The following is a 57,671-nucleotide window of genomic DNA, read 5'->3' as shown; positions in this document are numbered from 1 at the left end:
TCTTTACATATAGCTTTTGATTCCTCCACCACTTCATGCAAACACCTCCTTATTCTTCAATCAAAACCTGAATATTCAGTTAATTCAACCTACAATATTTAACTATCTACTATCTGTATTAACCTTCATTTTTTTTAAGTGGCACTTAAATTTTTGTGTAAAAAATGAGCCGTTACCAAAATATAGAGTGGTATTTTTATTAAAACGTATGCCCTAAATAAGTTGAATTGGAGTGAAGACTGAACACCCGCAGGAAAGCGCCCAGTCGGAATAGAAATCAACCCCACGTTATATTGATGAGCCCAAAAATGGACTCAATTAAAATATTTCAACATCTTGATAGTTCCGCACCAACTTAGTTATTTAAATGACACTTAACTATATTTTAAAGGTTAATGTAAGTCCCCATTTTATGTTTAATAGCCTTGTCATAAAAATACTTTGCAACTACAATGTCTACAACCGCTAATCCTACCGATTTAAATAGAGTAATTTCTTCTGCACTTTCTCTCCCGTTTAGTTGCCCGTCAATAATTTGTCCGAGTTCTCCAAAGATATCACCCGAATCAAAGACCCCTTCGTTTATTGGAATTATTATGTCACCAGTCTCTTCTAGGGCTGCTTCTTTAGATTCAACTACTACTTTTTGAGCTGAAGAAAGAGCATGAGATGGCAATTCCTGCATCGTAGGTCTGAATGAACCAACCGCATTTACATGAACACCAGGCTTTAACGATTCTGAAAAAACTGGTGTTGAAGAATTGGTTGTCGTAACAATAATGTCAGCTTTAAGTACTGCTTCATTCGGATTTGAAAAGACTTGTACATGCTTATCAAATTTGTTTCTAATGTACTCAGCAAATTCATGTGCTTTTTGCTCCGTTCTATTATAAAGAAGAATTTCTTCAATATCTCGTACAGCTAATATAGCTTCAACTAGACCTTTTGCTTGTTCCCCCGTGCCGATGATGCATAACTTTTTTGAATCTTCACGAGATAAATACTTCGTTGCAACACCTGATAAAGCACCCGTTCTAATCATTGTTAAATAAGAACCTTCTAGAAGAGCAATTGGTTCCCCAGTGTTAAAGTCTGATAGCATTACTACGCCCGTTATCGTTTTCTTACCTAATTCTTTATTATTAGGTGCTACTGTTACTATCTTTAATCCGACACTACTAAGTTCTTCTGCTACAGATGGCATAATTAATGCTGTATTTTGGCCTTTATCAAAAGGCAGAGCAGCTCGAATAGGTGTAATAGTTCTATTTGCTGAAAATTCCCTCAAGGCAACAGCCACACATTCAATAACTTCATTCATATCTACTAAACTTTTTTGTTCATCTGTACTTATAACTAACATAGTTCTCCACCTTTTTTCTAACTTTATGATATTCTTCTTTGGTTTAAATTTTAGATTACTAAATTGGGCGAAATCAGCAGCAAATTTACTTTAATAAAAACCCTCTATTAAGGGGATCATCTGGACTAATCACGAATTGATGGAAACCTGTAATAAAGGCATTCCCAGTAACTTTTGGAATAACAGCTTTATAGTCATCGACTTTCGCCAATGAAAGTATTTCACCCACAAATTGTCCATCCGTTATACTTTCATGAATAAAACTTCCACTTTCCTTCAGTACGCCACGTTCGTATAAGGTAGCTACTCTTGCAGCAGTACCCGAACCACATGGGGATCGATCAACCTGTTTATCTGCAAAGATTGTGACATTCCGTAAATCAGCATTGCTGTCTTTCGGATTATCAGAGAAAATTACACCATAGATCCCCGTTATATCTTCAAACGGATGTTTTACTTCAATTTGACTTTCAATGTAATGTTTAATTTTGTCACCCGATACTTGTAAATCCCATAAATCTTTGTTGTTCACTTTCAAGCCAACTTTTTCACTATCAACCACGGCATAAAAAGCACCGCCGTATGAAATATCCACATCAAATTCGTAACCATCAATTTTAATCGGAAAATCTTTTCTATAGACAAAAGAAGGTACATTTTCAAAGGAGACCGATTCTACTTTAGTTCCTCTACACTTTGCATACGCTGTTACAGGCCCACACGGACAATCAATAATCAGTTTATCGGTTTCATCTTTTACCTCAATCATGCCTGTTTCAATAGCCATCGTCACTACCGCAATAACGCCATGGCCACACATTGTACTCCAACCCTCATTGTGCATAAACAACACACCTAGATGTGCGCCTTCGCTTGCTGGTGGAGTAATAATGCAACCATACATGCCATCATGACCTCTAGGCTCATACATTAATACTTCTCGAATATGATCTAAATGTTCCATACAATAGGCACGTCTTTCTAGCTGCGTATCCCCTTTAATTTTTGGTAAACCTCCAGTAATAATACGTAAAGGTTCTCCAGATACATGGAGATCAATCGTAGTAAACATTTTTTTGAATTCCATCATTCTTCCCTCCAATTTGTTTGATATTTAATACACTTGTTAATAGCCGACATCTCGACAAACACGATTTTTAATCATAGCTTTAATTATCTGCATATATCCTTTAAAATTTAAACGTGACTTAAATTTTTACCTAAAAAAATTGCATTTATTAAATGCTATTTCATGATTTACTTAGATTTGAACTTGATTATTTCATAAAAAGTTCAACTTCATAAAGTTTATGTAAGCATAAAATTTAAATACCACTTAAATTTTATCAAAAGATAAAATTAGGCATGTAAAGCGTTTACAACTATTATACACTTAATTTCTGAATATTCAATATTTCTTCAGAAGACTTCTACTTAAAAAGTTAAACGCCAACAGATCTCGAAGTTGGAAACAACTCAAACCCAAAGGCTACCATAACTTTACAACAATTTAAGTATTATATATACTTTATTACAATAAGACTATATTTGAGGTTGATAAAATGGATCAAGATATAGGAATTTTAATAAAAAGACTTCGTAAGTCAAAAAAAATGACATTAAAGGAAGTCTCTGAAAAGACAGATTTATCGATAAGTTTTTTATCTCAAGTAGAACGATCTCTTTGTTCTATTACATTACATTCCTTGCGCAAAATATCTGAAGCTCTTGGTGTTAGTCCTAGTTATTTCTTTCCGGATACAATACAAATGGACAAAGGTATGATTAGGCGAGGAACTTATAAACAATCCGAACATAAGTCATCTTTTATTTATTCGGACCTTTCTGGAAATGTATCAAATCCTATATTTGTACCGATTTTAGTAACCTTATTACCCGGAGACCAACGAGAGACCCCTTTTTCTCATGCAGGACAGGAGTTTATTTATGTCACCGATGGAATCTTGACGATCATTCTTGATAATACTGAATATGATCTTTATCCTGGGGATAGTATTCATATGAATTCGACCATCCCCCACAACTGGTTTAATAAAACAGATAAACCTACAAATTTTATATTTATTACTTCCAATTCCATCAAAGTTTAAATTAATACCATAAATCCACTAACTGACGCATTGCTTCGTTTATTATGACGAAACTTAATAGATGGCAAGAGTCAATTTTTCACCTATTTTAATTAAACAAGCCAGCAGCCCTTTATATTGAAATGAAAGGCTACTGGCTTTTGTTTTTAAAAATATTTTTCGATTTATCGGAATATTACAAAAGTAATACTTTACTAAAAATACAAATTTATGCTACACTAGCGAAAATACATTGAAGAGAAGAGTAAATAAGGCTGTTCTTCCCAGAGAGCTCGAGTTGCTGAAAACGAGTAGGAACGAATTATTGAAACAAGTCTCGGAGTAGCGCATTGGATTTCTACTTGAATGATGGTGCGACGGGAACTCCCGTTACAGAGTAACAGTATAAGCATAAGTGTGTATGCCGTACTGAAAAGGCTATTATGGTGACATAATAGTGAACTAGGGTGGCACCACGTGAATATAAATTCCACAATCTCGTCCCTAAGACAAATCGTCTTGGGGGTGGGATTTTTTTGTTTAGTTACTTGTAAATAAACACTAGGAGGAATTTATATGGGGATGAATAAATTATTAGAAGCGTGGCGTTATCCGGCTATATTATTGTTTAGTATTGGCGTTTCCAGTGTTGGGAGCTGGATCTATTTTATAGCTTTAAATCTTATTGTCTTAAACCTTACGGGGTCAGCTATAGCTGTGTCTGGTTTATATATCGTTAGAGCATCATCTACACTTTTTGCCAGTTTTTGGTCAGGTAGTTTGATAGATCGTTTAAATAAAAAATATCTAATGTTTGTTCTCAACATTTTCCAATATTTACTAATTGTCATACTACCTTTCTTTTCTACTTTAGCTTGGATTTATGTCTTAGTCTTCGTAATCACCATAGCTAGTTCTATGTATCATCCAACTTCCATGACTTACATTACGAAATTGATACCCATAGAACAAAGGAAACGTTTTAACTCGCTTCGTAGCTTACTCGATTCAGGCGCATTCATAACTGGTCCAGCCATTGCAGGAATGCTTTTTACGATTGGAACACCTAATACGGCCATATATTTGAATGCCATTGCTTTATTTTTATCAGCCTGTATCACATTAGGTATGCCTAATGTTGAAGCCAATCAACAGCTAGTTAGTAAAGCCGATGAGAAAATCTCCTACAAGGTATTATTCAATGATTGGAAACTTGTTATAAGATTTAGCCTTAAAAATCCCTATATTATGGTGATTTATTTTTTATTTAGTGCGATGATTGTCATGATGACAGCGACAGATTCTTTAGAGGCTGCCTTTGCTACTCAAGTACTTTCATTATCCGAAGGTGAATATGGTATTTTAGTAAGCATAGCAGGTGCTGGAGTATTAGTTGGTTCTTTACTGAATACAGCAATCGTAGAAAAAGTGTCGACTGCTTGGCTAATAGGAATGGGTTCGTTAATAACAGCATTAGGCTATTTAACTTTCACATCCTCTTACACATTTCTTATCGCTTCTTTTGGATGTTTTCTTTTGTCCTTCGCAACAGCCTTTGCCAATACAGGTTTCTATACCTTTTATCAAAACAATATTCCTGTCGACAGTATGGGGAGAATAGGAAGTATCTACGGTTTTGTGGAAGCTTTGTTCGTAATAATCATAACTGCCATCTTTGGAGTTGCAGCTGAAATTATTTCTATTCGATATGTTGTTATATCTGCAGCCATCATCATGTTTGTAGTAGCAACGATACTGCTAATTTTAAATATTCAACCTTCAAAGGCCAGATTTTATAGAAATATTTCTGAACTTAATGAGTAGAGGGAATTTTAATACTGTCGCCGCTTCGCTATGCAAACGGAAGCAATAGCGATATAAAAATCGTAGCGCCTCCTATTATAAGGGGTGCTACGTAAAATGTTGGGATAAGACATAATGGTATTCTACCGTTGTATCGATAGCTCTATTCATAGTTTCGGCTTTTCTATCCATCGCTCTGTCGGGGCTATCCACGATTTTGGCTGTTCTATCCACGACTTTGATGGTTCTATCCACGACTTCGGCCGCTCTATCCACGACTTTGACTATTCTATCCGTCACTTTGACTCTTCTTTCCGTCGCTTTGGCCTTCCTATCCGTCGTTCTGACTCTTCCTTCCGTCGCCCCGACTTCTTTCCGTCGCTTCGGCATTTCTTTCCGTCACTCCGACTCTTCCTTCAGTCGCTTTGGCCTTCCTATCCGTCGCCCCGACTTCTTTCCGTCGCTTCGGCATTTCTTTCCGTCACTCCGACTCTTCCTTCCGTCGCTTTGGCCTTCCTATCCGTCGCCCCGACTTCTTTCCGTCGCCCCGACTCTTCTTTCCGTCGCTTTGCCCTTCCTATCCGTCGTTCTGACTCTTCCTTCCGTCGCTTCGACATTTCTTTCCGTCGCTCCGACTCTTCTTTCCGTCGCTTCGGCACTTCTATCCGTCACTCCGACTCTTCTTTCCGTCGCTTTGACTTCTTTCCGTCGCTTTGCCCTTCCTATCCGTCGTTCTGACTCTTCCTTCCGTCGCTTTGGCCTTCCTATCCGTCGCTTTGATTTCTTTCCGTCGCTCCGACTCTTCTTTCCGTCGCTTCGGCACTTCTACCCGTCGTTCTGACTCTTCCTTCCGTCGCTTTGACTTCTTTCCGTCGCTCTGGCTCTTCTTTCCGTCGCCCCGACTTCTTTCCGTCGCTCTGGCTATTCTTTCAGTCGCTCTTACTGTTTTTTCTATCGCTTTGACTCTTCCATCCATTTTTATGGCTGAAATGCCGAGCACTCACTTCTCCCTAAATCGTATGTATACCCTAATAAAACTAAAAAAGGGCATGAATTCAATATAACAATTGAATCATGCCCTAAAAATATTAATACGCTAAGCCGAATAGCGCTTTGATATGTGTAAGATAGCGAATGTTAGACGCTTCTTTCATAAGTGTTGCAGGAAGACCTTTCAGTTCTGTGTTGCTAGCACCGATCGTCGCAACAGCGTCTTTACGGCCTAAGCTTGCAAGTGTACCAGAGTTAATTGCAGAGAAAGTCTTCATCTCTTGGTTTTTGTATTGTGCGAATAAGTTGTAGCCAGCGCACTCACCCATTTGCCATGCAACTTGAGCAGTTGGTGCGTATAGCGGGCGTCCGCCATCAGCTGGTAATGCAACAGATGCGTCACCAATTACGAATACATCTTCATGAGATGTTGATTGTAAGAATTCGTTAATTGTTGCTTTACCGCGGTCAGCAGCAAGGCCAGACTCGCCTACGATTTGAAGTGGAGCTACCCCGCCTGTCCAAATAAGTGTGTTGGCAACGATTGGTTCACGATCTTTAAGAGCGATGACATTACCATCAACGCCTGTTACAGGAGTACCTGTAATGAATTCAACGCCACGTTTTGTTAAGCTTTCAGTAGCACGTTGGATAAGTACATCTGGAAGTACTGGTAAGATTTTTGGACCAGCTTCAACAAGTTTAATTTTAAGATCAGCAAAGTTAACACCGTGTTTTGCTGCGATTTTCGGGAAGTTGTCCACGATCTCACCAACAAGCTCTACACCTGTTAAACCGCCACCACCGATAACGATTGTTGCATCTGCTTCGTCTTTTGTTTGCGCATATGCTTTAATACGGTCTTCGATGTGTTTGTTAATTTTGTTTGCTTCGTTCACTGATTTAAGTACCATAGAGTTTTCTTCTAATCCAGGGATACCGAAGAATCCAGTTTGGCTACCTAAAGATACTACTAATGTATCGTAATCTAAAGTATAACCAGTATCTAGGTCAACTTTTTTAGTGTCTACATTGAATTTCGTTACTTTAGCAATTTGTAAATCGATATCTAAACCTTTAAAGATTTTTTTAAGTGGTAAAGCAACAGCACCTTCAGCAATAGTACCACCAGCTAAACGGTGAAGCTCAGTGATGATTTGGTGTGTTGGGAATTGGTTTACTACAGTAATTTTAGCTTCATCAGCTGATAAATACTTACGTGCAGTTAATGCAGTTAAAACGCCAGCGTAACCAGCACCTAAGATGACGATTTCTTTTGACATGATTAATTAATCCTCCGTCCTTACGAATTGAATATATCTCGAGTCGAGTCTTATTTAGATTTACGTTCAGCGCTTACTTGTAAGAAAGCATTAACAAAACGGAAAACACCTTGAACTTGTGGGTCTTTTAACATTTTCATAAGACCGAATAAACCAATTACTTCTTGGCTTTCAGAAGCACGATCTTTCGCTTCAATTGCAGTAGCTGCAAGATTTTTTGCTGAGCCTACTACTGGGCCTGCCATTTCTGTTACAGCACCAACAGTATCGTTTTTCAGCACTTCGTCAGTTGCAACAGCTTGAGCGAACTCATACGATTTTGTTAATAACGTCATCATTTCAGTTAACTTTGGTAATTGCTCAACTAAAGTTGTAAGTGATTCCTGAACCTCAGGCTTTAATAATTGATCTAGCACATCCAGTTGTTCTTGACTTACAGTTAATTGTTCAGACTGTGTTTGGTTATTCGTTTCTGACATTTTGAACTCTCCTTTGCCATCACTATTACTATTTTAATTTTATATTGCTTCCATGTAAAAAAGACCATTAAGGCACTTCTTAACAGTCGTTACAGCGCGTATGTCTTACAAATCACCAGTCTAAGAGCTGGAAAGCAATTTATATGATTTGTTATTACAATGTTAACTTTACTTTGCAAAAAGTGCATCATAATTCCATCCTTATCTTGTCTTGGTGACATTACAAACTCCATTATAAGACTGTTTGCATATTATTTCAATGAGCTAAATCACAATTTCGACAATCTTTTCAATATTCATTGATTTTGTCAACTATATATTGTATTTAAGTTCGCTTTTCATCCATATTGCTAAAAAATACAATATTTTCAAACGTAAGGCTCATCACCATAACGTGTGGTTGATTTCCGTTCCGACTGGGCGCTTTCCTGGGGGGCGTCCGATGAGCCGCTTCACTCGCGTTGCTCGCTCCAGGGTCTCATTTGTGACGCTGATCCCCAAGGAGTCGCCCAGTCTCCACTCCAATCAACTTATATACAAGGCATACGTCTTAACAAATGTCACCCACAACTTTTGGTGATGAGCCAAATGTAACTATCTCTGCAAAACATTTGATTTTTAATAATAATTGTTCTTGCTTCGTTTTGTTTTTAATCTTCCCCACCATCGTTCGTGTAATACTTACTATTTTTTATATATAATGAAGGAATTCATTTTCACATCAAAAAATCCACAATCTCTTTCGCACCTAATGCTTCTGACTTAAAAGAATTGATCGCCTACATTTTTTGATTTATTGACCAATTTTTCGAGTATATCAAAACTAATTATGATTTATCACCCAAATCTCCTCATTTATCGATAACAATTATAGAGTCATCAAAAAACCTGTTAGAAGAAAAATTCTACTAACAGGTCCATATCACAAATTATTTAGTTGGTTTTTTCAAATCCATGGAAGCCGCAGCACTTTCAACTTTGACACGTTTTAGGAAGAGTGCTAGCACAAGTGCCACCACTGTAAGACCCGCAGCAATTAAGAATGAGTGAGTAATACCATCCAATAAAGCATTTTGCATAATTTGTTCTTGCATTTGTTGCATTTGCTCAGGTGTTGGTGTAGCACCTGATTGTGCTGCATTTACCTTCGCTTCTGCAATTAAATCCTGAGCTGTTGCTTTTGTACGGTTATTCATAAACGATACCATCAAAGCACTACCTATTGCCCCTGCCACTTGCTGTACAGTATTGTTAATGGCTGTACCATGTGGATTCATCATTTGTGGTATTTGGTTTAAACCGTTTGTCATAATTGGCATCATAACCATTGACAAACCGAACATACGAATTGTGTACATTGATACGATAAATGTATAACTTGAATCTAATTCTAACTTCGTTAACCCGAATGTTGCTAGTGTTGTAATGGATAAACCGGTCATCGCTAACACTCGCGGTCCGAATTTATCAAAAAGCTTCCCTGTAATCGGCGACATAATCCCCATAAGCAGCGCCCCAGGAAGCATCATTAAGCCCGCTTCAAAAGGTTCAATGCCACGAATTGATTGCACATATGCAGGTGTTAAAATCATCCCTGAGAACATAGCCATTGATACGATAACAGAAATGGCCGACCCCAATGCAAACATCGGATATTTATAAATACGTAATTCTAGCAAAGGCTGATCCATACGTAATTGTTTTAACACGAAGATCATTAAGGCGATAAAGCCAACTGAAATCGTGCCATATACCCAAGGACTTGACCAACCCTTATCCCCCGCTGCACTAAATCCATACAGTATACCACCGAATGCTATTGTTGATAATAATACGGATGGGAAATCTAAATGAACTTCACGTGTCTCCATCACATTATCTAATTTCCAAACAGCAAACAATAAACTAATTACAGCAAACGGAATAATCATTTGGAATAGCATACGCCAATCATGGTGCTCAACAATATATCCTGATAATGTTGGACCTATTGCTGGTGCCATAATCATGACTAAACCAAATATCCCCATCGCTGCCCCACGTTTTTCTCTTGGGAAGCTAGTTAACATGACATTCATTAAAAGTGGTGACATTGTTGATGCACCTGCTGCTTGCACCATACGACCCGCTAATAGCATACCGAAGTTAGGTGCAAAACCTGCCATAATTGTACCGATTGTAAAGACTGACATCGCTGCAATAAATAAATGTCTATTTTTAAAGCGTGTTACAAAGAATGCCGAAGCTGGTACCAAAATACCACTTACAAGCATATATCCTGTCGCAAGCCATTGTACCTTAGAGTACGTTGTGATTCCAAAATCTTTCATGATCGTTGGTAATGCAACGTTTAACAATGTGTTATTTAGAAAGGCAACAAAAGCACCCACAAATAAAATAGCAATCATGCCATAGGGGGGCTTTTTCATTGTTTGCTCACTATTCATTTATATCCCTCAATTCCTTCTTGTTTTTTCAATAAAACTTATTTTATACTCGCAGTCTATTTTTTTCAAGAATTAAGATTACAAAATTCATAAACATTGATATATAAGCATTTTCGATGTAGAATGATAGTATAATATTTTAAAAAAGGTGAGGTTATGAATAAAAGAAAAAGACAAATCATTACAGCCGCTCGTGAGCTTTTTATCGAAAAAGGATTAGTGGACACATCCATTAACGATATTATTAGTGCAGCTAAGATTTCAAAGGGCACGTTTTATAATCATTTTTCTTCTAAAAATGAATGCTTAATCGCCATACTAGATGAGGGGCGTGCAGAAGCGAGCAATCGTCGTCACGAATTACTATACGGTAAAGACCCTACCGATTTGGAAGTATTAACACAGCAAGTTGCCGTACTCATGTATGTCAATCGCGAGCACAATCTAATTCAAATTTTTGAATCGGTCACCCACTCTCGTGACAAAGAACTTAAAAAGATTATTTTGAACTATTACTTACAGGAGCTAGAATGGCTTGCTAATCGTTTTGTACAAGTTTTCGGTGAAGAAATTAGTGCACTGAGCTATGAATGCGCTATACAAGCTCTCGGAATGATTAACCTCTCATTACGCGCAGTTTTAATTTCGGATTTCCAATTTATAAGTCGTGAAGCAATTGTCCGTGTAGCATTGCGTAATATTAAAGCAATCATTCCTGTCATGTTGGAATCCAAAGAAGTCATTATAAATGTTGAAATGATTAACGCTATTCAAAATGTGGCGAACTATCAATCCATTAACAAGGAAATGATTGTTGAACAATTGCAAGGATTTATGAAAGGATTGTCTAAGGATGAAACTGTTGAAGGCTTGGAATATACTGAATTTTTGATGGAAGAATTACAATGTGAGAAACCAAAGCTTTTCATCATCGAATCACTACTTACCCCTTTCCGAAAAGCATTTGTTGGGACGGAACATGCTGCTGAAGCACGTGACATCGCCAATAATTTATGGCGCTATGTAAAAATTGAGCGACCATCAGAGAGATGTATATAGAAAAATAGCCGCGCAAACTCATCAATTCATAAAAAAGGCAGTACAAAGTGAAAGATTCATCACTTGTACTGCCAAAATTAACTTACTCTTTAAATAAGGACCTGCTATTTACAATTAAATTTCAAGTCAAAAACTGTACCTTCTGCTCCCGATCGGACACTAATGGTACCATCGTGTAAATCAATTAACTGCTTAGTAATCGCCAATCCTAGACCTGTACCCGTTGTATCATCTGTAGTATTAGTACCTCGATAATAACGTTCAAAGAGATTATCTAACTCTTCTTGTGGAATACCCGGACCTTGGTCAGCAATAGTTAGCATAACTCCCTTGCCTATATTTTGCGCTTCTACACTTACCTTTGTACCAACAGGAGTATATTTCTTAGCATTAGTTATTAAATTATCTAAAATGCGCTTTAATAGAAGATCGTCCGCTTCGAGAATGACATTCCCATAAACCTTCACAGACACCTGCTCGTCTGCAAATTGAGGTAACCATACGTTAAGTGGTAACAACACTTTTTCAAGCTGGATCGCTTTATTTTTTAATTGGTACGTATATGTTAAGTCTTGTATAAGGGCATCCATATACGTCGCCTTCTCCTGCATCGTATTCGCAAAGATACGCATTTCTTCCTTTGTCCACTCATAATCCTCTGAAGCAAGCATTGTTGAGTAACCAAAAATAGAGCTTAACGGTGTCTTTAAATCATGTGATAAGCCCGTAATCCACTCCTCACGTAATTGCTCCGCGTGCTTAATTTGCCTTTCATTAGAGGAAAGGCGTATCGATAAATTATTGAGGGATTCATCCACTGGCTGAAATAATTTAAATTTCCTTTTCAACTTACCCGTCTTCCGATGATGAATATTTTTATCTCTCACTTCACTGTAATCAAACTGTGTAAGTCGCTCTATACGGGATATCACATAAACAAGCGGACGAACAAATTGACGTGAAATGCTAATCGATAAAAAGATAACCCCTATTAACAATATAAAATGTCCACCAAAGAAGATGGAAGCAAATAAAACCATCGCTTTATAAAAAGGTTCTTCAAATGGCTTATATGATGGATTGGGCATGCGTACAACTAATGTCGAACCATCCTCTAAAGCAGCACTTTGTGTAAGCTCTTCATGCTCGAAAATATCATATTGCTCTTCTAGTAACTGGGGCTTATGTAGCTTTTCATAGCCCTCACCAATGACTCCTACACGGTCCCACTGCTCGTTATAGATTTCAACAGAAGCCTTCTTATCTTGTAAACGCTGAAGCAGTTCTGAAGAGATCTCCCCTTTATCCTTCCAACTCTGATATACTTCCTCAAAAAGTGGTTGGACAGGTGATGTCGGGAGGAATAGCAAATAGTAGTTAGGAATCTCCCACGTGTGCATTCCTGGACGTTTAAGAGCCATGATTTCGTTATCTGTCATTTCACAGAGTTCGCAACTCTCTCCCGTGTAATCAACGATGTCCATCGATTGATCGAACAAATATAGTTGCCCTGCGTTCTCCTTAGCTCGCTTCACTAAATAATCAGCAATCTTGATGGAGTCTCCTTTTTCTACGACAGCATCATCTTTTATTTCAGAAGAAGTCATTATATGAATATTGTCACCGACATGACCGTTGATAAAGATCGCAAAAAACACCAAACTAATAATAAAGCCAGAGATAATTAGTAAGTAAAATATAGTGAAATAAGATACAAAACGAAGTGATAATTTTCCAGCTGGCTTCATGATTGAACATCTCCAACTAGTTTATAACCAATCCCCCTCACAGTTATAATGCACGTTGGTTTACCTGGATTCTTTTCAATTTTTTCTCGTAGTTTTCGAATATGAACCATCACTGTATTATCATCAAACAAACAATCGCCCCAAACTCGCTCATAAATCTGTTCCTTTGATAATACTTGCCCTACATTTTCACATAAATATTTCAATAAATGAAATAATCGCCCACTAATAATTTCCTTTGTATCATTTACAGTTATCTCCGCTGCATCGATATCAAATGTAAATCGACTACAAGTAAATAAATTACTTTCTGGCACACCCTTTTTCTTTATATATCTCGCAAGCTGTACTTTCACCCGCGCAACAAGCTCAAGCGGATTAAATGGTTTCGTAATATAATCGTCTGCACCGTTCATAAAACCACGAAGCTTATCTGCATCACTACCTTTAGCCGTTAAAAAGAATATAGGTGCATCACTTTGCTCACGAATCATATTCGCCATATCAAGCCCGCTACCATCCGGAAGCATAATATCTAATAGGTAAAAATCAAAAACCTTCGTTTCAATTTTCTTTTTTGCTTCTTGAACAGTGCCGCAGAGTGTAATGTTTAATAATCCTTCTTTTCTTAATATAATTTCAATCATTTCCGCAATTGCAAGTTCGTCCTCTAATACTAAAATCGATGCATCTTGCATTCTATCACCTACTTTTAAGATTACTTTAAGGTTGTCATTATTTCACCATAAGTTTTATAAACTACACTATGTATAAGATAACCAATTAAGGAGATAAAACGCAATGACAACAAAACGTGTTACCTTCATAGATACAATGCGCGGTTTTAGTTTATTTGGCATCTTAATGGCGAATTTGCTGATTTTCCAGTTTGGCATGTATGGCAAAGACGAACTAAAAGATCTATCTGCCCTCGATAATGGGGCATTGTATTTTGTAAAAATATTTATAGAAGGATCCTTTATGCCGATTTTCACCATTTTATTCGGCTTCTCTCTTATTAAATTGATTGAGTCTATTCGTAAAAAAAAGGATAAAAGTCGATGGTCTATTTTACGTCGTGCTACCGGGTTAATAGGCTTAGGTCTACTACATTCAACGTTTTTATGGGAAGGTGATATTTTATTTTCCTATGGCTGCATGACTTTATTTTTAATCCCATTTATTAATCGCAAACCAAAAACGTTATTTATTTGGTCTGGTATCTTATTATTACTTACAATAGCCTTATCATTCGGTTCTATGACAGAATCCGAAAAAGAACAAAAAGAAATGCAAACTTATATTCAGAAGGCCGACGATGTGTATGCTAATGGCAGCTATTTCGAAATACAGGATTTCCGCTCAAATGTTGCCCCTCCTGGAATGGATGATCCTGCTCTCATATTCATTCTTCTCATTATTGGACCAGTATTTTATGCTTCATTATTCCTCCTCGGCATGGGGCTCGCTAAAGAGCAAGCTTTTGTAAATATGGAGGACGAAAAGAAATGGTATAAGCTAGGTGCATTGCTCGTTCCAATAGGGCTAGCATGTAAAAGTTTAAGTTTTATAGAAAGTAATTTTTCTGGCATGTTGATGATGGGTGGTTCACAGATACTGTCAGTTGGCTATGTCTGCCTCGCAGCTTTAATATATAATACTCGCCCTGTACAGCTGTTAGCCCCTGCGTTCGAGAGTGTCGGTAAACTATCATTAACCAATTATCTAACGCAAACCATTATTTGTACAACAGTATTTTACGGATATGGCCTAGGTTTATACGGCAAGCTAGGCGTGTTTGGTGGTATTTTATTTGGAATCGTATTGTATAGCTTGCAATGTGTTTTCAGCCTTGCCTATTTAAAGAAATTTAAACGCGGACCTTTCGAAACTGTACTGCGCGTTTGGACGAATTGGTCCTGGAACGGACAGGTTAAAATCAAACAGAAAGGAAGTACTTCACATGAATAGTGACTCCAAAGAGGACTTTACAGACACATGGTGGTTTTTAGGCATATGTGCTGCTGTAGCTGTAGTCTTAACACTATTTGCGTTTTAATAAGCTAATCATTCACTCATCTTGGGAACAACTATACAACATATTGGAATTCGTTTTACCTGCCCCCTACTGTATACTAGTACTACATAATATACAGCTTAGGGGGCATTTTATTGTTACAGCGAATTATGATCACTGGCTATAAACCACACGAACTAGGAATTTTCAACGACAAGCATCCTGGCATTGCCATCATAAAAAAAGCACTTGAAGACCATCTACGCATTCTGATTGATGAAGGGTTAGAATGGGTAATTATTAGTGGTCAGCAAGGTGTAGAATCATGGAGTGCTGAAGTTGTTCTTATGTTAAAAAAAGAATTTCCGCATGTAAAATATGCTGTTATTACTCCTTTTTTAGAGCAGGAGAAAAACTGGCAAGAGCCTAAAAAAGAAAAGTATCAATCATTAGTAGCTCAAGCAGACTTTGTAACGAGCGTTACGAAAAAGCCATATGAGGCTCCGTGGCAATTTATCGAAAAAGACAAATTCATTATTCAAAATACAGATGGTTTACTGCTAGTTTATGACGAAGAAAATGAAGGCTCCCCTAAATATATGAAGCGTCTAGCAGAAAAATATATAGAAACACACGACTATACACTTTTAATGATCACAGCCTATGATTTACAAATAATAGCAGAAGAAATGCAACAACAAGATTGGTGAGAAATATTGATATAATTTTCTGATAATTATATACTAGAATAAATAGACACTTGTAGTTGGAAGAGTTTATCTAAGTTCTTTGCTTGTTGCTTTACGATCCTTTGTTGCTACTATCCTATAAGGAGCTGTTAACATTTGAGTAAAAAAATCGAAATGATTCTTGAGTCTTCGCCGGTGAATGTTTCTCACGATACATACCGCAGAGAATGCAAATATACACGCGGGATTCATATTGAAGAACAAGAGTTTAAAGCTATTTTAGATTCAATGTGTCACGATTCACGCTTATATTTTGATTTCCATAATCCACGTAAAAAGATTAAAAAGGGAACATATTTAAATGGACACTCCGGGTTAGCACGTAATATTTATGATTACTATAAAAACAATTACGACATTGAGATTAATGAACTCATGAATGGCAAAGATTTTTATGTAAAATTAATTTAACTTCATCCTGTTGCTGCCGCTACGTTAGCACTAGGCTTTCGTACAAATAACATCTGTTGCTGACGCTTCGCTTTCGCACAAATAACATCTGTTGCTGACGCTTCGCTTTCGCACAAAAAACATCTGTTGCTGACGCTTCGCTTTCGCACAAAAAACATCTGCTGGCCCAATGCCTCGGCATAATTGATTGGGAATTGGTTTGCTGTCAAAAAAAGAGCTACTCTCAAACGAGAGTAACTCTTTTTTGTTTATAGGTCCGCTACTTGAGCTCCTAATTCTTTATTATTGTACATTTCCGTATCCAATTCTTTTGTGACACGTGCTGTTGTCACACCTGCCATCATTGAACCACTTACATTTAGAGCAGTACGCCCCATGTCGATTAACGGCTCAACGGAGATTAATACACCCGCAAGTGCAATCGGTAAATCGAGTGCTGATAATACAAGAATTGCCGCGAACGTTGCACCTCCACCAACACCAGCTACACCAAATGAACTGATTGCTACGACTGCAATGACAGTAATGATGAATACTGGATCAAGCGGATTAATGCCTACTGTAGGTGCAATCATAATCGCTAGCATCGCAGGATAAACACCGGCACAGCCATTTTGACCAATAGATAAACCGAATGAGCCTGAGAAGTTCGCGATTCCCTCAGGTACACCAAGACGACCTGTTTGCGTTTTAATATTCATCGGTAAAGTACCTGCACTTGAACGTGAAGTGAAAGCGAACAATAATGTTTCTGCAGATTTTTTTAAATACGTAAATGGATTTAAACCACTTAATGTAAGGATTAATAAGTGTACTATAAACACAATGAATAACGCTACATAAGACGCAATAACAAACTTACCTAAATTATAAATTGCCCCGAAATCAGATGTTGCCACTGTACGAGCCATAATGGCTAAAATACCATATGGTGTTAAACGTAAGACAATTGTTACAACGCCCATTACTAATGCATAGATTGCATCCAAGCCCTTTTTAATAGTGGCTGCAGTAGCTTCATCTTTACGTGCTACACGTAAGTACGCAAAACCTAAGAACGCTGAAAAAATAACAACAGCAATCGTTGAAGTCGAACGAGCACCTGTTAAATCTAAAAATGGATTTGCTGGGAATAACTCAATAATTTGCGTTGGTAAATCCGGCGCAGTTAATCCAGAAGTTTTTTCCTCTAAATACGCTCCACGCTCAGTTTCTGCTGACCCTTGTATAATGTGGGAAGCATCTAAATCGAAAACTGTTGCTGAAAAAATACCAACTGCAGCTGAAACAGCAGTTGTACCGATTAAAATCGCCAAAATAAGTGCTGCCATTTTCCCAAAGTTTTTGCCGACTTTCATTTTCGTAAAGGCTATTAAGATTGAAATGAAAATTAATGGCATCGCAACCATTTGTAGCAATTTAACATAACCAGTACCAATAATATTGTACCAACTTGTTGTTTTAGCTAAAACTTCAGAATCAATACCATAAATTAAATGCAGTCCAAGACCAAGTGCAATACCTAAACCTAAAGCTGTAAAAACACGATTTGAAAACTTAACGTGTTTTTTATTCATAAAATATAAAATCCCAACGAACACAAGTAAAACGGCTACGTTAAGAACGATTTGTAATGTAGACAATGGAAAGCCCCCTAACCAGTTTGTATAATGTAAATCGAATTATATACCTATAATCCCTATAAATCAAGTATGTTTTGTTTAGATTAATATTTTCTTATAATGAAAGCTGTTATTTCTTATGATTATGCCCCAAAAACGAAATATAATAATTTAAATTTAACAGTAGACTTTTTTCGTTAAGGAAGGAGCAAGAGTTGTAATTGCCGACTTTAATGAGGATGCATTAAACAAGGACACCGCTAATACATTCGATGTGAAGTAGATGTTGCTGCAGAAGAAGAGATTCAAGTAATGATTATTAAAACCATTACTTATTTAGATCGTATTTATATTTTAGTCGACAACGCTAGAATTGGTGACGATCTGCAAGCAGCAGTAAATACGGAGATACTTTTGTGGAGTACTTACTAAAAGATAAAAAACCTACTTCGTTTAGTGAACGAGATAGGTTTCTTTTTCATGATCATTAACTAGATAAGAGCTTCCTGAAATTTTTTTACATTGTTTTTTCACACGCGTCACCGCATCTGACAATTGATCAACAGATTCAAATTGCTGATATTGATTTGTTATAACCGCGATGGATAGTGAAGTGCATGTGAAAGGCTCAAGTGTACCAGCCCTATTATGAATCTGTAATTGTCCTAAATCTTCTAGTTCATAAAAGCTTAAAATGAATGCATCAAACTCATCAATAATTCTTTGACAAATTGAGTTAGCCTCATAATGTGGAAGAATAGCAACGAAATCATCTCCACCAATATGCCCTAAAAATTCTTCTGTACCAACTATATTTCTTTTCAAAATGTCTGTTAAATACAGTAAAATTTTATCCCCTTTATTAAAACCATACGTGTCATTGTAGGATTTAAAATGATCTAAATCAAAATATATTAAACTATATAGTGGTAGCTGTAATGCTTCTTCGAGTTTTTCATCAATTAATTTATTGCCTGGAAGACTGCTTAACGGATTCAAAAAGCTTGCAATAGCCACTTGTGTTTCTACAAGCTTTAACAATAATTCCCGAATACTTACGACACCATAATATAAGCCATTTCTTGTTACAATTACATCATCATATAAATCCTCTGGTCGTCGTTGCATCGCTTCCGTACTGACTTCTGTTATAGGTGTATGACGATCTATAATTAAAGGATTCTCTTTCATAATAAGTTGATTTTGCCGTCCCATAAATAAATTATAGCCATAACGTGTACCAATTTTTTGATAAAAATGTGTGCGTGTAATATGCCCAATTGGTTTGTCATCTCGAACAACAACAACACTACGTAATGACGGATCGTTTGTAAAAAGCAAATCCACTTCTTTATTTTTCACAAATTCATCAATACAAGGAACGCTTTCTATGACTTCCCCTATTTTCATGGTCATCCATCCTTATTTTCCCCAAATGTATTTCCTTTGCGGGTTTCCCTATCGCATAACCTTGCGCGTAGTGAATACCAATATTATGTAAATAGTTTAGTTCTTCCTGACGTTCAATACCCTCTGCAATAATTTTTGTCTCAGCCTGCTCTGCGTATCTCATGAGCAATGTAACAAGCTGCTGTTGCTCGCTGTTTTTATCAATAAATTGTATTAAAGAACGGTCTAGTTTAATAAATTCTGGTTTTAAATAAACAAGCGTTTTTAAACTATTGTAGCCTGAACCCACATCATCCACTGCGATTCGATAACCCTGTGATCGATAATGTGATAACACACGTTCAAACTCCACAAAATCTACTACGGCACTGCGTTCAGTTAGCTCAAATACTACCTGTTGTGGTCTAATACCAAGCTCTTTTAATAATTGTAAGGTTTCACCACTATGGTAGTTCTTATCAAGTAAGACATTCGGATGTATATTAACAAATACTAAAAAGCCTCTGTTTACCCAATCTTCGTGCAGTCGTTCTTGGAAACGCTGCAATGAAAGATTACGACAAAAGCACTCAAATAAAAATACGCAGTCCGTTTGTCCAACAAATTCATAAAACTGATCGACACTATTAAATAATTCTGAAAGCCCTGGACGATTCAACGCCTCAAAACCCACCGTTTTCCTCGTCTGTAAATCGACGATAGGCTGAAAATATGTATCCAAATTCTTGTCCTGAATAATTTGCTTCAACGCTTTTAAACGTTTTATATATAAAGCATTGTTTTGATGCTGCCCATATAAATGCTTGAAATAGGAAAATAAATTATTTGTTTTTATGCTTTGTCTCACAACAGACTCCATACTAGCACCTCTTAATTTGGTTATTACGATTTATTGTACCCTTTTATTGTAAATACATTGTTAATAGCATGTAAAAAAAGAGGACTCTAGCACTAGATTTCCTTTTCAATAGTGTATAAAAGCAATCATTTTTGATCACTTGGTAGAGTGGGTATAAATTCAGGATGGAGAAGGCAGTTTGAGCAAAGGTTACTGGAGATTGGTTGTTTTATCAGCGATTTCGGCTGGTTTATCAGCGATTCGGTGTGCTTTATCAGCGATCTTGCTGATTTATCAGCGATTCGTTGTGCTTTATCAGCGATCTTGCTGGTTTATCAGCAATTCGTCGTGCTTTATCAGCGATTCACGATGCTTCTTTTAGCAATACTAATGGTATTTTACTGACAAGTACTTTTATAATAAGAATAGAAGCTCAATCATAAGAAAGGTTGCTTGATATCCTAATGAACGTAGAGAACTTTTTACAACTGCCCATGACAAAAGATTTTACAGTTGTCGCTGGTCGCAATGGTTTACATAAACCCGTTCACAATGTCGAAATTCTAGACTTTGAATTTTCGCCCGATATTCAAACTGTGAGAGAAACGATTTTCACACCGAACAGTGTGGTTCTAAGCAGTTTATTATTTGCAAAGCACAAGCCAGAATATTTATGGAATGCCGTGAAAAATCTTATTGAGCTAGGGGCCAGTGCTTTAGCTTATAAACCTGTCATCTATGAGGATTTACCAGAGGAAGTTCTAGTGTATGCAGATGAGCAAAATTTCCCGATATTACGATTTGGTGGAGATGAATTCTTTGAAAAAATTATTTTAGAAACGATGGCCTATGCAAAAACACAGGATTATTCATTCTTTTTAGAAACGATTATGCGACGTTTAATGGAAGAAGATGTTACGGCTGAACAAATAAAGTCCATTTTACAGCAAGTAAATAAGCCCTTTGAAAAATATGTATTTGTTGCTAATATTCAAACGCAAGAGCTTAAAAATAGTCAATGGATGCAATCTCTTTTTCACTTAGAGCCTCTTTTGAAATCGGGTATGATTTGTACCTATAAAAAGAGTCTCTTTATTTTAATGACCCATCCATCGCAAGAATTTCAATTTGAAAAACTTCTCAATGAATTGTTAAACATGTATGCAATCTCAACTGATTCATTGACCTTTGGCTATAGTCGTTGTCATGTAACACAAGTAGAACTCCCTATTGCTGTTCGGGAAGCCTTCTATGCACGCATCATGGCTGAAATTGAATCGTCTCCTATCTGTCATTATGAAAATCTCGCTTCCGATTGTTTGTTAATTGAATTACATCGCAAGGACCCTCAATTTACTATGAACTATGTAAATAGCTATCTCGGTCCCCTACTTGAGGAAAAGATTGATCCAGATTTAATGAACACAGCCATCACCTACGTTGTAAAACAAGGAAATATAAAGGAAGTAGCCGTTGCTCATTTTTGTCATCCAAACACAATCCGTTATCGTTTGTCAAAAATACGTCAACTAGTAGCTCCTCTAGAAAATGATTATGTTTTTTACGAACGTATAGCTGCAGCCGTTAAATTGTACTTATTACATAGCAAAATAGATGTTGAATGATCAGCATTGGAATAAGTACAAAAAAACGCCCGAATATTTAGAATTAACATCAAATTTATTTCTTCCATTTCATGCTATTCTATTGTAGTTAGGAGGAAGAATGATGAAACAATACATAGCTAATGGCATGCTATTAGTCACCGCAATCGTTTGGGGTAGCGGATTTGTAATAACGGCTATTGCATTGGAATATTTAACAGCTTATCAAGTAATGGCAGGTAGATTTTTATTAGCTTCGATTATACTGACAGTCTTATTTGGATACAGATTAAAAAAAGCTTCAAAATCAGTGATCTGGAAAGGTGTTTTGTTAGGGACCATTTTGTATGTTGCCTTTGCCCTTCAGACAGTGGGGTTACAATATACAACACCATCTAAAAATGCATTTTTAACCGCTGTAAATGTCATTATTGTTCCCTTAATTGCGTTTGCAGTTTACAAGCGCCGTATAGATGGCTATGAAATGATCGGTTCAATTATAGCTATTGTTGGAATCGGTTTTTTATCATTACAAGGATCACTGACAATGAATATCGGAGACGCACTTTCCTTAGCTTGTGCTGTCGCCTTTGCCTTTGATATTTTTTGTACAAATCTTTTTGTACAAAAGGAAGATGCCATCGCCCTTACGATTATTCAATTTATCACAGCAGCATTTTTAGGTGTCTTAGTCGTAGTCAGTCAAGGCGACATCCCAACCAACCTTGAAAAAGAAGCAATCTATTCAATTATTTATTTAGGAATTTTTTCAACTACTCTTGCCTATCTTTTTCAAAATGTTGCGAATCAATATACGTCTGCTACAAAGGCAGCTATTATCCTGTCGACAGAATCATTCTTCGGCATGGTACTATCCGTAATTTTCTTACATGAGGTATTAACAAGTCGCATGGTTGTAGGGGCAGTACTGATTTTACTCGCCATATTAATTGCCGAAGTAAAGCCTGCACATCCTAAAAAACGAATGATGAAGAGCTCTCGATAATGGATTTCAAAATAGTTTCAGTCATGCTGAAGCTATTTTTTTATTATGCATAACTAGTCATAATACTGGTGGTAATCCCTACTACTAAAACTGTAATAATTGACAGCATTAATGTACTGGAAGATAAAAGCAGACTCCCTACCACAATGACGATCGAATCAATCATAAAAATAAGTATCCCAACATTAATCCCTGTTTTATCACACAAAAACTGTGCAATCAGATCTGTGCCACCAGTGCTTGTCTGAAATCTAAGCATCAAGCCAATACCAAATCCCATCAGTATCCCTCCAAATATGGCACTATAAATAGCATCGATTTGAACAAGATTCCGAACGGGCTTTAGTAAGTCAATAATAAGAGAAGATGCAATTAATCCGTGAATGCTATTGTAAAAATAGGCTCTGTATTTATACCAAGCAATGATAAAAACCGGAATGCTAATAATGATGATCATTAAACCTATTTTAAGCTTATACAAATAGTGTAAAATAAGCGCTATCCCTACAACGCCCCCATCCAAAATTTGATAGGGCGTTAAAAAAAGATTAATTCCTAGCGAAACCGCAGTACTTCCTATGAGAATAATCAAGCCTTTCGTAAAAAAATACATACAACCCCCCTCCGAGACTGAGCATGTATTTATAGTATGATAATATGGAATCGAACATGTTATCAAATACGGCTTGGTCAAAAGTCAACCCTACTTTTTTTATCGAGTCCGCTCGATAAATTTCTCTAAAGCTCTATTTGGTTTTTCGGGTGAAACTTTATTCCTGTATTTTCCGTATATTCATGTATAATCACTAGATGAACGAAAGGAGAATGTGCTATGGAGCATACTTTATTAGAACAAGTGAAGGACACACGAACAATTTTAAGAAGAACACTGTTAGAGACGATTTTCGAGGAATTTGATGGTCAACGTATGAGATTAACTGAGGAGCAACGTATAGAAAAATATCGCACAATGCTAGATAGTCCTTTCCGTTTTTTCCGAGGAAGTGCCTATTTATTTTATTTTGATGTCACGAAATCCCCTTCTATTTTCCATACATCTGATGTCATGCCTACTTGGATACAGGGAGACATGCATATGGACAACTTCGGTGCATTTCAAAATGAAACAGGCGACATTGTGTTCGATATTAATGATTTTGATGAAGGCTATGTTGGCTCTTACCTGTATGATGTTAGTCGCATGAGTGTGAGTATCGCTTTATATCTTGAGGAGCAAGGCTTAGATCATGAAGCTCAAGAAAAGGCCATTCATCATTTCCTACATAGCTATGTCAGCCAATTAAAACGGTTTCAGCGTAAACAAGATGATCCACTGACATTAACATTTACAAAGGATAATACAAAGGGACCAATCAAAAAGGTTTTGAAAAAATTAGAGAAGCGTCAGCATTCACAGTTTGTACAGGATATAACGTACATTAACGATGAAGAACAGCGTGTTTTCCTATGGAATGAAGAAGTACAGCCTGTCACTTCAGAAGAATATGCCGCAATCTCTACTGTGCTACCCAACTATAAGATTAAAGATATAGCCATTAAATACGGCTCAGGTACAGCATCCATTGGTTTAAAACGCTATTATATTTTAGTAGAGGACGAAACAAATGCACAGGGAGTAAGCGATTTAGTGCTTGAAATGAAGGAAGTGCACACGGCAATCCCCGCATATTTCCTTCCGTACAATGAGACATTCTGGGAAACTTATATGCACCAAGGAGCACGTGTAGTAGGTACCCAAAAAGCAATGCATCATTTAGAGGACCCTCATTTAGCTTATGTTACGATGGAGGGACAAGAATACTATATCCGTGAGCGTTCCCCTTATAAGAAAAAGGTGAAGCCTAAAAACTACAAGGATGTAGAGGATTATTTTGCGACAACATCGACGATGGGACAAATTGCTGCCAAAAACCATGCGCGTGCCGATATCGACTACTCCGATGTTTTCACCTATCATAGTGAAGATGAAATATTAAAAGCTATCGGTAAGGAGCGTAACGTATTTGTTGAAAGCGCGATTTTACAGGCAATGCGCTACAAAGAAATAGTCTATTCAGATTTCGAGTTGTTTAAAGAGTTGGTCAAAGAGCGTTTTAATTGACCTTTGTTGTTGAAAAACTATTTTGTCAATGAAATTAAGGTGTCGTCTTAAATAATATGGCTCTTCGGCAAAACGAGGGGTTGATTTCCGTTCCGACTGAGCGCTTTCCTGGGGGCGTCCGATGAGCCGCTTGGGCCTACACGATGTAGGTCACGAAGGCGTTATCACAGGATGTGATGCTTTTAGCCTTCGTTCCTCTATTCGCTCGCTCCAGGGTCTCGGGCCAACACGATGTTGGTCACGAAGGCGTTATCACAGGATGTGATGCTCTTAGCCTTCGTTCCTCTATCGCTAATCCCCAAGGAGTCGCTCAGTCTCCACTCCAATCAACCATTTCACTTAGCGTGTATCTTCTTACATGTCATTCTAATTTAAAGTGATATAACGAAACTTCAGTGAATCTGTACGAAAACGAAGTGTCAGCGGCAACAGATGTACAATCGCGTCACTGTTATAAGCCTTTTCTGTTCGATTATAGTGAGTAGCCATAGTATTTACTTTTGAAATAAATAAAATTTATAAAAGTTCTACGCTATCGCTGATTGGATTGGAAGCCTACTCGAATGCTCCTGTCGCGGAGGAAGCGGCACGACGCGAAAGTGAGTATTTTGGAACGGAAATCATCCTTATTTAAAGCACTACAACAATCACAAAAATCCCCTTGACCATTTTGTTTTTTTACACTGTGAAAAAGGACCTCTGCTATAAATATAGCGGAAGTCCTTTTTATTTTTGCTTTGCCTTCATTCGATTGAGCAAAAATCCACCTTTGAATGATTTAGGCTCGTAAGAAATAATAAACGCATTCGGTTCAAACTGCTCTACAATTTGGAACAGCTCCATCTCACGATTTCTCTTAGTTAATATTTCGTATTTATAACGATTGCTATCTCGACCTTCGCCGATATAAATAGTCACTGCAAAGCCTTCATTACGGAGGAAATTCACGAGCTCTACGTTCTTATTTTGCGTATTGATTGTCGTATAGACATAGCCGATTGCCAGTTTCCGTTCAATTTTGGCACCTAGGAAAATACCTAGACCAAAACCAAATGCATAAACAATCATGGCTAAAATACTTTGTTCTCCGTTAAAAACAAGCGAAAGGCCAAATACATACACTAACATTTCCAGCATACCGAAGATGGCGGCAAGGAAAGTAATATTCTTCACTAAAAATATTGTCCGTAACGTTAAAAAAGGTACATAAACTAATTGCAGGATTAAAATCAGAAATATACTTTGCATTTGTAAGAGACCTTTCAAAAAGTAGTAGATATACACTATAAATTATATGTTCAAATAAGTAGTTGCATTCTATTAATAAACTAGCCTATAGTTTATTTAGCAATTCCCTATTCTTTTTATTTTAAACATCTACATGGACTAAATTCATCGGGTTTAGTAATCCTTCAGCGTCTTCCTTACTTAGCAAACCATTCTTAATAACAATTTCTTTAATGGTAGCGTCCGTTTTAAAAGCTTCAGCTACTACTTTATTTGCCATTTCATAGCCAAATAATTTAGAAATGACAACAGAAATCGAATAAGAACTTTCCGCGTGCATTTGATTCATCGCCTCATTTATTTGAATGCCCTGTACACATTTGTGATTAAATACAGGAATACTTGCTATTAAAATCGAAAACGCATCAAATAAATTTTTCATAATAATCGATTCCCATATATTTAACTCTAGCTCTCCTCGATCGACCGCGATTGTAATCGTCTGATCCATCCCATATATATCAAAACAAACCTGCATCATCATCTCTGGAATACACGGATTGATTTTTCCAGGCATAATGGATGAACCTGGCTGTACAGATGGAATAGTAATTTCAGCTAGTCCAGCTCTAGGGCCTGAGGCAAGTAGTCTAAAATCACCTGCCATTTTGGATAACCCACTACACAACCCCTTTAAGCAGCCTGATATTTTTATATAACTATCTGCATGTTGTAAACCATCAAAATAATCTTCTATTTTGGTCACTGGCATTCCGGAAACTTTAGGCAAATATTGATACATTGCTTCGATATAGCCTTTTGCTACACCCAAGCTTGTACCTACAGCGGTAGCACCAATCAATAGTTTTAGACAGTCTTGTTGAACCTTTTGTAATTCTTTCTTCTGTCTTGTAACAAATGATAAATAAGCATTAAATTGCTGACCAAAAGTCATTGGGAGAGCGTCCTGTAAACAAGTTCTAGATAATTTAATGCTTGATTGAAACTCATTGACTTTACTTTCTAGCGCCTTTTCAAGCTGTTCTAAGTGTTTAATCAAGTCTTCCATATAAAGATAGCAGGCCATTTTCATAGCGCTTGGCAATACATCATTTGTAGACTGAGACATATTCACATGCTCATTTGGATGTACACATGTAAAGCCTTTTTCACCAGTAATAATTTCATTCGCTCGGTTGGCAATGACCTCGTTAATATTCATATTTGTCGAAAGGCCTCCACCGCCCTGATAAATATCAACAGGAAATTGATTTTCAAATTTCCCTGCTAAAATTTCATCTGCTGCCTCCACAATGGCAGCTTTGATATGGCAATCAAGCGCTTCAACACGATGATTTGAAAGTGCTGCTGCTTTTTTTATATAGGCCATAGATTTTATGAGGTAGGGGTAACTTTCAATGGATCTCCCAGAGATAGGAAAATTCTCTAAAGAACGCATCGTTTGGATACCATAATATATGTCGGACTAATCTGCATTTCACCTAAGAAATCTTTTTCTATACGCATCCTTTAATCCCTTTTCTTCTATTATAAATTCCTTAAAACTCTATGACTGCTCGACCAACATTGACACAGCTGCAATCATGGAAGGAATCAAATGCTTTATTAATATTTTCTAGTTTAATACGCTCTAAAACTAGCTCGTCTAGCTTAAACTTCCCATCTAAATATAATTGTGCAATCATTGGGAAATCACGGAATGGCTGTGTATCTCCATAGAAGCTGCCTTTTAGCACCTTTCCAACCCGATGGAATCCACCAGCAGGTAAATTTAATTTCTGCTCTGGATTAAAGGCACCCACTACAACCACTGTTCCACCTTTACGTGTTATTTTCCACGCACTTTCAGTAGCAATCGTATGACCTGAACAGTCAATTGCATAATGGACACCCACACCGTTTGTAATTTCCTTAACAATTGCTTCAACATCTTGATCTTTTGTGTTAATAGTGTGCGTTGCGCCAAATTCCTTAGCAATTTCAAGATTGGCATCTTTTACATCACAGGCAATTATTTTAGCCGCACCCGCTATAGCAGCTCCTTGTATTGCATTTACACCAACCCCACCAATTCCGAAAATCGCTACTGTGGAGCCTGGTTTTACACCCGCCGCATTGACTGCAGCACCATAGCCAGTAGCTACACCACAGCCAATAAGTGATGCTTGGACAAGTGGCATTTCATCAGGTATTTTTATACAAGACATTTCTGGTACAACTGCATATTCAGCAAATGTTGAAAGTAATGAATTATGGTATACCTTCTCATTGTTCATGCTTAATCGAGTAGTACCATCCAATAAAGTACCATCAAACATTGGTCCAAACGCAGATTCACAAAGATGGACCTTTCCTGTTACACAGAATTCGCAAGTACCGCAGTAAGGAACCCAGCTCAAAGCCACCTTATCGCCGACTTTCACATTCGTTACACTTGATCCAACAGCCTCCACAATACCTGCACCCTCATGACCTAAAATGGTTGGAGTTGGTGTTGTAGCATCACCCAATGCATTTAAATCACTATGGCAAACACCTGTAGCCGCAATTTTTACTAACACTTCATTGTGCTTTGGCTCAGCAAGCTCTACTTCTAAAATTGCTAATGGTTTATTTATTTCTGTCATCACAGCAGCTTTCATTTTCATGATAATTCCCCCTTACAATATCAGATTAATATGCAAACCAAATTGCTCTTGTTTTGGTAAAAGCAGATAAAGAATGGATGGCGTATTCTTTGCCCCACCCACTTTGCTTAACGCCTCCAAATGGACTAGCAAAATCATAACAGCCATATTTATTAACAAATACCATGCCTGCATCTAATTGATTGGCTACGCGGAGAGCACGTGATGGATCACCTGTCCATAGACCGGCAGCTAAGCCATAGATTGTGTCGTTCGCCATTTTAATAACATTTTCTTCCGTATCAAACGGAATGATGCAAAGTACAGGGCCAAAAATTTCTTCCTGTGCAATTTTCATATTGTTATCTACATCAGCAAAAATAGTTGGTTGTACAAAATAGCCTTCCGCATTCGTACCCGTTAGATCACGCTCACCACCAGCAACAATTCTTCCTCCCTGCTCTTTACCGCTTTCGATATAGCTTAAAATTGATTCCATATGCTCTTTTGATATTTGGGCACCCTGCTTGCTGTTTGGATCAAATGGATCACCACATTGATAATTTTTGGCATATTCAGCAATCTTCTCGACAACCGTGTTATAAATAGCATTCTGAACAAATAATCTTGTTGGTGAAGAGCACTTTTCACCTTTATGTGTAAACAAACCATAGAAAGAACGTTCAATCGCGCCATCTAAATTTGTTACGTCCTCAAAGATTATATTCGGCGATTTACCGCCCAATTCTAAAGTGACTGGTTTCAAGTTGCTATCAGCGGAATCACGTAATAATTGTTTACCTATTTTAGTACTGCCTGTAAATGACAGCTTATCAATATCCATATGCTGGCTAATATAAGCACCTACTTGACCGTCTCCCAAAATTAAGTTAATAACACCCTTTGGTAATAGCTTAGCTTCATCAATAATTTCAAACAGTCGTATAGCGGAGAAAGAAGTTTTATCAGCAGGCTTTAAAACAACAGTATTTCCCATAGCTAGAGCTGGAGCCATTTTTAAAACTGCCATTTGAATCGGGAAATTAAATGGTACAATTTGACCACAAACTCCGATTGGATCGCGTGTTGTTACACTTAAAAAATCCCCTTCCACCGGATTATTTTCACCGTAGAATTTGTCAGTCCATCCAGCATAATATTCAAATAAATCATGTGCCTCTTGCACATCATCATTGTAGGCTTCTGTATATAATTTGCCATTATCAAGTGTCTCTAAAGTTGCTAGTTCTGCGTGATGCTCAGCAATAAGCTCACTAATTTTACGTAATACTCTGCCGCGCTGTTTTCTGCTCATACTTTTCCATTCAGGATTATGAAGTGCCTCTCTCGCCGCTTGAACTGCTAAATCTACATCTTCTTTAGCAGCGCAATAGAAATTACCAATAACTTTCCCATTTGCAGGATTAATAGAATCGATTGTATGACTACTACTATCTATCCACTGTCCATTGATATAACTTCTTTTTGTTGTTGATAACCAATTGTGAGCCCACTCTAGCTTTGGCTGTTCAATACCATCAAAAATTTTCTGATTCATAATTTTTAATCCTCCCTTTTCTCTAAAGATTGTTGCTTCAACAATTTTGTAGCCTCACTGTATCCTACTTTGTCTTTTAAATCGCAAATTTTCGGTATACTCGTATTAGATAGTTCTAGACATCTTTGTTCATTGGCTTGAATGTCAGCAAGACAAAGATTTGTGAAGCTTTTTAAGCAATTGGAAAGCATATAAAAGCCATCTAATATATGCACACCCGCAAAGTTTTCAAATACATTTAAGTCCAGTTCTCCATGCTCAAATGCTGTCTGAACTACTCGCTCAATGCCAATGATTTCACTGCAGCATTGAATTATTGTTTCAGGCATTACAGGATTTATTTTTCCAGGAAAAAAAGATGACCCCGCCTGTATAGCTGGCAATGATATTTCAGCAAAACCTGCTTCTGGTCCTGAAGATAACAATCGAAGGTCTTTAGCCATTTTCATTAATGCCGTAGCAAACAAACTTAATTGCTTAGAAACCTCAGCTAAATCATCAATATTTTGAGCAGCATCAAATAAATTCTCCCGGCGCCTTATCGGTAATTGTGTAACTTCCTGTAATTTTTTAATGACCGTTTGTTTATAGTCTTCACTAGCACCATCACCTTTACCTATAACAGTTCCTCCAAGATTAATCGTCAGCAGTTCGTTTATGGATGCTTGTAATTTTTGATGCCTTCTTTTAATAACTGCCTCAAAGCCGCTAAACTTTTGCCCAAGCTGAATACGTGAAGCATCCTGCAAGCATGTTCGCGAAATAGTTGTAATGGGCATAAATTGTACTGTTTTACGGTTTAAAATTTGCGATAAATACTGCATCTCTTCATCTAAACGCTTGTAGCCACTCATTAACGCTAAGCGGATAGCAGTATGGCAGGCATCTGCTGTTGATTGTGAAGCGTTTACATGTTCGATTGGATGGACAGGAACATAGGTACCATTCATTTTATTTGATAGATTGGCTACTACCTCATTTATGTTCATATTAATGCCAATACCGCCCCCGCCATGGTAAACATCAACAATAAAATGCTCTGTATATTTCCCATCAATCAAGGCATTACACGCTAAAGTAATATTTTCTTTAATTGGTAACGAGATCACCTTGGCCTCATAATTTGCCATAGCCGCGGCCTTTTTTACCATTGCTAAGGATTGAATATAATCTGGATAATCTTTTAATGTGTTCTTTGAAAAAGATAGATTTTCTTTTGTTCGAACAGATTGAATACCATATAAAGCATCATCAGGAATTTCAACAGTCCCCAAGAAATCAGTTTCTATTCGCATAGTTTGAATGGCTCCCTCTACAACAATTAATGACCTCCACACCATTAATTGTTCATATTATGAACTTTTTATTCACATTAAGAACTTTAAGCTATTATATGTCTGAAAATTACGAAAGTCAACATGAAAAACAGCTTGGGTTTTTAAATTTTATTTAGTCCATTTATTTACCTCAATTCAAATAAATTACCTGTAACACGGACAACTTTGATTTTCAAAACTAACTATGTATAATTAAAAATATGGAAACGAATAAACTTATAACAAATAAAAATGGTAAAGACGGCACTACAGTTCAAGCTGTAGATAGAGCTTTGCTCCTACTAAAGCTTATAGGAGAAAACAGCTCACCTATTTCAGTAAAGGATTTGTCCCTCAAAAGCGGTCTAAATAGGACAACTGTTTGGCGGTTAATTGGAAGTTTAGAAAATGAAGGTTTTGTTGAAAAAGACACCGCAACGAATAGCTATCAACTTGGATTTACATTCTATCGATTAGCTTCTCAAAATAATCCATATAGTTCGTTAATTCGCAGAGCTAGAAGTACATTAGAGGCATTAAGGGAAAAGGTAGGTGAAACAGTATTATTAAGCGTTCCAATGCACAACGGTATTTTAACAATTGACCAAATCGATACGAACCACAGTGTAAGATTAGTCGATTATACAAATACTGTTACACCATTGCATTGCACCTCTAATGGAAAAGTATTATTAAGCATACTTTCTAAAAAAGAACTCGATCAGTTTTTAGAAAAAGAGCTTATTGCAACATCGAAATATACCATTACAGATCCTAAACTATTGCAAGAAGAGCTTCAATGGATACGTTCCCATCATGTGGGATTATCAATTGGTGAATACGATGAAAATGAAAATGCTATTTCTGTACCTATATTTGATAATAGAAAGAACCTAGTAGCATTTTTAACGTTAGGTGGTCCTAGCTTTAGACTTTCAAAAGATGATTTATTAAAACTTAAGGATACGTTATTAGATGCAGCAAAGGATATTGAAAGACAGTTAACATAATTTATCTGGTAAACAAGACAAAGCCAAACTTGCGGCATTGTCTTTTTTTAATGAATTATTGTCGAATTTTCAATTAATAAAGAGAATAATGCAATGTAAGAGAAAAATTCGCATTGAATTCGCTTACAAAAAGCAATTGACAACATATTCACCATAGACATATAATTTACGTATTCGCATAACGACCATATGGTTCATATTACGAACTTTATTTAAGAACAATTTCCTCTACTACAAATTTAATCATATTACTTCAAACAAAAATATGTTTACTAAAGGGCGATGGGAGGAATTTGATATGAGTAGTAACACAATGACAATGGATAACTCGCTAAAGATCAAGCTAGATGATGCACCACTTAATAAGTTTCATATTAAAATCGCAGGCTTAACATTTGGAGCACATTTCACTGATGGATATATTTTAGGGATTGTAGGCTTTGCACTTACATTACTTACTCCACAAATGGGTTTGTCTTCATTCTGGGTGGGGTTGATTGGGAGTTCCGCCTTAATAGGCTTATTTTTAGGCAGCTTGATTTTGGGCTGGATTTCTGATTATATTGGTAGACAAAAAATATTCGTTCTCAGTTTTACGATTATAACAGTTGCTTCTATTCTTCAATTTTTTGCTGATTCACCAACTGAATTAGTTATTTACAGGATATTAATCGGGATAGGTCTCGGCGGAGATTATAGTGTGGGACATACTATGCTTGCTGAATTTTCGCCTCGTAAACATCGCGGGGTTTTACTTGGGTCATTTAGTGTGATATGGACAATTGGATATGTTGTAGCCAATATTGTCGGAATTTTCGCAACAGATGCTTCTCCTGATGCATGGAAATGGATGTTAGCCTCTTCTGCCATTCCAGCATTTATTATTTTAATTATCCGCATGGGCACACCAGAATCGCCAAGATGGCTGGTAAGCAAAGGCCGAAATGAAGAAGCTCTTCAAATTGTACAAAAATATATAGGACCAAACATTATTTTGGATGATGAAGTAGCGAAAGCTAAGAAAAGTAGCTTTGCATCTTTATTCCATAAGGATATGATTAAGCGTACAGCCTTTAACAGTATTTTCTTCGTATGTTTAGTAATGCCTTATTTTGCCATTTACACATTTTTACCAATCATCCTAGATGAAATTGGCTTAAGAGCAGATCATACTACGGATTTCTTATTAAATGGTCTTCTAATTATAGGAGCATTATTAGGGATTTGGTTTACTATTAAGTATTCTAGACGTGGTTTCTTAATTTCTTCCTTCATTGTATTGGTTATTTCTTTAGGTCTTTTAAGTGTATTACCAAGTAATCTAACAGTTCTTATGATTATCGCTTTCTCTGTATTTACATTGATTTTATCGGCCGTGAGTAATCTAGTAGGTGTCTTCCCTGCTGAAAGTTTCCCGACAGACATTCGTTCCTCAGGGGTAGGCTTTGCTACAGCCATTAGTCGGTTAGGTTCTGCTGCTAGTACGTTCTTACTTCCAATGAGTATGGCTAACCTTGGTGTACAAAATACGATGCTTTGTTTAACAGGTATTTTAGTCATCGGTACTCTTGTGTCGATTGCTTGGGCTCCAGAAACTAAAGCACTATCTTTAAGCGATGCTAGTAATGTTTCTGAATAAATAATATTAAAAATGCCATCTACTTTTATAGTAGATGGCATTTTGTTGATTATAGAAATCCTTTAAGCTTCCCCATGCATTGGGTCTTCCTTATGCTTTGGCCCAATCATGTTGAATAAAATATTCAGGATAATCGCTGTGACAGAACCACAGACGATACCGTTAGAAGTTAGAAGAGATACACTTTCTGGCAGCGATTCGAAAATTCCCGGAACAACCGATACACCGACACCAAGACTCACTGCAACAGCAGCAATCATGGCATTTTCCGCTGATTCGTTCATAACAGGTACTAGCATACCCATACCTTGTGTAATGACCATACCGAACATCGCTAGCATTGCCGCACCAAGTACTGGTGTTGGAATGATTGTTGTTAATGCTGCGATTTTTGGTAGGAAGCCAAGTGCTACTAGTAATCCACCTGTGATGTAAATGACTTTACGGTCTTTTACGCCTGACATACGTGTAAGTCCTACGTTTTGTGAGAATGTTGTGTATGGGAAAGCATTGAAAATACCACCAATAACCGAAGCAAGACCTTCTGAACGATACCCACGAGCTAAATCTTTTGAGTCTAGCTTTTTATTGCAAATATCACTTAGCGCAAAATAGACTCCTGTTGATTCTACTAAAGAAACCATTCCTACGAGTGTCATTGTAATAATCGCGGTAGCATCGAATGTTGGCATACCAAAGTAGAATGGTTGAACCATGTGTAACGCGTCTGCATCTGAAACTGGGCTAAAATCAACTTTACCCATGAATGCACCTAAGATTGTCCCAGTAACTAGTCCAATTAAAATGGAGATTGCGCGGACGAACCCTGTAGAAAAACGATAAACTACTAAAATAATAACGAGTGTAATAAACGCTAAAGCTATATTCGAGCCAGATGCGAAATCTTTTGCACCTAGTCCACCCGCCATATTGTTTAAAGCTACTGGTAATAAAGAGATACCGATAATCGACACTACCGAACCTGTCACAACAGGCGGGAAGAATTTTACTAGCTTTCCGAAGAAGCCGGCAATAATCATAATGATTACACCTGATGCAATAATTGAACCATAAATATCAGTAATACCTTGCTCAGGATTTGTACCGATTGCAATTATTGGACTTACTGCTGTAAATGTACAACCTAGGACAACTGGCAAACCAATACCGATAAATTTACCATAATACACTTGTAAAAGTGTTGCGATCCCACACATCATAATGTCAATCGCCACTAAATACGTCATTTGTGTTGAATCAAAGCCGATTGCCCCACCGATAATCAATGGCACTAAAATGGCTCCTGCATACATCGCAAGTAAATGTTGAATCGCTAGCGCAGTCGATTTAAAGGCATTCATTACGCATTAGCCTCCGCAGCAAATGTAACTTTGCCATCCTCAAGAGATTCTACAATTGCTAATGATTCCACGCGAATCCCTTGCTGGCGTAATAATTTCCCACCATCTTGGAAACCTTTTTCAATAACAATGCCGACGCCCACCACATTTGCACCAGCTTGTGCTGCAATATCGAGCAAGCCTTTGACAGCTTCTCCATTAGCTAAGAAGTCGTCAACAATTAGGACGTTATCATCCTCATTTAAGAAATTTCGTGATACTGAAATATCATTTGTTTCATTTTTTGTGAAAGAATGTACTTTTGCAGAAAAAAGATTATCTGATAATGTTAAAGATTTACGTTTACGTGCAAATACTACAGGTGCCCCGATTTCAAGCCCTAGCATAACAGATGGTGCGATACCTGAAGATTCAATCGTTACTATTTTTGTAATAATTTGATCCGAGAAACGGTTGGCAAACTCATGACCAATTTCCTTCATTAGCATTGGGTCAATTTGATGATTTAAAAATGAATCTACTTTTAATACAGATGAAGATAAAACTTTACCTTCTTGCATAATTTTATCGTGCAATAACTTCATTTCCTTTATTTCCCTCTTTCTTAATTTAATAAAAAACGCTGAATACCTTGATCCATTCATCTACGAGTGGAGCAAAGCATTCAGCGTAAAAACGTCGAAACAAATAGAAAACGTCATCATCTTATATGAGATCTTCTAAAGCATTGCTACCCATAGTCGATTTATTTACGGTAAATCGGTAGAAACTTGCGAGCCATATTCTCGCTATTATATGAGTGAAACAGTATGAAGCTGTAATATATACCAATTATTCAAATCAGCACTTCATTCGGCAATGTTGCTATATGACTCACTGAATATAGATTGATTTTTCGGAATTTACTGGTATTTCAATAAATTTTAATTGTAAACGTTCGTGTTTTACAACCAACGTACTGATTATATCAGACAATTTTCCAGCAGGCTAGTCATTATTTTGTTAAATGGAAAGGCACTGTCATAATGACGACATTTTTGTTAAATAACAGCGTAGCGCGAATTAATAGACTCGATTGATTGTGTAACATATGATGCCATCCTTTTTTCGGTATAAATTGTGGGATAACAACTGTTACTCGATGTCCTGTTTTCACACATTGATGTTCAACCTTATTAATAAATTTCATCAACGGCTGTGTAATACTTCGATATGGTGAATAGTATGTTACAAGCCGTACATCTGGCTGCCAAGCTTTCCATTTCTCTTCAAAAGCTTTTGCGTCATCTTGATCGAAGGCTACGTAAAAGGCAATAATTTTGTCGACCTTTAATGAATGTGCGTAATGCAAAGTGTTTTCAACTACTTGCGTAATACCAGCCACAGGGACTATGAAAACATTCCCCTCAATAATAGGTAGCTCCTCATTATTTAATCTTAACTGCTCACCAACTGCTTGATAATGTTTTTTAATTCGATGAAACATCAAAATAATCATTGGTAAAAAGATAAACACTGGCCATACTTGAGGTAATTTCGTCACAAAAAACATCATGGCAACAATAAAGGAAATAACCGCTCCAATCGTATTTATTGCAAATTTTGCAACCCAACCTTTTGGCTTTTCACGCCACCATTTTCGCATCATTCCGGCCTGCGCTAACGTAAACGGAATAAAAACGCCAACTGCATAAAGTGGAATTAAATGTTCTGTTGCCCCATCAAATAAAATGATTAAGACAATGGCAGCTAAACCAAGCATCAAGATTCCATTTGAATAACCGAGACGATCCCCACGGATTTGGAACATTCTTGGGATAAAACGGTCCTTCGATAAATTGACTGCTAGTAAAGGAAAGGCTGAATAACCTGTATTTGCAGCGAGTACTAAAATCATTGCTGTTGTACCCTGCACTATATAGTAAAAGAAATTGCGTCCTACACTTGCCTCCGCAATTTGCGAAACAACTGTTTCTTCTGCATTTGGAGCAATTCCATAAAAATAAGCTAGACTCACAATACCGATAAATAGTACCGCTAAAATACCGCCCATCGCAAGTAACGTTTTAGACGCATTTTTTGGTCCTGGATCTTTAAAATTAGGAATAGCATTTGAAATGGCTTCTACACCAGTCAAAGCTGAGCTTCCTGATGCAAATGCCTTTAATAATATAAAAAGACTAATTCCTGCAACGGGTGTACCAACCTTTGGACTCAACTCTGCTGGAACTTGCCCTGTTGCTACATTATAAATCCCCACTCCAATTAATATCAGCATGACAGCTACAAACAAATATACTGGATACGCTAATATGGATGCAGATTCTGTAACACCACGTAGATTTAAAAGCGTTAAACATATAACAAAAAATACAGCGATTATCACGTTATAGGGATGTAGACTCGGAAATGCCGAAGTAATCGCATCTGTCCCCGCCGAAACACTTACCGCAACTGTTAAAATGTAATCGACAAGCAATGAACCACCAGCGACGAGACCGGCATTGACACCTAAATTTTCCCGAGATACTACGTATGCACCACCACCATGTGGATAAGCAAAAATAACTTGACGATACGAAAAAATAAGTGCTGCCAGTAACACAACTACGCCAGCAGCAATCGGTAGAGAATACCAAAAGGCAACAGTACTTACTGTCATGAGCACAATTAAAATTTGCTCAGGTCCATACGCTACTGATGACAAAGCATCTGATGACAGTATGGCAAGTGCCTTTCTTTTATTAAGCTTTTGCTCCCCTAATGTATCGGATCTCAACGGTTTTCCGATAACATAACGTTTGAATGAGGATTTCATATACAACACCTTCTAATTTCATGGGATGTATTTCGCATTTCTAAATCGATTACACCTTCGCATAATCGGTTTCTATGTTGTCCACTGGGGCTTATTTTCATTTTTGAATGAAGATAAAAAAAACGTCTACAAGTCATCACTAAATACGACTTGTAGACGCTCATTCGTCTGCCAAGCTCCAACTTTTCTGCTCTTAACGCTTACGAGGTTAGCTGTCGGATTCGGGCCTGAGTAGCCCTACCCTTCAAAAATGAAGAGATTCACCCCAAGGATTATTGTTAAACAATCCGTAAAAACTGGGTCCCCCGCGTTCAGTTGCTTCAGCGATTTAGAAATTTGAAACCTTTATAATGATGTCATATTACGCTCGTATTAAAAAAAAGTAAAGAAGAAAATTTTTTATTATTATAAGTGAAAAGCATAGATATTCTCTCAAGTAGTATGTAATTACTCGCAGAACTAAAAAAGCTATCTTAAAAGTATTGTCCCACTTTTAAGATAGCTTATGCACTTTAGTCCTCAATATCTTGTTCAAAGCCTATAATTTCACCTGTAGATGAATCAACCTCAACTTCGTATTCATGCTGTCCGTTTCTGATTTCGATTTCGTAAATCCCATCATCAAGCTTAATTTTAGTCACTGTACCTTTTGCCTTTGTTAAGGCCTTTTCAATAGCCTGCTCTTTTGTGATTTTAGTTGTTGTAGTGGAAGCAGTCATCTTGTCATACATATCATCTTGATCTCGACGTTCCTTCTTTTGCTTTAGTAGCTCACCTGTATAGGCGTCAAATTTTAAGTCATACTCTTCAGTATCAGTGTACACCTCAACCTCATAAACTGTGCGATAGACATCCTGGTCAAACTCAATATCAACTACCGTACCATCGACAACTGCTAATGCCTTTTTCTCAATTTCCTGCATTGTTAATACCTTTTTTTCTTGCGCATTACCTGTTAATAATGTTGTTGAGCCAATAGCAGCTCCAACGCCAAGTATACCGACCAACGCTGGGATTAAAATCATTTTTTTCATCTTCATCTGTTCATCTCTCCTTTGTTTTATCCCGCATACAACTGGCTGGAAGACCCTCAAGTCAAGCAGCTGAGGTAAACCAAACAGTTAAGCGGGGTTGTACTTTATCTATTCTTAGCTTATCAAGCGAAGATGATAGGACAATAAGAGAAACATTAGAATTTCATGAGAATCACTTAATGATCTTCATCCCATGTAACGGACATCACCTTTCCAGATATTGCATGTATTTGGAAAACAGCTTCTTCATTCTTAGCTTCAATTTCAACTAAATAAAAGCCACCATCCTCTGTTTCCTTATAATCAACAGAATCTACCTCACCATTTAGTTGTTGGAGAGCAATCTTCATTGCCTGCTCTTTAGAAATAACATTGACAATTTCTGGTTGTTCAACTGGCTGAACATCTTTTTTAGACAAAACATCACCTGTATAAGCATCGAGTGTGAGATCCCTTTGTTGACCCTCTTTTTCAACACGTACGGTGTAAATGTTATCTGCTAACACGACACTCTCAATATCCCCATAGTCTTTCTCAACCATATGTCGTATTTGCTCTTCTGTTAACGGTAATTTACTTTCCACTTCCTTCAATTTTAAATCTGTAGTTTGCTGTGTAGTTGCATCTAGCATCACCATATAAGTTGCACCATCTCGTGTAAATAGCATTTCATACTCGTTTCCTTGATTTTTAGCCTTTGTTACATGACCATTGTAGATCGTTTCAATATGATGAATTGCCTGTTCTTTACTAAGAGGCTCAATATGAAAGAAGCGATACTGAACAAACCATAGCGTTCCACTACAGAGAAGGATGATGGCACCAATGATCAATAGCCATTTTTTCATTGTTGCCCCTCCTTTGGTACACGTAGGGTAAAGCTTGAGCCCTCGCCAATTGTACTTTCAACATCAATCGTAATACCAAGCTGCCCTGCAAGTTCATGGGCAATAGCGAGCCCTAAGCCTGAGCCTCCAGTTTTACGGTTACGGTCCTCCGCCACACGATAAAAACGCTCAAATAAATGGGGAATATGTTCAGCTGGAATCCCAACCCCAAAATCTTGAATAGTAATGAGAACATACTCAGAAATGTCTGTAGCCTGTATGTGGACTTCTCTCTCACTATATTTCCGAGCATTATCAAGTAAAATAAAGAGCAACTGTTTCAACATTTTTTCATCGCTATAAATATGGTTTGGCATTTCAGCATCGACGATGAAGCCGCGATGATAAGCCTGTTGCATTTGCGTGGCCACCTTATTTAAGAATGGAGCAAGCTCTAACTGAACAAAATGTATGTCAAGATGCTCCTTGTTTTTGGCTAACTCCAGCAATTGCAACACCATTTCATGCATGCGCGATGATTCATTCACAATGGCTTGTAGCGATTCCTGCGCTACCTCCTTATTGTCAAAGCCTCTGCGCAATAGTAATTTTGCATAGCTTTCAATCACAGTAATAGGCGTTTTTAATTCATGGGAAGCATTTGACACAAATTGCTGTTGCTTTTGATAATGCTGTTCAAGCTTCTCCATCATTATGTTAAAAGTACGATTTATATTTGTTAACTCATCCCGGCCTTTGTCGGGAATATCAATTTTTTCGTACTTTCCAGTAGTTGCACTTTTTAACATCGTTTTATTTAAGCGTTCAAGTGGCAATAGAATAAGGCGACCAAGTGCTAAACTCGCTAAAAATATAGGAATTGTTGCAACAATTGAAACAACCACCAATATCGCTTTCAGCAGACCTAATGTGCTTGCCACTTCCTCCATTGACTGCTTTAATTTTATTTGCACAACTGTTCCGTCTATCCAAATTGCTGGCATAGTGAAGCTAATGTATGGGACATCAGGCATCTCCAGTGTAGCCTGAACCTTCATGATTACGTGCTGCTCATCATAAATATACACTGCCCCATCTGTTGGCATATAAGCTCTTAAAACTTGCTGTAAGTTAGTTTGTTCATTTAACTGACTCAATGTAGAACTTAGCTCATTTGCTCGTGCTTGGAGCTGTTTATATTCGGTATTATAAGCAAACTTTTCATACAAAAAATAAATTCCACTATTCGTTGCTACTAACATAACAAGCATTAATAAAGTCGTTAGCAAATGAATTTTTGTTTTAAGTCTCATGTTTGTGCTCCTTCAGCACATAGCCAACACCACGCACCGTTTGGATAATGGGTGTATCATTAGCAGCTTCAAGCTTTTGTCGAACATAACGAATATAAACATCCACAACGTTCGTATCCCCATAATAGTCATACCCCCATACAGCCTCTAAAATTTGCTCACGCGATAATACCTGTTTTGGGTGTTTCAATAAATATAAAAGAAGATCGTATTCACGAGGTGTCAATTGAACCCCTTCCCCATAATAAACAACCTCTCGTGTTTGCTCATTAATGGATAATTGCTCAAATGTCGGTTGAACTTGTTGGTGGTTACTTCTTTGAGAAAATCTTAAAGCATTTCGAATGCGAGCAAGTAATTCTTCAATATCAAACGGCTTTGTTACATAATCATTCGCACCAAGATCCAGACCCTTTACCTTATCTTCAACCTCACTCTTTGCAGTCAGCATAATTACTGGCGTCTGTGATTCTGTTGCACGAATACGCTTTAGTACATCAATCCCGCTCATCTCAGGGAGCATAACATCCAATAAGATTAAATCCCATTGCTGCTCACGGTATTTAAGCAAACCATCTGTGCCTGTATGTACTGTGTCAGCCTTATAACCCTCAAATTGAAGCTCTAACTGTAGGACCCTTGCAATATTCTCTTCATCCTCTATTATTAAAATTCGCTTGGTCATGCCGAATCAATCCTCATCATTTTCTTCTCATCGTAAACGATACAAGGGGTGAAAGTCTAATTAGAAAATGATGAGAATAAAACATATGCTTCTACCTCCAAAACGAACCTACTCATTAAGGGAACAGCAGGCATTATCTCAACAAAATTTTCTTAACTTAAAATTTCTGATAGTCTTGGTTTCGTGCATATTTTAACTACATAAAGTGAAACTGTAATCAGTGGGGTTTTCTTTATCCCCACTGGATAGAGGAACACAAGCTAAAACCTTCACATCCTGTGAAAACGCTTGTGTAATCAACATCCTGTTGCCCCTAACCAATCGAACTTTTACCCGCAGTTAATGCAGGATAAATATTGCGTTACAAAAAATAGGCAAAAATCTTCACATTTTTTTGCTCAAGTTATAAAATAGTAATATAATATTTTCCTATAGGAAACTTTATTTCTTCTACGATACTTTTTGAAATGAGGGAACAACATGGTTTACAAACGAATAACAAAACCGTCTGCTGAGGCGGTTTTAGACGGAGATATAACAGGCTGGCGACGAATTTTACCGTTTCTTGGTCCAGCCTTTATCGCAGCAGTTGCCTATATTGATCCAGGCAACTTTGCGACAAACATAACAGCTGGATCACAATATGGGTATTTACTTCTTTGGGTAATTGTCTTTTCCAATTTGATGGCGGTGTTAATTCAATCTTTGTCAGCAAAGCTTGGTATTGCGACTGGTAAAAATTTGCCGGAGGTAGCACGAGAGCATTTTTCAAAAAAAACATCTATATTTTTATGGATACAGGCCGAATTGGTGATTATCGCAACAGATCTTGCAGAATTTATTGGGGCAGCACTAGGGCTGTACTTGTTATTTAATATTCCAATGTTACCTGCAGCACTTATTACAGCAGTCGGTTCATTTGCCATTTTAGAATTACAACGCAGAGGCTTTAGAGCATTTGAAGCAGGTATTTCGGGCATGGTGCTAATTGTCGTACTAGCCTTTGCATTCCAAACGTTTTTAGCACAGCCAAATTGGGGCGAAGTGACAATTGGGATGTTCACGCCGCAATTTGAAGGAGTAGATTCCCTGTTACTCGCAACAGGAATATTAGGAGCAACGGTTATGCCGCATGCTATTTATTTACATTCTTCATTAACACAAAGTCGTATTGTTGGACGTAATGACAATGAAAAAAGACGTATTTTCCGTTTTGAGTTTATTGATATTGTGATTGCGATGATTATTGCTGGTGCCATCAATATGAGTATGCTAATTATTGCAGCAGCAGTATTCCATACACAAGGTATAGTGGTGGAGGATCTAGATGTCGCTTATAACGGTTTAAAAGAAGCGCTCGGTCCAATGGCAGCAGTATCCTTTGGTCTTGGACTTCTCATCGCAGGTCTTGCAAGCTCTTCCGTTGGTACACTAGCAGGTGACGTTGTGATGCAAGGCTTCATCCGAAGAAAAATACCGCTTTATTTGCGCAGAGCTATTACAATGTTACCTCCACTAGTTATCATTGCATCTGGAGTTAACGCTACCTATGCCCTTGTTCTAAGTCAAGTTGTTCTATCCTTTGGTATTGCATTTGCCCTTATACCACTTGTTATGTTTACAAGTAAACGGGACATTATGGGAAGCCTAGTCAACCATCGTATTACAACATTTTTAGGCTGGTGTATAGTCGTACTTGTTGTAGCTTTAAATATATATTTAATATGGGAAACGATATTTGGTTAGAAAAAATGCCAGGCACTCATTTTGAATGCCTGGCATCTTTTTTTTCTAAAAAACCCCTTTAAATATCTACCTTTTCAATATTTCGAATCGCTAAATAGGCAACGCTGATTCCAATCATTGCTAATGTTATTGGAACGAAGATAATATCATTCAATGAAAAGTTTCCTGTATTCGAGGAAACGACCGATACAATGAGTATTGATGATAAAATTGTTGTTGGAATGGAGTATTTTCTCATACCAAAATACAATGGAATCAATGCCATGCCTGATGCTGCCACTGCATTCATTAATACAAATGGAATATGTTGCATGATTATAGTAGTCGTTAATGTATCCGGGATTAATTTAAAACTTTCTGTAATAACACAAAAAATCGTCGTTACTAAAGCATTTGATAAGATAATTGCACTAAAGGTAAAAAGAATAACAATGGCTAGTTTTGAAGCAATTAATTTTTTTCTATTTATTGGATACATAAATGCCAAAGTGATCGTTTTATATTTGTATTCTCCAATAATAAGTTTAGCGATTAAAACAGATGCAAAAATGATAAATACTGCTCTTACCATTGAATCTATAAAGGTTAGTGCCGTCTGATAATTTTCAAGACCTGGATCTTCTTCTATTTTAGTGATAAATAAAAGCATAAACATGACACCTAATATCACAAAATTTGCGAAGATAGCTCGTTTTACATAGGAACCTAAATGATATTTTTTCATTTCCAGACGCATTAAATTAAGCATTAACGACACCTCCATTGATTAACTTCAAGAAATAATCCTCTAATGAGCTTGTTTTTTTGCTAATGCCCTCAATTTCAATATCATGCTCAATCAATGTTTTAGTTAGCACCTTTTGGGAAGCTGTTGATTCATAAATTCGAATAGAGTTGTCGTCCATTAGCTTGAAATTAGTAATATGTAATTCCTTTTCTATAATAAAGGCTGCTTTTTTTCCATCGTTAACAATCACTTCAATATAATCTGCCTGACTATGATTGACAGCGTCCATTGAGACTTCATTGATTAATCTTCCATTCTTAATAACGCCAATGGTATCAGCCATTTGTTCAATTTCACCCAAAATGTGACTAGAAATAATAATTGTAATTCCATACTCTTTGCAAAGCATCTTGAATAGCTCTCGAAGTTCTTTAATTCCAACAGGATCTAGTCCATTAATCGGCTCATCCAAAATAAGTAATTCCGGCTTAGTAATAATCGCACGCGCGATACCCAACCGCTGTTTCATCCCAAGAGAAAAGTCTTTTACACGTTTCTTCTCCGTGTTTGTCAGTTTCACTAGATCTAGGACATGAGCAATTTCTTTCTTGTCATAATAGCCCATATATTCGCAATGTAATTCTAAGGTTTCCTTTGCTGTTAAATTTTCATAGAAAATCGGATATTCAATAATCGTACCTAGCCTTTTCAGCACTTCATAGGATTGATCAGTTAGTTTTTCACCAAAGATTTCAATGTCTCCACTCGTTGGCTTCGTAAGATTTGTCAGCATTTTCATGACTGTGGTTTTTCCGGCCCCGTTAGGACCTAAAAAGCCATAAATTTCTCCCTTTTTCACATGCATATTGACGGAAGAAACCGCTTCTTTTCCCTCATACACCTTTGTAAGCTGATTTGTTTTCACAATATATGTCATGTAGATCTCTCCCTTAAATTTAGCTAACCTTATTATAAAAAATAAAACTCTCTAATTTATTACTTGATTCTTACAAATTTCTTAAGCACAAAAGAAAAGCTTGTAAAGCAATTAAAATGCAATACAAGCATGACTGTTCAGTACATTATTCGTTTTAAAGAAACCGTAAAAATGGTTTTCTCATATGGAATACTTGAGAGCTGTATAGAGCCATCCATTAATTCTACAAGACGTTTTGTAATGGTTAAGCCAAGACCACTACCTTGGAAGGATTTATTTCTGGAATCCTCAAGCGTATACATTCTCTCAAAAACATTATCAATATGATATTCGTCAATTCCTTTACCACGATCCCATACATCAATAAAGATGTTAGTATCATCATTTCTTACTGAAAGTCCGATTACGTTTCCAGCTGCCCCATAGGCTATAGCATTAGACAGTAAATTGTTCAGAACCCTATCTAATGCCTCCTCATTTCCGAGTGCATTCAAGGATATCTCTGGTATGGCAATATCAATTTCTAGCCCCATAGAGGTGACCATATCGTAAAATGATAAAATGTTTTTACGGCAAATTTCACTGACATTGATTTTAGTCATTGGATAATCTGTATCTCCCGCTTCCAATTTTGCCAAGTCAAAAAATGTATGGATTATTTTTAATACTTCCAATGTTTTCGAATGAACACCAGTAAGCAATCGTTGCCGCTCCTCTTCACAAATTGAGTTCTTAAGCTGCAGCATTTCAGTATAACCTAGTACAACTGTTAAAGGTGTTTTAAGATCATGCGAAATATTCGCCAACATCTTTTTCATAGAGCTTTCCATTTTTCGATGTGTTGCTAGTACTTTTTGATTGTGATCCAGCAAGGCATTCATCGCAATAAGTAGTTGCTGTATTTCTTGATTAGCTGTCGATACTAAAATCTTCTCGCTCGATTGTTCATCTACGATTGCTTGCAGTTTTTGATGCATGTATTGAATAGTAGCGTCTTGTTGTTTTTTTGCTCTCACCTGAAAAATTATAATACCTAGGAGCAATACAATTATAAATAGTAGAAATATAATCATCTGTTTATCCTTCAAATTTATAACCAATTCCCCAAAGCGTTTTAATATATTGAGGGTTGGATGGATCGTCTTCAATTTTTTCGCGTAATCTTCTTATATGTACATTAATAATATTTTCATCCCCATAGTAAGCATCATTCCAAATTAGTTGATAAATTTGCTGCTTTGTAAAAACGCGATTACGATTTGTCACGAATAATTTTAAGATGGCAAATTCCTTTGACGTGAGCTTTACTTGTTGTCCATTCTTCTCAGCTGAAAAATTAACAAGGTCGATTGATAAGTTGTCTATCTCTACTATATCTTTCTTCTCCTCTACTTGACTGGAGTATTTTGTAGCTCTTCGAATTGCGGCTTTGACACGTGCTGAAAATTCCAGCATAGAGAATGGCTTGGCGATATAATCATCTGCCCCTAATCCTAATCCCAACGCTTTATCAACATCACTATCCTTGGCTGACATAATGATAATTGGAAGTGATGCTTGCTCTCTTATAATCTTTAAAACTTCTAATCCATTAAGTTTCGGTATCATAATATCCAAGATCACTAAATCATAGGGATTGTTTAAACAATTTTGTAATGCCTCTTCCCCATTTACTACAGAGGTAACAAGGAACCCCTCCATTGTTAAATAGCTTTCTACCATTTCACGAATGGCTTCGTCATCTTCTACTAGTAAAATATGCTTCTGCACTTTCATGCACCTCTTCCTAACATAAAGCGTCTATCCTCTATCGCTGATCCCCAAGGAGTCACCAAGCCTCCACTCCAATCAACTTATATACATGGCATACGTTTTAACAAATGTCATTCCTAAAATTTGGTGATGATTCATTTCTATAACAGTCTACCATATTAAGGTTAGACACCAAAACCGAGGTCAATCGAGGAAAAAAAAACTGCCTTGCAAGTCATTTTCTATGACTCACAGGGCAGTTTTATTTTATTGTTCTACTCTTAAATCACATTCCTCTAGTGGAAGCACTTTTGTTTTATGCTTGATTTTATAGCCAAGCCATAACAGTAAGAACAGTGGAATACCAATATATGAAACAAATACTCCGTACCAATCAACTTTGTCACCCATAAAGGCTGTGTAATTTTGACCGATCACAACAATCATACAAACTGTAAAGGCAAATAGTGGACCGAATGGGAATAGCTTTGCTCTATATGGCAACAATTTCGGATCCAAGCCTTGTGCCTCGAACGCTCGACGGAAACGATAATGGCTATATGCAATTCCTAGCCAGGCAATGAAGCCAGACATCCCAGAGGCATTTAGAAGCCACATATAGACTACACCGTCACCAAAGAATGAAGCTAAAAATGCTAGAGAGCCTACAGATAATGTCGCCAATAATGCGTAAATTGGAATACCTCGACGGCTTAGTTTAGTGAAAATTTTTGGTGCATGACCATCTACTGCTAATTGCCACAGCATACGAGAAGAAGCATAGAGCCCTGAATTCCCTGCTGACAGCATAGCCGTTAAAATCACGGCATTCATCATTGACGCTGCAAAGGCAATTCCTAAACGGTCAAATACTAGTGTAAATGGTGATACAGCGATATCCTCAGACAACAAACGTTCATCTGTAAATGGAATCAGCATCCCAATTGCAGCAATCGCTAAAATATAGAATAAAAGAATTCGCCAGAAAACAGACTTAACAGCTTTCGGAATATTTTTACCAGGGTCATCCGTTTCCCCTGCCGTTATTCCTAGTAGCTCTGTCCCCTGGAACGAGAATCCCGCAGCTAAGAAAATACCAAATGTAGCAAGGAAACCACCGTGGAACGGTCCATCACTAATAAAGAAATTCGTAAAGCCTACAGGAGCTTGTCCACCTAAAATACCAAAAATCATTAAGAAACTGACGATAATAAAGATGATTACAGTGACAACCTTGATCATTGCAAACCAATATTCACTTTCACCATAGCTTTTTACCGATAGTAGATTGAACGTTAAAACGATAGCGATAAATAAAGCAGTCCAAAGTGCTGATGAGCTATCCGGGAACCAATATTTCATTATTAACGATACAGCAGAAATTTCTGCCGCAATTGTAATTGCCCAGTTGTACCAGTAGTTCCAGCCAAGTGCAAAACCTAAAGCCGGATCTACAAATTTTGTAGCATACGTACTAAATGAGCCCGATGATGGCATATAAGCCGCCATTTCGCCTAAGCTCGTCATTAAAAAGTACACCATAATACCAATTAATGCATAGGCGAGAAGTGCTCCGCCAGGGCCTGCTTGCGCAATGGCACCACCACTAGCTAAAAACAACCCTGTACCGATTGTACCGCCTAATGAAATCATAGTAATATGACGGCTTTTTAATTCTTTTTTCAGCTTCGGCGCTTTATTGCCGAGCTGATTCACTTTTATTTCACTCACGATCTAGCTTCCTTCCTTCTTTAAAGAGGCAAAAAAAATGCCATCACATGAACGCAGTGATGGCTAAGTTAATCCTCAGTTCTTTCAAAAACGATAGCTCAACACGTTGTTCCAAACGTGACAGTTCTGTTCCTTTCGGAGACAGCCCCAGCATGAGATTTTCAAGTCCCCTCACACTTCGGCGATATTTCCTTTCCACTAACATCTCTAATGCTTGTCATTTCCATTAGTATACTCTTAAATACCGCGACCTCTACCTCAATACAAACTTGAGGCATATAATTATTAAATTTATGATGTGTATTAGTTTAACATACGACCTTTGACATTTCAATAACTCGATTAATGTTCCGTTTTTTTTGAATTTTCCATCACTTTAAATAATTTAATACAATGGCATAGTAGTTCGATTATAATTGTTCTAACAGGAGGGATTTATTTGACTACTGATGAACATTCGACTACTTATCCTAGCAGGAAAATCAGCTGGAGAGGAACAACCTTATTACTAGTTATCGGCGTAATTTGTATTGCCTCGACATTACGAATGCCACTAACAGTTGTTGGGCCTATTATTTCCTTTATCCGTGAAGATCTCAGCATATCCAATGTACTCGCGGGCTTTCTAACAACAATCCCATTGCTAGCATTCGCAATCATATCACCATTTGCCCCTAATGTCGCACGTAAATTGGGGCTAGAATTAACATTATTTTTATCCACTATTCTTTTAGCATTAGGAATTATACTACGCTCCCTTGGCACAACTACTTTACTCGTGTTTGGTACTGTGCTAATTGGTATCGCTATTGCATTCGGTAACGTACTTATTCCAGGATTGCTTAAATTGAAGTTTCCCTATCACATAGGTTTACTTATGGCATTTTTCACAATGTCGATGAATTTGACAGCTGGGCTTGGTGCTGGCATTAGCTATCCTATCGCCAATTCATCACTTGGCTGGCAAGGTGCACTGGCCATCTCGCTTGTACTTGTGGTATTAACCATTTTAATTTGGATTCCACAGTTGAAATTTAATAAGCCTGAGTCTACTTTTAAGATTACAAAAGAACGTACACCTTTATGGAAATCACCTGTTACTTGGGCTGTAACAGGTGCTATGGGGTTACAGTCATTATTATTCTATACAACTGCTGCCTGGATTCCTGAAATATACATAGCACAAGGCTTAGCCGCAGATCGTGCCGGCTGGATGTTCTCCATCATGCAATTTTCACAAGTCCCGATGGCTTTAGCTATACCTATTATCGCTAGTAAAATGACGTCTCAACGCCCCCTTGTATTCATGTTTACGTCATTTTACATAGTTGGCTTTATTGGATTAGTAATGGAATGGACAAGCCTCGCAATACTGTGGATGGTGCTACTAGGCTTAGCAGGGGGTGCTTCATTCGCATTAGCAATGATGTTCTTTACACTACGTACCCGTACCGCTTTTGAAGCAGCTGATTTATCAGGCTTTGCACAATCCTTAGGATATTTATTCGCCGCAATCGGTCCAATCCTATTCGGATACTTGCATGATTTATTCGGTGGCTGGAACATCGTAGGCTGGCTCTTTGTTGTCGTAGTATTGATACTTTCCTTATGTTCTTTTAGGGCTTCTAAAAATGAATATGTGAGTTAAAAAAGGCGGCTCATGTGCCGCCTTTTTTCGATTAATAATGTGGTTTCTGATAAAAATAGTTCGGTGTATTGTACACATTAACATATGGCTTATGGAAAATATGAGTTGTTGCTGGAGATAACGGTGGGATCAACCACGTCCAATTCCCTGTAACTTCACGCCCTGCTGTAGTTTCCGCCTCTTCGAACAATTTAAACTGTTGAGATGCAGTATGATGATCTACAATGCTCACACCATCTTCTTTAAATGAATGTAATACCGCAATATTGAGCTCAACTAATGCACGATCACGCCATAGAGAAGCCTGTTTTGTTGTATCGAGGTTAAAAATTTCTGCTATAGCGGGCAGCATATTATAACGCTCATGATCAGCTAAATTACGTGCCCCGATTTCAGTGCCCATATACCATCCATTGAATGGAGCCGCCTGAAAATCGATACCTGCCATTTGGAAGCGCATGCTCGAAATCATTGGCACTGCATACCATTTTAATCCTAGATCCTCGACTTGAGGAGCTTCAGGATGACGAATCGGAACCTCAAGTACATATTCATCAGGGATTGTAAACATTTGCGGCTCTCTTCCATCCACCTGCACAACAAGTGGAAGCACATCAAATGCTGTTTTCTCACCTTTCCAGCCAAGTGATTCACAAATTTTTGTAAACTCAACGGAATGTCGATCACCAATGATTCCAGATTCCGTTTCATAGCCCGCATAACGGATTAGCTGGTGATTCCATATACGCACTCGCCCTGGTGCAAAAACGGTTATTGTTGGACGAATTTTCCCGTCATTTGTTGCATATTGTATATGCTCAAGCAAAGCAGTGAACACGGCCTCTTCCTTTAAAATATCACGGGCATCTATAACATGCAGTGATTGCCAAAACAAACGGCCAATACACTTATTACTATTACGCCATGCCACTCGTGCGCCAAAGGTTAATTCCTCCGTTGTCGGTATATATTCTCCTGCTGTTTTAATCTGCTGTAATTTATTTTCTAGCCATGTTTTAGACTCATTTTGTTCTACTTGATAAAGTTCTAAAAACCGCTGTATCTCATGTAAATTCATGTCGAACTCCTCCATCTACCCTCATATTAGAGGAATAGAACTATAATCACCACGAAAATATCTTCTGGAAAACATACATATTTCATATATGAAATACTTTGTTCAAATTTATAGACGGTCTTCATGTGATTTCATCAGATACCAAAAGTGTAGCTTATGCAAGTGAACTTTTTTTATTTTTTAGTGGATGAATGTCGCGAATCCTGTTAACAAATATTCATACTATAGATTTTAGAGAGGAGGGGAATTATTATGTCTCAAGACTATGGTAATGGTTATGGATCTGGGTCTGGGTCTGGTTCATCATTTGCTCTAATCGTTGTTCTATTCATTCTTCTGATTATTGTCGGAGCTAGCTTTATGTCAAAATGTTATTAATACCCGATAACACCTCTAATGCTCATAACGATTAGGATAATACAAACTTATCCTTTACACCTTCAAATTCATAAGGGTCACAACCTCCGCGTGACCCCTTTAATTTTTCTTCTTTCTAAGAATTCATCCCTCTATAAACCCACAAAGTATATTCGGCACATCCACTAACTTTGCGAGCATAATAAAAAGCACCACTTATGAAATGCCTAAAAATCCACCTTTTAGTTTTCTAACCTACCCTATTATTTGAAATACTTTGTTCAAATTTGCTAATCATTTCTCCAAATATAGTATCTCAATCTAACTATACATATGATAAAAGATTTTTTCTTAATAACTAAAATTTTATGTTTAATTAAATATAAATTTGCACATCCTCTTAATAGTTTCAAAACTTATTGAGGAGGAGATTTGAGGTGAATGATTTCGAGAATACTAACATCTCCCATGATTTTATTCAAAAAGGACTACTAAACACAAAACTATCTAAAAATATTACTACTATAAAAGAAGCTTTCGGAAACAGTAGTGACCTTATTATACGGGAAACATTAATAGGGAAATTAAAGGAACATTCAATCGCCATTATTCACACGGATGGTTTAGCTGATAAAACCGTAATTTCTGACTTTATCGTAGAGCCTCTCTTATCTGATTTAATGGAGACTTCCGAAACAACAATCAATGAATTAAATCAACATTTAAAGAATTACTGTTTAACAGTTGGACATGTTAACGATATTGTTGATTTTACTGCTTTGTTTAGTGCCATTTTAAATGGAGACACCGTTATATTACTAGATGGTCTGGCAAAAGGGATTGCTACAAGTACAAAAAGTTCGAAGGATAGAGCAGTAACAGAACCTTCAACAGAATCTGTCATTAGAGGCCCTCGGGAATCATTTACAGAGACTTTGAGAACTAATACCGCTTTAATTCGACGTAAAATTAAAAGCCCAAACCTTTGGATAAAATCTAGGATTATTGGTGAAGTTACTCAAACAGATGTTGCCGTTATGTATATAAATGGAATTGCAAACGAAAAAATTGTACAAGAAGTTTTTGAACGATTGGATCGAATTGATATTGATGGCATTTTAGAAAGTGGCTATATTGAAGCGCTAATTCAAGACCCAAAATTCTCGCTATTTCCTACTGTTTATAATTCGGAACGTCCAGATGTCATTGCAGGAGAATTATTAGAAGGTAAAATTGCTATTTTAGTAGATGGTACTCCCTTTGTTTTAATTGTACCTGCATTATTTACATCCTTCATGCAATCTGCAGAGGATTATTATCAACATTCATTTATCAGCTCATTTATTCGTATCATTAGGTTTTTAGGGATTAGTCTTGCCTTAGTTGCTCCTTCTCTCTACATTTCCCTTACGACTTTTCACCACGAAATGATACCCACATCTTTGCTCATCAATATTTATTCACAGCGAGAAGGTGTGCCATTTCCTGCGTTTGTAGAGGCTCTAATTATGGAGATTGCATTTGAAGTACTTAGGGAGGCAGGGCTTCGTATGCCAAGAATGATAGGGCCTGCAATATCGATTGTAGGAACATTGATTATTGGACAAGCCGCTGTACAAGCAGGTATCGTTTCAGCGTCAATGGTTATAATTGTAGCATTAACAGCGATATGTAGCTTCCTTTTTCCTGCATATGGATTATCTAATTCCATACGGATTTTACGCTTTCCTTTAATGGGATTAGCAGCAATGTTCGGGTTATTTGGAGTGTTTATAGGAATGATGTTTCTTATTATGCATTTATGTAGTTTACGTTCCTTTGGTGTACCTTATATGAGCCCTTTTGCACCAATAATTCCAAAGGATCAAAAAGATGCACTAATAGTTTTTCCACGCCGATCTTTGTTAACTCGTCCGCGATTAATTAGCCAAACTAATAATGTTAGAGGACATAAGCAATTAGAAAATAAGAAACGACCTGCTCATTAACTATTAAAAAACTACTGTCAAGGTCAATGTGAAAACTCAAGGTTTAGAGACTATGCAGAACGCACAATTAAAGGAGTAATCTATATGGCTATGGTGTTAGTAATATTAATTATTACAGCTTGTATTATTTTTTTTGAGTTGCCAAATTTAAAAAAAGGAGATACTAAAACCATTTGGACATTTTCCCTTTTGCTAACGATCGGTGTAGTCTTAAATATTGCTATAAGTTTAAAAGCAATACAATTTAGTCCGCTGGATATAATTATGTATATTTTCCATCCAGTTAGTGATTTTTTAAAAACAACGTTATTAAAAAAATAATCTTAAGAAAGGGGGAATATTATGGAAAAGCAATTGATAAGTTCACGTCAATTCACAATCATTGTAATTCTCTTTACCGTAGGGACAAGCATTTTAATTATTCCTGCAAGTATCGCAACTGAAGTAAAACAAGATGCTTGGATTGTAGCCATTATAGGTACCTTATTAAGTATACCTATCCTAACACTGTTTATGGCTTTAGTAAAAAAGATGCCCACTCTATCCTTTGTAGAGATTACAGAAAAAATATTGGGGAGTTTTTTAGGGAAAATTGTTACCATTGGATTTGTCATTTTAACGTTGTTATCATCTGGCGAGCTACTATATTTTATTGGAAATTTTCTTCAGACAGAGGTAATGCCAGAGACGCCACCAGTTGTATTTTCAATATTATTTAACCTTATTATACTTTTTGCAGCTTATTCAGGATTAGAAGTTTTTGCGCGTACATTAGAAATACTATTCCCTGCTTTTCTGTTCATATTTATTATTTTTGTGTTATTTATAACCCCTGAAATAGAGATTAAAAATGTACAACCAATTTTAGAAGTTTCAGCACAACCTCTTATATATAGCATTTTACACTTTATGGGTCTATTTTCTTTTCCATTAGTCGTTATATTAATGGTTTTTCCATCAGCTATCAATAACTATACATCTGGTAAGAAAGGGTTTTATATTGGCACATTAATAGGAGGATTAATTTTAACAATTATTATAGCATTATCAATTTTAGTATTGGGGGTAACAAATACATCTCTTAGAACCTTCCCTAGTTACACGCTAGCGCAAAGAATTTCGATTGGTAATTTCCTGCAACGTATTGAAGTTATTATGGCTTTTATTTGGATGGTTACAATATTCGTCAGAGCCTTCATGTATTTTTACGCAACGGTAAAGGGGTTAGGAGAAATACTTAAAATTAATGATCACAGACGATTAATTCTCCCACTTGGGATGATTACAGTTGCACTTTCTCAAATAGTACATCCAAATAACATGCATTCTAGCAAATATAATCAAGAAACTTGGCCCTTATATATTGGAATATTTGCCCTTTTTCTTCCTTTGTTATTACTTATTGTCGCGAAAATGAGAAACATTAAGAACCCTGAAAATGGAAAATCAAAAAATGAAGATGCCGGAACAACCTAGACCGTACACTCAATATTAATCCAACTAATACATTGAGTGTGCAGTTTTGCATTTTAATCCCAGCTCAGCCTCTTTTACATACAAAAACTATGACAATCATAAAAAAAAAAAAAAAAGCATGTTGCACAAATGTGCAACATGCTTGATGACCCCTACGGGATTCGAACCCGTGTTACCGCCGTGAAAGGGCGGTGTCTTAACCACTTGACCAAGGGGCCGTGGCTCCGAAGGCAGGACTCGAACCTGCGACAACCTGATTAACAGTCAGGTGCTACTACCAACTGAGCTACTTCGGAATAATGGTGGGCCTAAATGGACTCGAACCATCGACCTCACGCTTATCAGGCGTGCGCTCTAACCAGCTGAGCTATAGGCCCATTATTTGGAGCGGGTGATGAGAATCGAACTCACGACATCAGCTTGGAAGGCTGAGGTTTTACCATTAAACTACACCCGCAAATATGGTGGGTCAGGACGGAATCGAACCGCCGACACTTAGAGCTTCAATCTAATGCTCTACCAACTGAGCTACTGACCCGGAAATGGAGGAGGTAGAGGGATTCGAACCCCCGCGCGGTGTTACCCGCCTGTCGGTTTTCAAGACCGATCCCTTCAGCCAGACTTGGGTATACCTCCAAAATATTTAGAAATGGTGGAGCCTAGCGGGATCGAACCGCTGACCTCCTGCGTGCAAGGCAGGCGCTCTCCCAGCTGAGCTAAGGCCCCAAAAATTAAGTAAAACTGGTCGGAATGACAGGATTCGAACCTACGACCCCTTGGTCCCAAACCAAGTGCTCTACCAAGCTGAGCTACATTCCGTTACTTTTTTTGGCGCGCCCGACAGGAGTCGAACCCATAACCTTCTGATCCGTAGTCAGACGCTCTATCCAATTGAGCTACGGGCGCATAATTTTGTATAAAAACTTGATGAGCCATGAAGGACTCGAACCTTCGACCCTCTGATTAAAAGTCAGATGCTCTACCAACTGAGCTAATGGCTCAAACTAAGAAATAAATGGCTGGGGTACTAGGATTCGAACCTAGGCATGACGGAATCAAAATCCGTTGCCTTACCGCTTGGCTATACCCCAATTATTTAAATGGGGCGACTGATGGGAATCGAACCCACGAATGCCGGAACCACAATCCGGTGCGTTAACCACTTCGCCACAATCGCCACTATATGTAATCACAGCAGTTCTTGATAACGAGTACCTCGAAACCTGGCAGGGGCAGTAGGAATCGAACCCACACCAAAGGTTTTGGAGACCTCTATTCTACCGTTGAACTATGCCCCTATTATATTAAAACTGGTGGAGGGGGACGGATTCGAACCGCCGAACCCTAAGGAGCGGATTTACAGTCCGCCGCGTTTAGCCACTTCGCTACCCCTCCAAGGGATGGTGCCGGCGATAGGAGTCGAACCCACGACCTACTGATTACAAGTCAGTTGCTCTACCAACTGAGCTACACCGGCAAAAAAAAAATGGCGGTCCCGACCGGGATCGAACCGGCGATCTCCTGCGTGACAGGCAGGCATGTTAACCGCTACACCACGGGACCATAATGGTGGAGGATGACGGGCTCGAACCGCCGACCCCCTGCTTGTAAGGCAGGTGCTCTCCCAGCTGAGCTAATCCTCCACGAAAAAACAAGCGAAGCGACGTCCTACTCTCACAGGGGGAAGCCCCCAACTACCATCGGCGCTAAAGAGCTTAACTTCCGTGTTCGGTATGGGAACGGGTGTGACCTCT

The 57,671-nt window shown here is 37.4% G+C and carries 53 protein-coding genes, 17 tRNA genes, 1 rRNA gene, 3 riboswitches and 1 other annotated feature (1 of these 75 running past the window's edge); of the genes, 20 read left to right on the top strand and 51 right to left on the bottom strand.

Annotated features, from left to right (window positions below; genetic code table 11):
- The 3 genes from ACVWXS_RS14775 to ACVWXS_RS14765 all read right to left on the bottom strand — a co-directional run.
- Window positions 1–37, bottom strand: partial view of a dicarboxylate/amino acid:cation symporter gene (locus tag ACVWXS_RS14775; RefSeq protein WP_456958758.1) — the 5' end (the start) only. The gene continues 1,178 nt to the left of window position 1, outside the view; 37 of the gene's 1,215 nt are visible here — the first part of the coding sequence; it begins with the start codon at window positions 35–37; its stop codon lies off the left edge, out of view.
- 348 nt (window positions 38–385) lie between these two features.
- A complete protein-coding gene (locus ACVWXS_RS14770) occupies window positions 386–1,363 on the bottom strand; it encodes an ornithine cyclodeaminase family protein (RefSeq protein ID WP_456958757.1) in 978 nt (325 codons plus the stop codon).
- An 85-nt stretch (window positions 1,364–1,448) separates the two neighbouring features.
- On the bottom strand, window positions 1,449–2,450 hold the full coding sequence (locus ACVWXS_RS14765) for a proline racemase family protein (RefSeq protein WP_456958755.1): 1,002 nt from the start codon (window positions 2,448–2,450) through the stop codon (window positions 1,449–1,451).
- Between the two features lie 475 nt (window positions 2,451–2,925).
- On the opposite strand from ACVWXS_RS14765, the gene ACVWXS_RS14760 reads away from it, so the two are divergent.
- The 4 genes from ACVWXS_RS14760 (at window position 2,926) to ACVWXS_RS14745 (ending at window position 6,320) form a co-directional block, all read left to right on the top strand.
- Window positions 2,926–3,474 carry a helix-turn-helix domain-containing protein gene (locus ACVWXS_RS14760; RefSeq protein ID WP_374964123.1) on the top strand — a complete coding sequence of 183 codons (549 nt, stop codon included), beginning with the start codon at window positions 2,926–2,928 and terminating at the stop codon, window positions 3,472–3,474.
- 223 nt (window positions 3,475–3,697) lie between these two features.
- Window positions 3,698–3,962, top strand: a binding site (T-box leader).
- A gap of 73 nt (window positions 3,963–4,035) precedes the next feature.
- Complete coding sequence (locus ACVWXS_RS14755) at window positions 4,036–5,277, top strand: MFS transporter (RefSeq protein WP_456958788.1); 1,242 nt, start codon at window positions 4,036–4,038, stop codon at window positions 5,275–5,277.
- Window positions 5,278–5,391: 114 nt separating this feature from the next.
- Entirely contained in the window at window positions 5,392–5,994 is a 603-nt protein-coding gene (locus ACVWXS_RS14750) for a hypothetical protein (protein WP_456958754.1), read from the top strand.
- Entirely contained in the window at window positions 5,970–6,320 is a 351-nt protein-coding gene (locus ACVWXS_RS14745; protein ID WP_456958753.1) for a hypothetical protein, read from the top strand. The genes ACVWXS_RS14750 and ACVWXS_RS14745 overlap by 25 nt, the downstream gene beginning before the upstream one ends.
- A gap of 24 nt (window positions 6,321–6,344) precedes the next feature.
- Here the strand turns inward: ACVWXS_RS14745 and ACVWXS_RS14740 are convergent, their stop codons facing one another.
- The 4 genes from ACVWXS_RS14740 to ACVWXS_RS14725 form a co-directional block, all read right to left on the bottom strand.
- Window positions 6,345–7,529, bottom strand: a complete 1,185-nt coding sequence (locus ACVWXS_RS14740; protein WP_456958752.1) for an NAD(P)/FAD-dependent oxidoreductase — start codon at window positions 7,527–7,529, stop codon at window positions 6,345–6,347.
- A gap of 50 nt (window positions 7,530–7,579) precedes the next feature.
- Window positions 7,580–8,008, bottom strand: coding sequence for a DUF1641 domain-containing protein (locus tag ACVWXS_RS14735; RefSeq protein WP_068985866.1), 429 nt, complete (start codon window positions 8,006–8,008; stop codon window positions 7,580–7,582).
- Window positions 8,009–8,392: 384 nt separating this feature from the next.
- Window positions 8,393–8,533: a hypothetical protein gene (locus tag ACVWXS_RS14730; protein ID WP_456958751.1), complete on the bottom strand. Its 141-nt coding sequence runs from the start codon at window positions 8,531–8,533 to the stop codon at window positions 8,393–8,395.
- 404 nt (window positions 8,534–8,937) lie between these two features.
- Window positions 8,938–10,455: an MDR family MFS transporter gene (locus tag ACVWXS_RS14725; protein WP_456958750.1), complete on the bottom strand. Its 1,518-nt coding sequence runs from the start codon at window positions 10,453–10,455 to the stop codon at window positions 8,938–8,940.
- Between the two features lie 156 nt (window positions 10,456–10,611).
- Between ACVWXS_RS14725 and ACVWXS_RS14720 the strand changes: the two genes are divergently transcribed.
- A complete protein-coding gene (locus tag ACVWXS_RS14720) occupies window positions 10,612–11,514 on the top strand; it encodes a TetR/AcrR family transcriptional regulator (RefSeq protein WP_374964129.1) in 903 nt (300 codons plus the stop codon).
- A gap of 104 nt (window positions 11,515–11,618) precedes the next feature.
- Here the strand turns inward: ACVWXS_RS14720 and ACVWXS_RS14715 are convergent, their stop codons facing one another.
- Both ACVWXS_RS14715 and ACVWXS_RS14710 read right to left on the bottom strand, forming a co-directional pair.
- On the bottom strand, window positions 11,619–13,262 hold the full coding sequence (locus tag ACVWXS_RS14715) for a sensor histidine kinase (protein WP_456958748.1): 1,644 nt from the start codon (window positions 13,260–13,262) through the stop codon (window positions 11,619–11,621).
- Window positions 13,259–13,960 (bottom strand): response regulator transcription factor, encoded by a 702-nt coding sequence (locus tag ACVWXS_RS14710; RefSeq protein WP_374964131.1) that lies wholly within the window; start codon window positions 13,958–13,960, stop codon window positions 13,259–13,261. Before ACVWXS_RS14710 ends, ACVWXS_RS14715 begins: the two co-directional genes overlap by 4 nt.
- Before the next feature lie 103 nt (window positions 13,961–14,063).
- On the opposite strand from ACVWXS_RS14710, the gene ACVWXS_RS14705 reads away from it, so the two are divergent.
- From ACVWXS_RS14705 to ACVWXS_RS14695, 3 genes are all read left to right on the top strand, one after another.
- Complete coding sequence (locus ACVWXS_RS14705; protein ID WP_402989062.1) at window positions 14,064–15,233, top strand: DUF418 domain-containing protein; 1,170 nt, start codon at window positions 14,064–14,066, stop codon at window positions 15,231–15,233.
- Between the two features lie 216 nt (window positions 15,234–15,449).
- Window positions 15,450–15,989, top strand: coding sequence for a DUF1273 domain-containing protein (locus tag ACVWXS_RS14700; RefSeq protein WP_456958787.1), 540 nt, complete (start codon window positions 15,450–15,452; stop codon window positions 15,987–15,989).
- A 135-nt stretch (window positions 15,990–16,124) separates the two neighbouring features.
- Entirely contained in the window at window positions 16,125–16,439 is a 315-nt protein-coding gene (locus tag ACVWXS_RS14695) for a hypothetical protein (protein ID WP_423491916.1), read from the top strand.
- A gap of 2 nt (window positions 16,440–16,441) precedes the next feature.
- On the opposite strand, the gene ACVWXS_RS14690 is transcribed toward ACVWXS_RS14695, so the two are convergent.
- The 4 genes from ACVWXS_RS14690 to ACVWXS_RS14675 all read right to left on the bottom strand — a co-directional run bounded on the left by ACVWXS_RS14690 (window position 16,442) and on the right by ACVWXS_RS14675 (window position 20,330).
- Entirely contained in the window at window positions 16,442–16,648 is a 207-nt protein-coding gene (locus ACVWXS_RS14690; RefSeq protein ID WP_456958747.1) for a hypothetical protein, read from the bottom strand.
- A gap of 39 nt (window positions 16,649–16,687) precedes the next feature.
- Window positions 16,688–18,016 carry an L-cystine transporter gene (locus ACVWXS_RS14685; protein ID WP_374967623.1) on the bottom strand — a complete coding sequence of 443 codons (1,329 nt, stop codon included), beginning with the start codon at window positions 18,014–18,016 and terminating at the stop codon, window positions 16,688–16,690.
- 498 nt (window positions 18,017–18,514) lie between these two features.
- Window positions 18,515–19,471: a GGDEF domain-containing protein gene (locus ACVWXS_RS14680; RefSeq protein WP_402989070.1), complete on the bottom strand. Its 957-nt coding sequence runs from the start codon at window positions 19,469–19,471 to the stop codon at window positions 18,515–18,517.
- The gene (locus tag ACVWXS_RS14675) at window positions 19,431–20,330 is read right to left on the bottom strand and encodes an EAL domain-containing protein (RefSeq protein WP_456958745.1); all 900 of its coding nucleotides are present in this window, start codon (window positions 20,328–20,330) and stop codon (window positions 19,431–19,433) included. The genes ACVWXS_RS14680 and ACVWXS_RS14675 overlap by 41 nt, the downstream gene beginning before the upstream one ends.
- 284 nt (window positions 20,331–20,614) lie before the next feature.
- Between ACVWXS_RS14675 and ACVWXS_RS14670 the strand changes: the two genes are divergently transcribed.
- The 3 genes from ACVWXS_RS14670 (at window position 20,615) to ACVWXS_RS14660 (ending at window position 22,919) form a co-directional block, all read left to right on the top strand.
- Window positions 20,615–20,752, top strand: coding sequence for a hypothetical protein (locus ACVWXS_RS14670; RefSeq protein ID WP_456958743.1), 138 nt, complete (start codon window positions 20,615–20,617; stop codon window positions 20,750–20,752).
- A gap of 21 nt (window positions 20,753–20,773) precedes the next feature.
- Window positions 20,774–21,934 (top strand): PucR family transcriptional regulator, encoded by a 1,161-nt coding sequence (locus tag ACVWXS_RS14665; RefSeq protein ID WP_456958742.1) that lies wholly within the window; start codon window positions 20,774–20,776, stop codon window positions 21,932–21,934.
- Between the two features lie 103 nt (window positions 21,935–22,037).
- On the top strand, window positions 22,038–22,919 hold the full coding sequence (locus tag ACVWXS_RS14660; protein WP_456958741.1) for a DMT family transporter: 882 nt from the start codon (window positions 22,038–22,040) through the stop codon (window positions 22,917–22,919).
- A 43-nt stretch (window positions 22,920–22,962) separates the two neighbouring features.
- On the opposite strand, the gene ACVWXS_RS14655 is transcribed toward ACVWXS_RS14660, so the two are convergent.
- Window positions 22,963–23,532 carry a YitT family protein gene (locus tag ACVWXS_RS14655; RefSeq protein ID WP_368638426.1) on the bottom strand — a complete coding sequence of 190 codons (570 nt, stop codon included), beginning with the start codon at window positions 23,530–23,532 and terminating at the stop codon, window positions 22,963–22,965.
- 219 nt (window positions 23,533–23,751) lie between these two features.
- Here ACVWXS_RS14655 and ACVWXS_RS14650 point away from each other — a divergent pair, with 219 nt between their 5' ends.
- Entirely contained in the window at window positions 23,752–25,041 is a 1,290-nt protein-coding gene (locus tag ACVWXS_RS14650; protein WP_456958740.1) for a DUF2252 domain-containing protein, read from the top strand.
- Window positions 25,042–25,238: 197 nt separating this feature from the next.
- On the opposite strand, the gene ACVWXS_RS14645 is transcribed toward ACVWXS_RS14650, so the two are convergent.
- The 6 genes from ACVWXS_RS14645 to ACVWXS_RS14620 all read right to left on the bottom strand — a co-directional run bounded on the left by ACVWXS_RS14645 (window position 25,239) and on the right by ACVWXS_RS14620 (window position 31,814).
- Window positions 25,239–25,367 carry a hypothetical protein gene (locus ACVWXS_RS14645; protein ID WP_456958739.1) on the bottom strand — a complete coding sequence of 43 codons (129 nt, stop codon included), beginning with the start codon at window positions 25,365–25,367 and terminating at the stop codon, window positions 25,239–25,241.
- 400 nt (window positions 25,368–25,767) lie between these two features.
- Window positions 25,768–26,289, bottom strand: coding sequence for a DUF2179 domain-containing protein (locus ACVWXS_RS14640; protein ID WP_456958738.1), 522 nt, complete (start codon window positions 26,287–26,289; stop codon window positions 25,768–25,770).
- 121 nt (window positions 26,290–26,410) lie between these two features.
- Window positions 26,411–27,727, bottom strand: coding sequence for an aspartate ammonia-lyase (locus tag ACVWXS_RS14635; RefSeq protein ID WP_456958737.1), 1,317 nt, complete (start codon window positions 27,725–27,727; stop codon window positions 26,411–26,413).
- 100 nt (window positions 27,728–27,827) lie between these two features.
- Window positions 27,828–28,937 (bottom strand): Zn-dependent alcohol dehydrogenase, encoded by a 1,110-nt coding sequence (locus ACVWXS_RS14630; RefSeq protein WP_456958736.1) that lies wholly within the window; start codon window positions 28,935–28,937, stop codon window positions 27,828–27,830.
- 25 nt (window positions 28,938–28,962) lie between these two features.
- Complete coding sequence (locus tag ACVWXS_RS14625) at window positions 28,963–30,474, bottom strand: aldehyde dehydrogenase family protein (protein ID WP_456958735.1); 1,512 nt, start codon at window positions 30,472–30,474, stop codon at window positions 28,963–28,965.
- A 5-nt stretch (window positions 30,475–30,479) separates the two neighbouring features.
- On the bottom strand, window positions 30,480–31,814 hold the full coding sequence (locus tag ACVWXS_RS14620; RefSeq protein ID WP_456958734.1) for a lyase family protein: 1,335 nt from the start codon (window positions 31,812–31,814) through the stop codon (window positions 30,480–30,482).
- A 197-nt stretch (window positions 31,815–32,011) separates the two neighbouring features.
- Here ACVWXS_RS14620 and ACVWXS_RS14615 point away from each other — a divergent pair, with 197 nt between their 5' ends.
- Both ACVWXS_RS14615 and ACVWXS_RS14610 read left to right on the top strand, forming a co-directional pair.
- Entirely contained in the window at window positions 32,012–32,800 is a 789-nt protein-coding gene (locus ACVWXS_RS14615) for an IclR family transcriptional regulator (RefSeq protein ID WP_456958733.1), read from the top strand.
- A 298-nt stretch (window positions 32,801–33,098) separates the two neighbouring features.
- Window positions 33,099–34,439, top strand: a complete 1,341-nt coding sequence (locus ACVWXS_RS14610; RefSeq protein WP_456958731.1) for an MFS transporter — start codon at window positions 33,099–33,101, stop codon at window positions 34,437–34,439.
- Window positions 34,440–34,501: 62 nt separating this feature from the next.
- Here the strand turns inward: ACVWXS_RS14610 and ACVWXS_RS14605 are convergent, their stop codons facing one another.
- The 7 genes from ACVWXS_RS14605 to ACVWXS_RS14575 all read right to left on the bottom strand — a co-directional run bounded on the left by ACVWXS_RS14605 (window position 34,502) and on the right by ACVWXS_RS14575 (window position 42,477).
- Window positions 34,502–35,800: a nucleobase:cation symporter-2 family protein gene (locus tag ACVWXS_RS14605; protein WP_456958729.1), complete on the bottom strand. Its 1,299-nt coding sequence runs from the start codon at window positions 35,798–35,800 to the stop codon at window positions 34,502–34,504.
- Window positions 35,800–36,384, bottom strand: a complete 585-nt coding sequence (locus ACVWXS_RS14600) for a xanthine phosphoribosyltransferase (RefSeq protein ID WP_456958728.1) — start codon at window positions 36,382–36,384, stop codon at window positions 35,800–35,802. Before ACVWXS_RS14600 ends, ACVWXS_RS14605 begins: the two co-directional genes overlap by 1 nt.
- A 133-nt stretch (window positions 36,385–36,517) precedes the next feature.
- Window positions 36,518–36,619, bottom strand: a riboswitch (purine riboswitch).
- 175 nt (window positions 36,620–36,794) lie between these two features.
- The gene (locus ACVWXS_RS14595) at window positions 36,795–38,618 is read right to left on the bottom strand and encodes an APC family permease (RefSeq protein WP_456958727.1); all 1,824 of its coding nucleotides are present in this window, start codon (window positions 38,616–38,618) and stop codon (window positions 36,795–36,797) included.
- 183 nt (window positions 38,619–38,801) lie between these two features.
- A riboswitch (cyclic di-AMP (ydaO/yuaA leader) is annotated at window positions 38,802–38,954 on the bottom strand.
- A 176-nt stretch (window positions 38,955–39,130) separates the two neighbouring features.
- Entirely contained in the window at window positions 39,131–39,658 is a 528-nt protein-coding gene (locus ACVWXS_RS14590) for a PepSY domain-containing protein (RefSeq protein ID WP_456958726.1), read from the bottom strand.
- Window positions 39,659–39,828: 170 nt separating this feature from the next.
- A complete protein-coding gene (locus tag ACVWXS_RS14585; protein WP_456958725.1) occupies window positions 39,829–40,500 on the bottom strand; it encodes a PepSY domain-containing protein in 672 nt (223 codons plus the stop codon).
- Window positions 40,497–41,792 (bottom strand): HAMP domain-containing sensor histidine kinase, encoded by a 1,296-nt coding sequence (locus ACVWXS_RS14580; protein WP_456958723.1) that lies wholly within the window; start codon window positions 41,790–41,792, stop codon window positions 40,497–40,499. The genes ACVWXS_RS14585 and ACVWXS_RS14580 overlap by 4 nt, the downstream gene beginning before the upstream one ends.
- On the bottom strand, window positions 41,782–42,477 hold the full coding sequence (locus tag ACVWXS_RS14575) for a response regulator transcription factor (protein WP_423491940.1): 696 nt from the start codon (window positions 42,475–42,477) through the stop codon (window positions 41,782–41,784). Before ACVWXS_RS14575 ends, ACVWXS_RS14580 begins: the two co-directional genes overlap by 11 nt.
- 480 nt (window positions 42,478–42,957) lie before the next feature.
- Between ACVWXS_RS14575 and ACVWXS_RS14570 the strand changes: the two genes are divergently transcribed.
- On the top strand, window positions 42,958–44,223 hold the full coding sequence (locus ACVWXS_RS14570) for an Nramp family divalent metal transporter (RefSeq protein ID WP_423491941.1): 1,266 nt from the start codon (window positions 42,958–42,960) through the stop codon (window positions 44,221–44,223).
- A 58-nt stretch (window positions 44,224–44,281) separates the two neighbouring features.
- Here the strand turns inward: ACVWXS_RS14570 and ACVWXS_RS14565 are convergent, their stop codons facing one another.
- The 5 genes from ACVWXS_RS14565 to ACVWXS_RS14545 all read right to left on the bottom strand — a co-directional run bounded on the left by ACVWXS_RS14565 (window position 44,282) and on the right by ACVWXS_RS14545 (window position 49,370).
- Entirely contained in the window at window positions 44,282–44,971 is a 690-nt protein-coding gene (locus ACVWXS_RS14565; protein WP_423491942.1) for an ABC transporter permease, read from the bottom strand.
- Window positions 44,964–45,887 carry an ABC transporter ATP-binding protein gene (locus ACVWXS_RS14560; RefSeq protein WP_456958720.1) on the bottom strand — a complete coding sequence of 308 codons (924 nt, stop codon included), beginning with the start codon at window positions 45,885–45,887 and terminating at the stop codon, window positions 44,964–44,966. Before ACVWXS_RS14560 ends, ACVWXS_RS14565 begins: the two co-directional genes overlap by 8 nt.
- Window positions 45,888–46,024: 137 nt before the next feature.
- Window positions 46,025–46,960, bottom strand: a complete 936-nt coding sequence (locus ACVWXS_RS14555) for a sensor histidine kinase (RefSeq protein WP_456958719.1) — start codon at window positions 46,958–46,960, stop codon at window positions 46,025–46,027.
- Between the two features lie 4 nt (window positions 46,961–46,964).
- A complete protein-coding gene (locus tag ACVWXS_RS14550; protein ID WP_368638413.1) occupies window positions 46,965–47,657 on the bottom strand; it encodes a response regulator transcription factor in 693 nt (230 codons plus the stop codon).
- A gap of 249 nt (window positions 47,658–47,906) precedes the next feature.
- Entirely contained in the window at window positions 47,907–49,370 is a 1,464-nt protein-coding gene (locus ACVWXS_RS14545) for an amino acid permease (protein ID WP_456958718.1), read from the bottom strand.
- Between the two features lie 86 nt (window positions 49,371–49,456).
- Window positions 49,457–49,634: riboswitch (Lysine riboswitch) on the bottom strand.
- A 175-nt stretch (window positions 49,635–49,809) separates the two neighbouring features.
- Between ACVWXS_RS14545 and ACVWXS_RS14540 the strand changes: the two genes are divergently transcribed.
- The gene (locus tag ACVWXS_RS14540) at window positions 49,810–51,018 is read left to right on the top strand and encodes a CynX/NimT family MFS transporter (protein WP_456958716.1); all 1,209 of its coding nucleotides are present in this window, start codon (window positions 49,810–49,812) and stop codon (window positions 51,016–51,018) included.
- A gap of 31 nt (window positions 51,019–51,049) precedes the next feature.
- On the opposite strand, the gene ACVWXS_RS14535 is transcribed toward ACVWXS_RS14540, so the two are convergent.
- On the bottom strand, window positions 51,050–52,096 hold the full coding sequence (locus ACVWXS_RS14535; protein WP_456958715.1) for a nitric oxide synthase oxygenase: 1,047 nt from the start codon (window positions 52,094–52,096) through the stop codon (window positions 51,050–51,052).
- Between the two features lie 252 nt (window positions 52,097–52,348).
- Here ACVWXS_RS14535 and ACVWXS_RS14530 point away from each other — a divergent pair, with 252 nt between their 5' ends.
- The 4 genes from ACVWXS_RS14530 (at window position 52,349) to ACVWXS_RS14515 (ending at window position 55,917) form a co-directional block, all read left to right on the top strand.
- Window positions 52,349–52,474: a YjcZ family sporulation protein gene (locus tag ACVWXS_RS14530; protein ID WP_374964159.1), complete on the top strand. Its 126-nt coding sequence runs from the start codon at window positions 52,349–52,351 to the stop codon at window positions 52,472–52,474.
- A 416-nt stretch (window positions 52,475–52,890) separates the two neighbouring features.
- Window positions 52,891–54,441 carry a spore germination protein gene (locus tag ACVWXS_RS14525; protein WP_456958714.1) on the top strand — a complete coding sequence of 517 codons (1,551 nt, stop codon included), beginning with the start codon at window positions 52,891–52,893 and terminating at the stop codon, window positions 54,439–54,441.
- Window positions 54,442–54,525: 84 nt separating this feature from the next.
- Window positions 54,526–54,762: a hypothetical protein gene (locus ACVWXS_RS14520; protein WP_456958713.1), complete on the top strand. Its 237-nt coding sequence runs from the start codon at window positions 54,526–54,528 to the stop codon at window positions 54,760–54,762.
- A gap of 21 nt (window positions 54,763–54,783) precedes the next feature.
- Window positions 54,784–55,917: a GerAB/ArcD/ProY family transporter gene (locus ACVWXS_RS14515; protein ID WP_456958712.1), complete on the top strand. Its 1,134-nt coding sequence runs from the start codon at window positions 54,784–54,786 to the stop codon at window positions 55,915–55,917.
- Window positions 55,918–56,063: 146 nt separating this feature from the next.
- Here ACVWXS_RS14515 and ACVWXS_RS14510 read toward each other — a convergent pair.
- The 18 genes from ACVWXS_RS14510 to rrf all read right to left on the bottom strand — a co-directional run.
- Window positions 56,064–56,135 (bottom strand) — tRNA-Glu (locus tag ACVWXS_RS14510).
- Window position 56,136: 1 nt separating this feature from the next.
- Window positions 56,137–56,213 (bottom strand) — tRNA-Asn (locus ACVWXS_RS14505).
- Between the two features lie 4 nt (window positions 56,214–56,217).
- Window positions 56,218–56,294, bottom strand: a tRNA-Ile gene (locus tag ACVWXS_RS14500).
- 6 nt (window positions 56,295–56,300) lie between these two features.
- Window positions 56,301–56,374: transfer RNA gene (locus ACVWXS_RS14495), tRNA-Gly, on the bottom strand.
- A 5-nt stretch (window positions 56,375–56,379) separates the two neighbouring features.
- Window positions 56,380–56,455: transfer RNA gene (locus tag ACVWXS_RS14490), tRNA-Phe, on the bottom strand.
- A 5-nt stretch (window positions 56,456–56,460) separates the two neighbouring features.
- Window positions 56,461–56,553: transfer RNA gene (locus ACVWXS_RS14485), tRNA-Ser, on the bottom strand.
- Between the two features lie 14 nt (window positions 56,554–56,567).
- Window positions 56,568–56,643 (bottom strand) — tRNA-Ala (locus tag ACVWXS_RS14480).
- Window positions 56,644–56,659: 16 nt separating this feature from the next.
- Window positions 56,660–56,736 (bottom strand) — tRNA-Pro (locus tag ACVWXS_RS14475).
- 10 nt (window positions 56,737–56,746) lie between these two features.
- Window positions 56,747–56,823, bottom strand: a tRNA-Arg gene (locus ACVWXS_RS14470).
- A gap of 22 nt (window positions 56,824–56,845) precedes the next feature.
- Window positions 56,846–56,918, bottom strand: a tRNA-Lys gene (locus tag ACVWXS_RS14465).
- 15 nt (window positions 56,919–56,933) lie between these two features.
- A tRNA-Gln gene (locus tag ACVWXS_RS14460) sits at window positions 56,934–57,008 on the bottom strand.
- Window positions 57,009–57,018: 10 nt separating this feature from the next.
- Window positions 57,019–57,094 (bottom strand) — tRNA-His (locus tag ACVWXS_RS14455).
- Window positions 57,095–57,141: 47 nt separating this feature from the next.
- Window positions 57,142–57,215: transfer RNA gene (locus ACVWXS_RS14450), tRNA-Trp, on the bottom strand.
- Window positions 57,216–57,228: 13 nt separating this feature from the next.
- Window positions 57,229–57,312: transfer RNA gene (locus tag ACVWXS_RS14445), tRNA-Tyr, on the bottom strand.
- A 6-nt stretch (window positions 57,313–57,318) separates the two neighbouring features.
- Window positions 57,319–57,394 (bottom strand) — tRNA-Thr (locus tag ACVWXS_RS14440).
- A gap of 10 nt (window positions 57,395–57,404) precedes the next feature.
- A tRNA-Asp gene (locus ACVWXS_RS14435) sits at window positions 57,405–57,480 on the bottom strand.
- Between the two features lie 4 nt (window positions 57,481–57,484).
- Window positions 57,485–57,560: transfer RNA gene (locus ACVWXS_RS14430), tRNA-Val, on the bottom strand.
- Window positions 57,561–57,572: 12 nt separating this feature from the next.
- Window positions 57,573–57,671, bottom strand: a 5S ribosomal RNA gene (gene rrf / locus ACVWXS_RS14425); the annotation flags it as partial.

The organism is Lysinibacillus sp. TE18511 (assembly GCF_054062295.1).
The sequence above is the reverse complement of the archived record's forward strand: the minus strand, read 5'-3'. Positions and strand labels throughout refer to the sequence as shown.

What these genes read in the sequence shown, in the direction of transcription:
- ACVWXS_RS14770 (WP_456958757.1), bottom strand. Translation starts at nt 1,363, where the DNA reads ATGTTAGTTATAAGTACAGATGAACAAAAAAGTTTAGTAGATATGAAT.
- ACVWXS_RS14765 (WP_456958755.1), bottom strand. Translation starts at nt 2,450, where the DNA reads ATGGAATTCAAAAAAATGTTTACTACGATTGATCTCCATGTATCTGGA.
- ACVWXS_RS14760 (WP_374964123.1), top strand. Translation starts at nt 2,926, where the DNA reads ATGGATCAAGATATAGGAATTTTAATAAAAAGACTTCGTAAGTCAAAA.
- ACVWXS_RS14755 (WP_456958788.1), top strand. Translation starts at nt 4,036, where the DNA reads ATGAATAAATTATTAGAAGCGTGGCGTTATCCGGCTATATTATTGTTT.
- ACVWXS_RS14750 (WP_456958754.1), top strand. Translation starts at nt 5,392, where the DNA reads ATGGTATTCTACCGTTGTATCGATAGCTCTATTCATAGTTTCGGCTTT.
- ACVWXS_RS14740 (WP_456958752.1), bottom strand. Translation starts at nt 7,529, where the DNA reads ATGTCAAAAGAAATCGTCATCTTAGGTGCTGGTTACGCTGGCGTTTTA.
- ACVWXS_RS14735 (WP_068985866.1), bottom strand. Translation starts at nt 8,008, where the DNA reads ATGTCAGAAACGAATAACCAAACACAGTCTGAACAATTAACTGTAAGT.
- ACVWXS_RS14725 (WP_456958750.1), bottom strand. Translation starts at nt 10,455, where the DNA reads ATGAATAGTGAGCAAACAATGAAAAAGCCCCCCTATGGCATGATTGCT.
- ACVWXS_RS14720 (WP_374964129.1), top strand. Translation starts at nt 10,612, where the DNA reads ATGAATAAAAGAAAAAGACAAATCATTACAGCCGCTCGTGAGCTTTTT.
- ACVWXS_RS14715 (WP_456958748.1), bottom strand. Translation starts at nt 13,262, where the DNA reads ATGAAGCCAGCTGGAAAATTATCACTTCGTTTTGTATCTTATTTCACT.
- ACVWXS_RS14710 (WP_374964131.1), bottom strand. Translation starts at nt 13,960, where the DNA reads ATGCAAGATGCATCGATTTTAGTATTAGAGGACGAACTTGCAATTGCG.
- ACVWXS_RS14705 (WP_402989062.1), top strand. Translation starts at nt 14,064, where the DNA reads ATGACAACAAAACGTGTTACCTTCATAGATACAATGCGCGGTTTTAGT.
- ACVWXS_RS14700 (WP_456958787.1), top strand. Translation starts at nt 15,450, where the DNA reads ATGATCACTGGCTATAAACCACACGAACTAGGAATTTTCAACGACAAG.
- ACVWXS_RS14685 (WP_374967623.1), bottom strand. Translation starts at nt 18,016, where the DNA reads ATGAATAAAAAACACGTTAAGTTTTCAAATCGTGTTTTTACAGCTTTA.
- ACVWXS_RS14680 (WP_402989070.1), bottom strand. Translation starts at nt 19,471, where the DNA reads ATGAAAATAGGGGAAGTCATAGAAAGCGTTCCTTGTATTGATGAATTT.
- ACVWXS_RS14675 (WP_456958745.1), bottom strand. Translation starts at nt 20,330, where the DNA reads ATGGAGTCTGTTGTGAGACAAAGCATAAAAACAAATAATTTATTTTCC.
- ACVWXS_RS14665 (WP_456958742.1), top strand. Translation starts at nt 20,774, where the DNA reads ATGAACGTAGAGAACTTTTTACAACTGCCCATGACAAAAGATTTTACA.
- ACVWXS_RS14660 (WP_456958741.1), top strand. Translation starts at nt 22,038, where the DNA reads ATGAAACAATACATAGCTAATGGCATGCTATTAGTCACCGCAATCGTT.
- ACVWXS_RS14655 (WP_368638426.1), bottom strand. Translation starts at nt 23,532, where the DNA reads ATGTATTTTTTTACGAAAGGCTTGATTATTCTCATAGGAAGTACTGCG.
- ACVWXS_RS14650 (WP_456958740.1), top strand. Translation starts at nt 23,752, where the DNA reads ATGGAGCATACTTTATTAGAACAAGTGAAGGACACACGAACAATTTTA.
- ACVWXS_RS14640 (WP_456958738.1), bottom strand. Translation starts at nt 26,289, where the DNA reads ATGCAAAGTATATTTCTGATTTTAATCCTGCAATTAGTTTATGTACCT.
- ACVWXS_RS14635 (WP_456958737.1), bottom strand. Translation starts at nt 27,727, where the DNA reads ATGCGTTCTTTAGAGAATTTTCCTATCTCTGGGAGATCCATTGAAAGT.
- ACVWXS_RS14630 (WP_456958736.1), bottom strand. Translation starts at nt 28,937, where the DNA reads ATGAAAATGAAAGCTGCTGTGATGACAGAAATAAATAAACCATTAGCA.
- ACVWXS_RS14625 (WP_456958735.1), bottom strand. Translation starts at nt 30,474, where the DNA reads ATGAATCAGAAAATTTTTGATGGTATTGAACAGCCAAAGCTAGAGTGG.
- ACVWXS_RS14620 (WP_456958734.1), bottom strand. Translation starts at nt 31,814, where the DNA reads ATGGTGTGGAGGTCATTAATTGTTGTAGAGGGAGCCATTCAAACTATG.
- ACVWXS_RS14615 (WP_456958733.1), top strand. Translation starts at nt 32,012, where the DNA reads ATGGAAACGAATAAACTTATAACAAATAAAAATGGTAAAGACGGCACT.
- ACVWXS_RS14610 (WP_456958731.1), top strand. Translation starts at nt 33,099, where the DNA reads ATGAGTAGTAACACAATGACAATGGATAACTCGCTAAAGATCAAGCTA.
- ACVWXS_RS14605 (WP_456958729.1), bottom strand. Translation starts at nt 35,800, where the DNA reads ATGAATGCCTTTAAATCGACTGCGCTAGCGATTCAACATTTACTTGCG.
- ACVWXS_RS14600 (WP_456958728.1), bottom strand. Translation starts at nt 36,384, where the DNA reads ATGAAGTTATTGCACGATAAAATTATGCAAGAAGGTAAAGTTTTATCT.
- ACVWXS_RS14595 (WP_456958727.1), bottom strand. Translation starts at nt 38,618, where the DNA reads ATGAAATCCTCATTCAAACGTTATGTTATCGGAAAACCGTTGAGATCC.
- ACVWXS_RS14590 (WP_456958726.1), bottom strand. Translation starts at nt 39,658, where the DNA reads ATGAAGATGAAAAAAATGATTTTAATCCCAGCGTTGGTCGGTATACTT.
- ACVWXS_RS14585 (WP_456958725.1), bottom strand. Translation starts at nt 40,500, where the DNA reads ATGAAAAAATGGCTATTGATCATTGGTGCCATCATCCTTCTCTGTAGT.
- ACVWXS_RS14580 (WP_456958723.1), bottom strand. Translation starts at nt 41,792, where the DNA reads ATGAGACTTAAAACAAAAATTCATTTGCTAACGACTTTATTAATGCTT.
- ACVWXS_RS14575 (WP_423491940.1), bottom strand. Translation starts at nt 42,477, where the DNA reads ATGACCAAGCGAATTTTAATAATAGAGGATGAAGAGAATATTGCAAGG.
- ACVWXS_RS14570 (WP_423491941.1), top strand. Translation starts at nt 42,958, where the DNA reads ATGGTTTACAAACGAATAACAAAACCGTCTGCTGAGGCGGTTTTAGAC.
- ACVWXS_RS14565 (WP_423491942.1), bottom strand. Translation starts at nt 44,971, where the DNA reads ATGCTTAATTTAATGCGTCTGGAAATGAAAAAATATCATTTAGGTTCC.
- ACVWXS_RS14560 (WP_456958720.1), bottom strand. Translation starts at nt 45,887, where the DNA reads ATGACATATATTGTGAAAACAAATCAGCTTACAAAGGTGTATGAGGGA.
- ACVWXS_RS14555 (WP_456958719.1), bottom strand. Translation starts at nt 46,960, where the DNA reads ATGATTATATTTCTACTATTTATAATTGTATTGCTCCTAGGTATTATA.
- ACVWXS_RS14535 (WP_456958715.1), bottom strand. Translation starts at nt 52,096, where the DNA reads ATGAATTTACATGAGATACAGCGGTTTTTAGAACTTTATCAAGTAGAA.
- ACVWXS_RS14530 (WP_374964159.1), top strand. Translation starts at nt 52,349, where the DNA reads ATGTCTCAAGACTATGGTAATGGTTATGGATCTGGGTCTGGGTCTGGT.
- ACVWXS_RS14520 (WP_456958713.1), top strand. Translation starts at nt 54,526, where the DNA reads ATGGCTATGGTGTTAGTAATATTAATTATTACAGCTTGTATTATTTTT.
- ACVWXS_RS14515 (WP_456958712.1), top strand. Translation starts at nt 54,784, where the DNA reads ATGGAAAAGCAATTGATAAGTTCACGTCAATTCACAATCATTGTAATT.